Genomic DNA, 57,671 nt, shown 5'->3' with positions numbered 1-57,671 from the left:
TCGATCTCGCGCAGAATCGCCGCCTCCGGCGCGCGGTTCACGCGCAGGGTCGTGGTGATGTCGACGTCGTAGCGGGCGGCGAGATCGCTGGTGTCCTTGAGGATGCCTGTCTCCTGGCTCAACCCGCGCGAGCTACCGCGCTGCGCACCCTTGTCGCGCGTCGTCGCTACATAGACCACCCGAAGAGAACCTGAGCCGGCCTGCGCCAGCGCCACGGCGACCTCGGCACCGCGCTTGGAGACGGCGCTGCCGGACACGGGAACGAGGATGTTGAGCGCCTCGGGCATCGGCTGTTTCAGGTGCTTGCCCTTGGCGGCCACGATCGCAAGCGGTCCTTCGAACTTCGCGGCAATATCCTCGACCTTGCGATCGAAACGGTCCTTGGTGGCGGCGACCTTGGCGATGCCGACGACCAGGAGATCGAAGCCCTTGCGCGCCTCGTCGGCAATGGTCTCGCCAAGCTCCGCGCGCCTGGTGCGGCTGATGACATCGACGCTGCCGGCATCGTTGTCGCTGTTGGCGGAGACGGTTTCGGCCGCCTTCTTCACCACGGCTTCGTGGCTCACTTCCTCGCCGCGCCCCTTCTCTTGTTCCTCGGCGCGCTTGCCGATATGCAGCACCGTGATCGGCAGGCCGCGCATGCCGGCGATCAGTCCGGCGACATGCGCGGCGAAGGTGGCGTTGACGCTCTCGTCCACCGCGAGCAAGGGACGTTCGAGATTGGCGACGAAGCCGCGCCTCTCGAACTCCTCGCGCTCCAACCGCTCCTTCTCCTCCGCGCTCATCGGCAGCCTGGCCAGCGCCGCGCGCAGCATCGGCGGCATCGCCATCGTGGTCACGATCGCCATCGTCACGATCATCGTGAACAGGTTCTGGCTGAGCACGCCGATCGACAGGCCAATGGTCGCGATGATGACCTCGGTCGAGCCGCGCGCGTTCATGCCGCTGGCGAGGGCCAGCGACTCCCTCCCGTTCAACCCGCCCACGGTGCCGCCGACGAACGCGCCACCGAACTTGCCGACGCTGGCGATCACGACGAGCAGGCCGGTGAGCATCAGGAGGTTGGGATCGCGCAGCACCGTGAGATCGGCGCTGAGCCCGGCGAGACCGAAGAACACCGGCATGAAGAAGCTCGAGATCAGCCCGCGCAGGCGCTCGTCGATCTGCCGCGTCAGGATCGGCGATTCCCCGACCAGGATGCCGGCGACGAAGGCACCTAATACGGTGTGGACGCCGATCAGATGCGTGATCATCGCCATGACGCTCATCAGCAGCAGGATCACGGAGATGACCGCGGCCGCGCTGACGAGATTGTCGTTGGCCCAGCGGATCAGCTGGAACACCAGGCGGCGGCCGATGGTGAAGCTGACCGCGAGGAAGGCGAGCGTTCCCAGCACCGACTTGGTCACGGAAGCGATGTCGAGCGAGCCTTGCGAAGCGAGGCTGAAAATGACGGCGATGATGATCCAGCCGATTGTGTCGTCGATCACGGCGGTCGCGACGATGATCTGCCCGACGTTGCGGCGCATGAAGTTCATCTCGCGCACGACGACCGCGACGATCTTCACCGAGGAGATCGACAGCGCCGTGCCCATGAACAGCGACGCCACCAGGCGCTCCTGCGGATTGGGCAGCAGCGCATCCGGCAGGAACTCGCCGAGTGCGAAGCCGCAGGCGAACGGCACGACGATGCCAGCGATCGAGATCGCGATCGCGGCCCTGCCCACCTTCCGGACCAGCTTGAGGTCGGTTTCCATGCCGGTCAGCAGCAAAAGCAGCAGGATGCCGAACTGGGCGATGCCGGCGATCATCGCCTTCTGCTCGGGCGCGTTGGGAAAGATCGCGGCTTGCGCCTCGGGCCAAATCCAGCCGAGCAATGACGGCCCCAGGATGATGCCGGCGAGCAGCTCGCCGATCACTGAGGGTTGGCCGACGCGCATCATGATCTCGCCGAGGCCGCGACCCACCGCGATCAGCAGGACGATCTGCGCCACCAGCAGGAATTCGGACGGGCCGGCCGATTTGCCCGCTTCGGCGCCGGCCGCAATGGTGGTGAGGATGAGCGCCGCGGGGACGAGGCCGACCGGCCGGAGCAAGGTCCACAGCATGCAGGCGTCATTTCCCCTTTACCCGGCCCCGCTGTCGGGGCCACGGGGATAGAACCCGCGGGAGGCGGCGGGAGTTCCTGCCGCGCACGACGGGACGGAGGGGGCAAAAACGCCAAACGCGAAAACAACCCCATGCACAGTAGGGATGCCGTTGAAAACTTTCAAAAAGTTCGGCTTTGCCGAAACGGCTTGCTCCGTCGGGCAAAACACTGGCAGAATGGCATCGTGGGTGGCATGGCGAGGGTGCCTCCTCATTCTCCGTCATTCCGAGCGCAGCGACTTGTCCGCCGAAGCCTTGGCGAAGGCGGAAGCAATCCAGAATTTTTCCGCGGCGGCAATTTGGATTGCTTCGTCGCAAGGGCTCCTCGCAATGCGGTGGAGAGAGTCTCCCTCACACCACCTGCGGCGTGCGGATCTCGCGCGGCAGGATCAGCGCGGCGGCGATGGCGAGCAGGCAGAGGGCGGCGAAGGCGTGCAGCATGGTGACGAATCCGCCCCGCTCATAGAGCCAGGCGACCAGACCGACGGAGGCGCCGGCCGCGGTGAAACCGACGAAATAGCGCACGGCATAGGCGCGCGAACGCCACTCTTCCGTGGTGTATTTGCCGACCATGGCGTCGTTGACCGTCACCTGCCCGAACGCACCCATGACGATGCCGATCGAAACGACGATCAGCGGCAGGTTGGACAGGCTCGCGGCCAGATACAGGAATGGCGCCAGCATGAAGGAAAGTGGCAGCGCCACCGTCTTCAGGGAGTAGCGGTCGAGCAGCCGGCCGATCGTGTACTGCGTCATCGCGCCGAACACGTAGACGCCGGCGGCGATGACCCCGAGCAGCGCCGGGCTTTTGGTCAGGTCCGCAAGCCGCTCGGCGAACAGCTTTGGCAGCGCCACGGTGACGGCGTTGAAGGTCGTGGAGATCGCGATCACCACGATCAGCAGCGCCAGGATCACGCGCCACATGTCCCGTTTGGCCACCCGCGCCTGCGCCGCCGCTTGCTTCGAGCCCTTGCGGTCCTCATGTACGATGGTCAGCGCGAAGGCGATGCCGATCAGGACCGTAACCGCGCCAGGAACGATGAACGCAAAACGCCAGCCGAGATATTGGCCGATCACGCCGGTGACCAGGGCCGACGACGCCACGCCGAGATTGCCCCAGACGCCGTTGATGCCCATCTCGCGGCCGAGCCGATCGGCGTAGGACACGATCATGGCGGTGCCGACGGGATGATAGATCGACGCAAAGATGCCGATCGCAAGCAGCGCGGCGCCGAGCTGCACGGGGGTCTGCACGAAGCCGACCGCGATCATCGAAAGGCCGATGCCGACGAAGAAGATCAGCATCATGTGGCGGCGGCTCCAGCGATCGCCCAACCAGCCGGTGAGCAGCGAGCCGGCGCCGAAGGCGACGAAGCCCGGCGTCGCGTAGGGCAAAAGTTCCGAATAAGCCATGCCGAGCGCCGGGCCCATGATGATGACAGCGGCGGCGAAGATCAGCATCGAATAATGGTCGATGAAATGACCTGCGTTGACGAAACCGATGACCCGACTGGGGCTGTTCATTCCCGAATCCTCTCCTGCTCCGAAATGAGTTATATGTCCTCCCCATGACGGGATGCTGCCAATGACTGTCTTGGAAACGCCAATCCTGCGGGAGGTCCGGAGCAACCACCACTCGCCCGCGGGCGTGCACCTGGTCGCCCGCGACTATCCCAAGGGGATGCGGATCGATCTGCACATGCACCGCGAGGCGCAGCTGATCTATGCGGCAAAGGGCACGATGCAGGTGACGACGCCCGCCGGACGCTGGCTGGTGCCGCCGGACCGCGCGGTCTGGGTGCCGGCCGGGCTCGAGCATGCCATCGACCTGCTGGCCGACATCGAGATGCGCACGCTGTATTTCGACCTGTCCTGGCTGAAGCGCGAGCAGCGCTATGACGGCCTGACCAGGGAATTCGTGGTGCGGGTGTCGCCGCTGCTCAATCAGGCGATTCTCGCGCTGTTCGACGGGCGCAACACCGAAGAGCGCACCGAGCTCCTGGTGCGCCTGGTGATGCTGGAATTGCACCAGGCCGAGGATTCCGCGACCTTCGTGCCGCTGCCGCGCGAAGCGCGCTGCCGCCGCGCGGCGATGATCGTGCTCGACGATCCCACCGGCCTGCACGACATCGACACGCTGGCGCGCGCGGTCGGAACCTCCGCGCGTACGCTGTCGCGGCTGTTTTCGAGCGAGACGCAGCTGAGCTTCAAGAGCTGGTGCCAGCGCGCGAGGATTGCGGCGGCGATCGAGCGGATATCGACGGATGCGAGCGTGTCGGTGAAGCAGCTCGCGACCCAGCTCGGCTATGCCAGCGTGCCGGCGTTCTCGGCCGCATTCCGCCAGGTGACGGGTCGGACGCCGACGGAGTTTGCAACACACGCGGTGTCGTCGCCCGGCTTGACCGGGCGACCCAGTACGCCGAGACGGCTCGGCTAGAATCGAGAAGCTGCGGCGTACTGGATGCCCGGTCAAGCCGGGGCATGACAGCGCGTTGGAATGAGCACTGCCCGGCATATCATCGACCCGTTCCGGCATGCCCTCATTCTCCAAACGCACGGCGGAGCGAAAGATGCCGCATTCGCCTGCTTGATTGTGATCGGCTTGCACCCAAATCCCGTGTAAGCTTGCCGCATCGCACAGACCTGATACGAAAGCCCCGATGGCCAACGCCTTCTTCTCCGACCTGCTTGCCACCATCTCCGAGCGCGGCCGCACGTTGCTTCGCCGGGGGGACGCCGCCGAAACCAAGCATGATGCCGACGGACTGCTCGAGCTCTGCGATGCGCTGCTGTCGGGCCGGGGCGAAGCCTCGGGCACCGCGATGGCGCGCGAGGTGCTCGACATCTACCGGGAGCTGGACGCGGCGGCACGCCGCGCCTTCTTCGAGGGCTTGGTGCGCGATTTCGGTCCCGATCGGGAGCGCCTGTCCAAGGCGATCGAGACATGGCGCGCCGCGCCCAGCGACGAGGACGCAAGCTCGCTGCACTTCGCCTCAGAGCCGCGCCGGCAGGAGCTGATCCGGCGGCTCAACCGCGCACCCGGCGGTACCGGCGATCTCGTCAACATGCGGGCCGATCTGCTCGGCATGATGAACGGGCACACCGATCTCGCCGCGCTCGATCGCGACGTCTCGCATCTTCTCTCTTCGTGGTTCAACAGGGGGTTTCTCGTGCTGCGCAGGATCGACTGGTCGACTCCGGCCAACATCCTCGAAAAGATCATCCGTTATGAGGCCGTGCACGAGATCTCGGACTGGGACGATCTGCGCCGCCGCATCGATCCGGTCGACCGGCGCTGCTACGCCTTCTTCCATCCTGCGATGGTGGACGAACCCTTGATCTTCGTCGAGGTGGCGCTGACCGAGACGATCCCCGGTGCGATCCAGCCCCTGCTCGCGGTCGACCGCCAGCACCTGCCGATCGAGCGCGCGCGCACCGCCGTGTTCTATTCGATCTCCAACACCCAGCGCGGCCTGGGCGGCATCTCCTTCGGCAGCTTCCTGATCAAGCAGGTGGTGGAAGAGCTGCGCCGCGAGCTGCCGAAGCTCGACACGTTCGTGACGCTGTCGCCGGTGCCTGGCTTCATGGCCTGGGTGAAGCAGGACAAGGATCTGCCGCTGTCGGACGAGGACCGCGAGGTGCTGAGGCGCCTCGATGATCCCAGATGGTTCGAGAGCCCGGAGACGGCGGCACTGCTCCGCGCCGTGCTGGAGCCGCTCGCGGCGCACTATTTCCTCAAGGCGCGCACGCCGAAGGGCAAGCTGATCGATTCCGTCGCCCGCTTCCATCTCGGCAACGGCGCGCGGCTGGAGCGCATCAACTGGCTGGGCGACCTCTCGCCCAAGGGAATGCGCGAGTCCGCCGGCGTCATGGTCAACTACCTCTACCGCCTCGACGACATCGAGAAGAACCACGAGGCCTATGCCAATGACGGCGAGGTCGTGGCGTCGAATGCGGTGAAGAAGCTGCTGAAGGGCGAAGGGCGAAGGCTGCTGGATATGAGGCTGTCGTAGGGGGCGGACGCTTACCACATCGTCATTGCGAGCACAGCGAAGCAATGCCGCCGTGGAAAGATTCTGGATTGCTTCGCTGCGCTCGCAATGACGGAGTGTGGGGCGACAGCTTGCGAAACCCAACGACCGCCCGCTGCAGGCTCGGACGACGACCGGATGACTTCCGCTCCCTCCCCGTCGTTGCGAGGAGCCCTTGCGACGAAGCAATCCAGACTGCCTCCGGGGAGAGATCCTGGATTGCTTCGCTACGCTCGCAATGACGGAGGACGTGGCAGCGGCTCGCCGAGTAGCCGCAGATCTCCTGCCGGTCAGATCAGCGTCTCGTACAAATCGTCCCAATTCGGATTGAGGCTCTCAATGAGCGCAAGCTTCTTCGCCCGGCTGCCACCTTTGATCTGCTTCTCGCGCACAATCGCGTCGGACATGGTCGCGTTCAGCTCGTACCAGACGAGGAGCTTGCAGCCGTACTTCGATGAAAAACCCTTTACCAGTCCTTCGCGATGCTCGAACGCGCGGCGCGGCGGATTAGAGGTGACGCCCGTGTAGATCGTTCCGTTGCGACGATTGGCGAACATGTACACGCAGGGTTGCTTCATAATCGTACTCGGCTGAGAATAGCCGCTACGATATCACAACTAAGAGATGATTACGAGGCTTTCGCCACACCGTCATTGCGAGGAGCCGTTGCGACGAAGCAATCCAGACTGCCGTAGCGGAAAGATTCTGGATTGCTTCGCTGCGCTCGCAATGACGGAGTGTGTGGCGACAGCTCGCGCAATTCGGCACATTGGGCTGCGGGCCAGACGCCCGCGAGCGGCCAGTGGCTCCTCCACCGTCATTGCGAGGAGCTCTTGCGACGAAGCAATCCAGACTGCTTCCACGGAAAGATTCTGGATTGCTTCGCTGCGCTCGCAATGACGGAGTGTGTGGCGACAGCTCGCGCAATTCGGCACATTGGGCTGCGGGCCAGACGCCCGCGAGCGGCAGTGGCCCCTCCACCGTCATTGCGAGGAGCTCTTGCGACGAAGCAATCCAGACTGCCTCCGCGGAAAGATTCTGGATTGCTTCGCTGCGCTCGCAATGACGGAGTGTGTGGCGCGGACGTCGCGCTCCAACGATACTCCTACTCCGCCAGCGCCTGCATCTCCTTGTAGAGATCGGACTTGCCTTCGAAGCCGATGCCTGCAAGCTCGGGCATGGTGATGTGGCCGTTCTCGACGCGGACGCCGTCGGGGAAGCCGCCATAGGGCTGGAACAGGTCGGGATAGCTTTCGTTGCCGCCTAAGCCGAGGCCGGCGGCGATGTTGAGCGACATCTGGTGGCCGCCGTGCGGGATGCAGCGGCTCGGCGACCAGCCGTGGGTCTTCAGCACCTCCAGCGTGCGCTGGTATTCGCACAGGCCATAGGACAAGGCGCAATCGAATTGCAGCCAGTCGCGATCGGGGCGCATGCCGCCGTAGCGGATCAGGTTGCGGGCGTCCTGATGGCTGAACAGGTTCTCGCCCGTCGCCATCGGGCCCGGATAAAATTCGGCGAGCGCGGCCTGCAGCGCGTAGTCGAGAGGATCGCCGGCTTCCTCGTACCAGAACAAGGGATAGTCGCGCAGCATCTTGGCGTAGGCGATGGCGGTCTCCAGGTTGAAGCGGCCGTTGGCGTCGACGGCGAGCTGGGCGTCCTTGCCGATCTCCTTCAGCACCGCCTCGATGCGCCTGCGGTCCTCGGCGATATCAGCGCCGCCGATCTTCATCTTGACGACGTTGTAGCCGCGATCGAGATAGCCGCGCATCTCAGCCCGCAGCATCGAGAGATCCTTGCCGGGATAATAATAGCCGCCGGCGGCGTAGACGAAGACGCGCGGATTGGCTTTGACGCCGTGACGCTCGGCGAGCAAGCGGAACAGCGGCTTGCCGGCGATCTTCGCCACCGCGTCCCACACCGCCATGTCGATGGTGCCGACCGCGACCGAGCGCTCGCCGTGGCCGCCCGGCTTCTCGTTGGTCATCATCGCGGCCCAGACCTTGTCGGGGTCGAGATTGTCGCCGGCTGCGTCGAGCAGCGACTTCGGATCAGCTTCCGTGATGCGCGCGGCGAAGCGCTCGCGGATCAGGCCGCCCTGCCCGTAACGGCCGTTGGAGTTGAAGCCGTAGCCGACGACGCGCTTGCCGTCGCGGACGACATCGGTGACGACGGCGACGAGGCTGGTCGTCATCTTCGTGAAGTCGATATAGGCGTTGCGGATCGGCGAGGAGATCGGTTTCGTAATTTCGCGGACGTCGACGATGCGGACGGACATGGGGTGGGCTTTCGGTGGTTATTATTGTCATTGCGAGGAGCGAAGCGACGAAGCAATCCAGACTGCTTCCGCGGAAAGATTCTGGATTGCTTCGCTTCGCTCGCAATGACGGGGAGAGAGTGTGTGCTCCTCGCAATGACGAGGAGCGAGCGGCGCGCGCTCAGGTCAAGCCTATTTCTTATCCCTGAAATACGGCTCCACCGGACCGTGCACCTTGATGGTCAGCGGGTTGCCGTGGCGGTCCTTGGCGTTCCCTGCGGTGACACGGACCCAGCCTTCGCTGATGCAGTACTCCTCGACATTGGTCTTCTCGATGCCCTTGAAGCGGATGCCGACGTCGCGCGACAGGATCTCCGCGTTGTAATAGGGGCTGTTCGGGTCGACCGACAGGCGGTCGGGAAATTCGTCGCTCATGATTGTCTCGCTCACAACAGTGTTTCGATTTGATTGCGCAATCCTTCGGGCCGGGCGGTCGGCGCGTAGCGCGCGACCACGCGGCCCTCACGGTTCACCAGGAATTTGGTGAAATTCCATTTGATGGCGGCGCCGAGAAGCCCGGATTGCTGGCGTTTCAGGTACTCGTACAGAGGATGCGCCTTCGGCCCGTTGACGTCGATCTTCTCGAACAGGGGAAAGGTGACGTCGTAATGGGTCGAGCAGAATTCCTGGATCTCGCTCGCCTGCCCCGGTTCCTGCGCGCCGAACTGGTTGCAGGGAAAGCCGAGCACCGAGAAGCCGCGCGGAGAGAGGTCGCGATGGAGATCCTCGAGGCCGCGATATTGCGGCGTGAAACCGCATTTGCTCGCGGTGTTGACGATCAAGAGCACCTGCCCCTCGAAACGCCGCAGGGCGACCTCCTCGCCGGCCAGCGAGTTGGCCTTGAAGTCGTAGATGGCGGTCATCGCTAGCCCACGGGATCGATCGGCGATGGCGGCACGCCGCCGGCCTCGATCGCTTCGCCCGCGAGCAGGCACAGATCCTCGCGATAGCGGCCAGAGACGATGTGCACGCCGACCGGCGCCCTGCCGACGAGACCTGTGGAGACCACGAGGCCCGGCAATCCCATGAAGGGAATCGCGATCTGCGGCAGCTGCGCTTCCCAGACCCGCTTGAAGGAATCCTCGTCCTTGCGGTCGAGATGGTCGGGGAACGGCAATTCGCCGGAGACCGGCGTCAGCAGCACGGCGTATTTTTCGAAGAACAGCATCCAGTCGCGGGTCAGCGTGGCGCGTCGGGTCAGCGCCTTGGCGTAATTGGCCTGATCCATCGGCGTGACCCTGGAGCGGTTGCCGCGCAGGCAGGCCAGTGCGCCGGGATCGCCCTCGCGCTCGGCCATCTCCAGCTGCGCCTCATAGCCGTCACCGAGCCAGAGCTTGATCTGCCATTCCACCGCTTCGCGCATCGGCGGCGTGTCCTCGATCACATCGACGGTCCAGCCCGCGCGCTCCAGCCGCTTGCCGGCATCGCTCACCGCGGCCTTCACCTCCGGCGCGGTGGCAAGGCCACCCGGATTGAGGCAAAGCGCGGCGCGCTTGTCCCGTGCGGGTCCTTGCAGCGGCACCGGCGCGAACCAGGGATCGCGGATGTCGCGGGCCGACATCGCTTCAAGCGAGATGCGCAAATCGTTGACCGTGCGCGCCAGCGGGCCCGAGACCGCCATGATCTGCGGACCGATCGGGCGCTCCGGCAGCGCCGGGTTGAAGGCGGGAATGCGTCCGAGCGTCGGGCGCAGACCGTGCACGCCGCAGGCATAGGCGGGATAACGGATCGAGCCGGCGATGTCGGTGCCGTGGGCGATGTGGCCGATGCCGGCCGTGACCGCCGAGCCGGCGCCGCCGGACGAGCCGCCCGGCGTCAGCGAAGCGTCGCGGGGGTTCTTGGTGTCGCCGTGGATGAGATTGGTGGTGAACCAGCGGTAGGAGAAGGCCGGGCAATTGGTGCGGCCGAGCAGGATGGCGCCCGATTTCCGGAAATTGGCGACCACCGGATTGTCCTCGCGCGCGATCAGGTCGCGCTGCAGCTTGAGGCCGTTGGTGGTGGCAAAGCCTTCCTGGTCGACATTGGCCTTGATGGTGACGGGCACGCCCGCGAGGACGCCGGGGTCCTCGCCCCGGCTAATTGCGGCATCGACGGCATCGGCCTGCTTGAGCACGTCATCCGGCCGGTGGTCGATCACCGCGTTGAGCTGGGGATTGACGGCATCGAGCCGCGCGAGACCGGCCTTGGCGGCCTCCCTGGCGGAGACTTTTTTGGACCTGACGAGGGTGGCGAGGTCGGCGGCCGACAGGCGCCAGAGATCTTGCATGGCTTGCTCCGTATGACAGGCGTCTTTTAGCGCCGGGAACGCGGCAAAGCCATGCGGATTTCGCGGGGGTGAAAGGCGGGTTTTGCGCCGGGCGTTGCCTCATTCTCCGTCATTGCGAGGAGCCCTTGCGACGAAGCAATCCAGGCTGCCTCCGGGGGAGGGATTCTGGATTGATTCGCTACGCTCGCAATGACGTGGAGAGAGCGGTGAGCCCCTTACCTATCGCGTCCGGCTAATGCCTCGTCGCGGACTGGTCCGGCATGTCGAGCAGCGCTTCGGTGAAGGGAAACTCCAGCACGATCTCGCCGTCGGCGTCGGTGACCTCGATGACGGCCTCCAGCAGCGCCGGCTGGGTTCCTTCCGACTTCACGACCTCAAGGATCATCTGGCGCGCAACCTCCCAGGCGCGATCGGGGTTGCGCAGGTCCTCGCCGTCAGGATCCACGATCAGTTCGTCGCCGATGCGGGTGTTGAAGAAATATCTGGGCATGCCTGATCCATTGGGGTCGTCTGTCGCCGATGAGAAGCCGGTCCATACTCACAACTGGTTTATCCCGACAGGGATCACGACCTATCGGCAATTTTGCGTATCTGATCCGCTCATCTTTGCGGCCGCAATACGCCATCTTTGCAGTGCAACAATTCCCGCAGCCTACTACCTAGGTCGGGAAAATTTCACTGGCGAACTTTGCCGTCCGCACTAATTTGTCTGATGGGCGGATACGTCCGAATTCGCGAAAATGGAGAGCCAAATGGCCTGGAAAGCCCCTAAGATCGTCGAAGTGCCCTGCGGCATGGAAATCAATATGTATGTGAGCGCCACCCGCAAGTAAGCGGCTGGTGGAAACGCGTTCTGCGCAGGTGGTTCTTTCGGTCACGATACGTTTCCGGCAGAGAGAAACCTTGTCCGAAACTGTCTCGGCCTGAGATCCACCTCGCCAATTCGCCTCCAGGAGACGGATCATGCTTCGCGTCGTCGTCCTGGGCGCCGGGGCCGGCGGCGGAGTTCCGCAGTGGAATTGCGGCTGCGAAGGCTGCCGCGCGGCTCGTGCGAAGGGACAAGAGCTGTTTCGAACCCAGGCTTCGGTCGCCTTCAGTGGCGACGGCGAGCACTGGTTCCTGATCAACGCCTCCCCCGATCTTCGCCAGCAATTGAACGCCACGCCGCAGCTGCACCCAAAGGTGGGCGCGCTGCGCCACACGCCGATTGCGGGCGTGATCTTGACCAACAGCGAAGTCGATGCCGTGGCCGGCCTGCTGTCGATGCGCGAAGGCTCGCCCTTCACGATCTATGCGCACGAGAAGGTGCTGGCGATCCTCAGCTCCAACAGCATCTTCAACGTGCTGAACGAGAAGAACGTGCGACGCCAGCCGATTGCTCTCCGCGAGCCGTTCGAGCCGCGGCTGCCCGACGGTGCGCGCTCAGGGCTCGAGGTGCTGCCCTTTGCCGTGCCGGGCAAGTCGGCGTGGTATCTCGAAGGCAAGGCGCATCCGGGCGGCGAGAGCGGCGACGGCGACACGCTGGGCCTGAAGATCACCGACAAGGCCACGGGCAAGTTCTTCTACTTCATCGCGGCCTGCGCCGAGGTGACCGACGCGCTCAAGGCCGAGATCGACGGCGCTTCACTGGTGTTCTTCGACGGCACCGTCTGGCGCGACGACGAGATGATCAGGGCTGGCCTCGGCCACAAGACCGGCAAGAGCATGGGCCATGTCGCCATGTCCGGCGAGGACGGCGCCATCGCCCGGCTGGCCGATCTCAATATCGACAGGAAGCTGTTTCTGCATATCAATAACTCGAATCCGGCGCTCCTGCCCGGCTCGCCCGAGCGCAAGCTCACTGAGGAGGCGGGCTGGCAGATACCCGCGGATGGAACGGAGATCGTGCTGTGAACGCCGCATCACTGACTGGAATGACCGCACTCTCGATCGGCAAGGACTTGAAGCTCAACTCCGCCGAGGAGCTGGAGGCAACGCTGCGCCACATCGGCGCCACGCGTTATCACAGCCTGCACCCGTTCCATAAGCTGCTGCATGGCGGCAAGCTGAACAAGGGCCAGGTGCAGGCGTGGGCGCTCAACCGCTACTATTACCAGAGCACCATTCCGATCAAGGACGCGGTGGTGATCTCCCGCTTCCGCGACCGCGCCACGCGGCTGGAATGGCGCCATCGCATCGAAGACCATGACGGCGACGTCGGCAGCGAGGGCGGCATCGAGCGCTGGATCAAGCTGACCGAGGGCCTCGGGCTCGACACCGCTTACGTCGAATCCACCGAAGGCATCTTGCCGGCGACGCGCTTCGCGGTCGAAGCCTATGTGCACTACTGCCGCGAAAAAAGCCCGCTGGAGGCGATCGCCTCCTCACTCACCGAGCTGTTCGCGCCGAACCTGCATGAAGAACGCATCTCGGGCATGCTGGAGCACTACGACTTCGTCAACCCCGACATCATGAGCTACTTCAAGCGCCGCCTGACCCAGGCGCCGCGCGACGCCAATTTTGCGCTCGATTATGTCAAGAGGCACGCCACGACGCCGGAGCAGCGCGCGCAGGTCTGCAACGCGCTGATCTTCAAGACCAACGTGCTGTGGGTGCAGCTGGATGCGCTCCAGCATGCCTATGTCGAGGGCCACATTCCGCCGGGCGCGTTCGTGCCCAAAGCGAGCTAAGGATTAAAAGCAATGGCCGGGCCGCGGAACATCAGCGTCAGCGAGGCGAGCCGCCCCGTGCTGCCGCGGCATGCCAAGCTCAGATATGACGAGACCCGCAAGGTCTGGGTGATCCTGGCGCCGGAGCGCGTGCTGGCGCCGGACGAGATTGCGGTCGAGGTCTTGCAACTCTGCAACGGCGAGCGCAATGTCGGCGACGTCGCCGATCAGCTCGCCGCAAAGTACGCAGCGCCGCGCGAGGCGATCCTGGCCGACGTCATCGCCATGCTGCAGGATCTCGCCGACAAGGGCTTTCTCACCGAGATCAGGGAGAAGACGTCATGAGCGACGTGACCATCCCGCCCAGCGACAGCCTCGCGGTGCTTGAGAAGCAGCGCTCGACGGCGGAGACGTTCGGCATTCCGCTCGCCGTGCTGCTCGAGATCACCCATCGCTGCCCGCTGCAATGTCCCTATTGCTCCAACCCGGTCGAGCTCGACCGCTCCGGCAAGGAGCTGACGACCGAGGAATGGAAGAAGGTCTTGAGCGAGCTCGCCGAGATCGGCGTGCTCCAGGTGCATTTCTCCGGTGGCGAGCCGACGGCACGGAAAGATCTCGTCGAGCTGGTCAAGCATGCCAGCGACGCCGGGCTCTATACCAATCTCATCACCTCGGCCGTGCTGCTGACGCGCGAGAGGCTCAGCGATCTCGCAGATGCCGGGCTCTGCCATGTGCAGATCTCGTTCCAGGGCATCGAGGACGGCCTCGCAGATCGCGTTGCCGGCTACAAAGGCGGCCACCGCAAGAAGCTCGAAGTCGCGAAATGGACGCGCGAGCTCGACCTGCCGCTCACCGTGAACGCGGTGATGCACCGGCAGAACCTGCACCAGCTGCCCGACATCATCCAGATGGCGCTCGATCTCGACGCCGACCGGCTCGAGGTCGCCAATGTGCAATATTACGGCTGGGCGCTGAAGAACCGCGCCGCGCTGATGCCAACCGTGGCGCAGCTCGATGAGTGTACCCGCCTCGTTGAGGAGGCGCGCGAGCGGCTGAAGGGCCGACTGACCATCGACTACGTGGTGCCGGATTATTACGCGCTGCGGCCGAAGAAATGCATGGGCGGCTGGGGCCGGCAGTTCTTCAACATCTCGCCCGCCGGCAAGGTGCTGCCCTGCCATGCCGCCGAGAGCATCACCGGGCTCGATTTCGAATCGGTGCGCTCCAACCATTCGATCGCCTGGATCTGGCAGAACTCGGAGGCCTTCAACCGCTATCGCGGCACCGGCTGGATGAAGGAGCCGTGCAAGAGTTGCGAGTTCCGCGAGATCGATTTCGGCGGCTGCCGCTGCCAGGCCTTCGCGCTGACCGGGGACGCCGCCAACACCGACCCGGCCTGCGCGCTGTCGCCGCTGCACGAGACCATCTTCAAGCAGGCGGAAGCCGAGGCCGCAGGCGACACCAGCCGCTTCCTCTATCGCAACTTCGCCGGCGGCACCCTGGAATCCGAGAATGACGCCTGACGCCGACGCGGGCACAGCGGCCAAACGCACTGATCCCTTTGCGCCGCTGACCTCCGATATGCTCGACGTCGGCGACGGCCATGAGCTCTATGTCGAGAGCGTCGGCCGCAGCGATGGCATCCCCGCGGTCTATCTGCATGGCGGGCCCGGCAGCGGCTGCCAGCCCGACCATCGCCGGCTGTTCGATCCCGACCGCTTCTGCGCCGTGCTGTTCGACCAGCGCGGCTGCGGCCGCAGCCGGCCCAAGGGATCGCGCGAGCACAACACCATTGCGCACCTGATCGCGGACATGGAAAAGATCCGCGAAAAATTCGGCTTCGAACGGTGGATGGTGGTCGGCGGCTCCTGGGGCGCGACGCTGGCGCTGGCTTATGCAGAGGCGCATCCCGAGCACGTCTCGGGCATTGCGCTGCGCGCGACGTTTCTCGGCACGCGAGCAGAAGTCGAGACGGCCTTCACCTCGCGCCTGTCGCAATTCCATCCGGCGCTGTACGAGGATTTCCTCAGCGTGCTGCCGCCAGAGGAGCGCGACCGGCCGGTGGATGCCTATTGGCGCCGCATCCTCGATAGCGACCCTGCCGTGCATGGCCCGGCGGCGAAGGCCTGGCACGACACCGAGCGCGTCTTGTCCGAGCACAAGCCGGCACGGACGCGGCTCGACCTCGCCGGGCTGAACGTCTGGCGCACATTGCCGGCGACGCCGTTCATGGAAGCGCATTATTTCATCAACGACAGCTTCATGAACGAGGACCAGCTGCTGCGGAACGCGGGCCGGCTCGACGGCATTCCCGGCATGATCGTGCAGGGGCGCTATGATCTGTTGTGTGCTCCCGCGACAGCGCAGGCCCTTGCGAAAGTATGGCCCGGTTCCGAGCTTCGCATCGTGGAAGAAGCCGGGCATTCGCTCTATGATGGCGGCGTGAGGGACGCGGTCATGAAGTCGATCGCGGACCTTGCGTCGAAGATCGGGCGATGAGAGGACAAGAAGAATGCCGCTCGCCGGAAAGGGCATGCTGCTGACGTCGATGAACATCGACGCTGCGGACGAGGCCGATTTCAACCGCTGGTACGATCGCGAGCATCTGGAAGAGCGTGTCGCAATCGACGGATTTCTCGAAGCGCGGCGCTATGTCGCGCATGCCGCCAACCCCAAATATCTCTCGCTGTACTCGACCGAAACGCTCGGCGTGCTCGACAGCCCCGCCTACCGGGCGCGCCTCGCCGACCAGACCGAATGGTCGCGGCGATCCATGGCCCGCTTCAGGGACATGCTGCGCGTGGTCGCGCGCATCACAATCAGCAAGGGTACTGGCCGCGGCGCGTCGCTCGGCCTGGTGCGGCTGCGGCCGACGCCCGACAACGCCGGTGCGTGGCGTGATGCGCTGCAAGAAAAGCTGGCGCCGCAGGACCGCGACGGCATCATCTCGATGCACCTGCTCGAAAGCGAGCCGGAATTGTCGGGCGCAACGGCGGGAATTCCGGCGGTGCGCAACGAGGGCGCGCGCGACTGGTTCGTGCTGATCGACGGCACGCACGTCAATGCCGTCTCCGCCGTCATCGCCGAGCGCTTCACCGGCCCGGCTGCGGCGCCCTTCCCGCTCCCCATCTCCGTCGGCACCTACTGCCTGATGTGGGACCTCGCCAAGAGCGATGTCGCGCGCGGCTGAACGGCATCCGCATCGCAGCATATTGCACCGCACGCATCTCGTGCGCCGCGCGTTAATGCTGTGCACGCGTACCTCCCATGAAAGCGGTGACGCGCGCAAATTTGCCGTTGTACTTCGGAACGGTTCTAATAAGCTAACCCAATGACGTCATTCAGAAACCAGATCGAAGCGCGTTAAGCGCTCGCCAAGCTCAAACAAAAAAGGCCGCGGGGTCTTCGGGCCTGCGCGGACAGGGTAGGAATGAAACCGACCGACATCGCGGCCCCCGACTACTTTCACAAAGTGGTCGATTGCCAATGGGCCTGTCCTGCGCACACCCCGGTTCCCGAATACATCCGATTGATCGCCCAAGGCCGCTACAGCGATGCCTACATGATCAATTGGAAATCGAACGTATTTCCCGGCATTCTGGGACGCACCTGCGATCGTCCCTGCGAGCCGGCGTGCCGGCGCGGACGCGTGGAGGAAACTCCTGTCGCGATCTGCCGCCTCAAGCGTGTTGCAGCGGATTTCAAGGACGACATCAGGCAGCGGCTGCCGAAGCCCGGGCCGAAGAACGGCAAGCGTGTCGCGCTGGTCGGCGGCGGTCCCGCTTCGCTGACGGTGGCGCGCGATCTCGCGCCGCTCGGCTATCACTGCACCGTGTTCGATGCCGACCCGGAAGCCGGCGGCATGATGCGCACGCAGATCCCGAAATTCCGCCTGCCCAATTCGGTGATCGACGAGGAGACCGGCTACATCCTGGGTCTCGGCGTCGAGTTCAAAGGCGGCCACCGCATCGACAGCATGAAGGCGCTGCTTGCCGAGAAATACGACGCCATCTTCGTCGGCTCCGGCGCGCCGCGCGGCCGCGAGCTCGAGCTTCCCGGCCGGAAAGAGGCCGCCGCCAACATCCATATCGGCATCGAATGGCTGGCCAACGTGTCGTTCGGCCATGTCGACAAGATAGGCAAGCGCGTCATCGTGCTCGGCGGCGGCAACACCGCGATGGATTGCTGCCGCACCGCGCGCCGGCTCGGCGGCGAGAAAGTCACGGTGGTCGTGCGTTCCGGCTTCGACGAGATGAAGGCCTCGCCCTGGGAGAAGGAAGACGCGATCCACGAGGATATCCCGATCCTCAACTACATGGTCCCGGTGGCCTTCAAGCATGTCGCCGGCAAGCTGATCGGCGTCACCTTCCAGCACGTCAAAGCCGAATACGACGCTAAAGGCCGCCGCAACCTCGTGCCTTCGGGCGATCCCGATCAGACCATTCCCTGCGACGACGTGCTGGTCGCGGTCGGTCAGGAGAACGCCTTCCCCTGGATCGAGCAGGATTGCGGCATCGAGTTCGACAAATGGCACATGCCGAAGGTCGATCCGAAGACCTTCGCCTCGACCAACCCGAAAGTGTTCTTCGGCGGCGATGCCGCGTTCGGCCCGAAGAACATCATCTGGGCGGTCGCGCACGGCCATGACGCCGCGCTGTCGATCCACAAGATGCTCTCGGGCGAAGCGGTCGACGAGCGCCCGCTGCCAGAGGTGCAAATCTCCTCGCAGAAGATGGGCATCCACGAATGGAGCTATGACAACGACATCTCGCCCGACAAGCGCTATAAGGTACCGCATCGCGACAAGGTCGTTGCGCTGAAGGACATCCGCGCCGAGGTCGAGCTCGGCTATGATGTCAAGCTGGCGCTCGGCGAAGCGCATCGCTGCCTGAACTGCGACGTGCAGACCGTGTTCTCGACCTCGCTCTGCATCGAGTGCGACGCCTGCGCCGACATCTGCCCGATGGATTGCATCACCTTCACCGCCAACGGCGAGGAAAGCGATCTGCGCCAGCGCCTGAAGGCGCCCTCCGCGCATCCGGACCAGGACCTCTACGTCTCCTCGGACCTGAAGACCGGGCGGGTGATGGTGAAGGACGAGGATGTCTGCCTGCATTGCGGGCTGTGCGCCGAGCGCTGTCCCACCGGCGCCTGGGACATGCAGAAATATTTCATCGAGATGACCCACGCAGGTTCGACATGTCCGACAAAAAGCCGATCAGCAGCGTAAACGACTTCGTCGTCCGCTTCGCCAACGTCAACGGCTCGGGCTCGGCCAGCGCCAACGAGATGTTCGCGCGCGCGATCCTGCGCCACGGCGTGCCTGTCAGCCCACGCAACATCTTCCCCTCCAACATCCAGGGCCTGCCGACCTGGTACGAGGTGCGCGTGACGGAAGCCGGCCATCTCGGCGCACGCGGCGGCGTCGACATGATGGTGGCGATGAATCCGCAGACCTGGGACAAGGACGTCGCCGGCATCGAGCCCGGCGGCTACCTGTTCTACGATTCCACCAAGCCGATGCCGTCGACCAAATTCCGCGACGACATCACAGTGATCGGCGTGCCGCTGACTGCGATCACCAACTCGACCTATACCGATCCGCGTCAGCGACAGCTGTTCAAGAACATCATCTATTTGGGCGCGCTCAGCGCGTTGCTCGACATGGACCCCAAGCTGATCGAGCAGCTGATCGGCGAGCAGTACAAAGGCAAGGAGAAGCTGCTCTCCTCCAACGTCCATGCGCTGCATCTCGGCCGCGACTGGGCGCTGCAGAACCTGAAATGTCCGATTGGGCTGCGCGTGAAGAAGTCCGACAAGGTCGGCGACCGCATCTTCATCGAGGGCAACAGCGCCGCCGCGCTCGGCGCGGTCTATGGTGGCGCCACCGTGTGTGCCTGGTATCCGATCACGCCGTCCTCGTCGGTGGCCGAGGCTTTCACCGCCCATTGCAAGAAGTACCGGCACGATCCTGAAACGGGCAAGGCGAAATACGCGATCGTGCAGGGCGAGGACGAGCTCGCGTCGATCGGCATCGTGATCGGCGCGTCCTGGAACGGCGCCCGCGCCTTCACGGCGACCTCCGGCCCCGGCATCTCACTGATGACGGAGTTCATCGGCCTCTCGTACTTTGCCGAGATTCCGGCCGTGATCATGAACATCCAGCGCGCCGGCCCCTCCACGGGCATGCCGACCCGCACCCAGCAATGCGACATCATCGCCTGCGCCTATGCCTCGCATGGCGACACCAAGCATGTGCTGCTGTTCCCCGAGGACCCGGCCGAGGCCTTCGAGTTCGCGGCCGCCGCCTTCGATCTCGCCGAGCGGCTGCAGACGACGATCTTCCTGATGCTCGATCTCGACATCGGCATGAACCACCGGCTCTGCCGCCCGCTGAAGTGGGACGATGCCAGGCAATATGACCGCGGCAAGGTGATGACGGCGGCGATGCTGGAGGAAGGCCGCGACTTCGGCCGCTATCTCGACGTCGACGGCGACGGCATTCCCTACCGCACCTATCCCGGCACGCATCCGACCAAGGGCTCCTACTTCACCCGCGGCACGTCGCGGGACCGCTATGCGCGCTACTCCGAGGAAGGCACGGTCTACGCCGACAACATGCAGCGCCTGATGCGCAAGTTCGAGACCGCGCAGGACCTGGTGCCGCGTCCGCTGCAGGCCAATGCGGAACGGCCGACCAAATATGGCGTGATATATTTCGGCTCGACCTCGCCGGCGATGGACGAGGCGATCGGCCTGCTGGAAGCGCGCGGGCATCAGCTCGACCGTCTGCGCATCCGCGCCTTCCCGTTCCATTCCAGCGTGGCCAGCTTCCTCGCCGAGCACGATTTCGTATACGTCGTCGAGCAGAACCGCGACAGCCAGCTGCGCCAGCTCATCGTCAACGAGAACGGCATCGATCCCGTCCGGCTGGTGCCGATCGTGCATTACGACGGCACGCCGATCACTGCTCGCTTCATCGCCAAGGCCATTGGCGACCACCAGGACCACCTCAAGGTGACCCCGCTCCGCAAGGCCGTTTCATGACTTACATCGCAAAACCGAAATTCCATCATCCGGGTCTGAAGAAGAACGCGCTCGGCTACACGCATCGCGACTATGAGGGCAAGATCTCGACGCTATGCGCGGGCTGCGGCCATGATTCGATCACGGCCTCGATCATCGAGGCCTGCTACGAGCTCTCGATTGAGCCGCATCGGGTGGCGAAGATCTCCGGCATCGGCTGCTCGTCGAAGACGCCGGACTATTTCCTCGGCAATTCGCACGGCTTCAATTCCGTGCACGGCCGCATGCCATCCGTGCTGACAGGCGCCAATCTCGCCAACCGCGATCTGATCTATCTCGGCGTCTCCGGCGACGGCGATTCCGCCTCGATCGGTTTCGGCCAGTTCGCGCACTCGATCCGCCGCGGCGTCAACATGACCTATATCGTCGAGAACAACGGCGTTTACGGCCTGACCAAGGGTCAGTTCTCGGCCACCGCCGACCGCGGCTCGAAGAGCAAGAAGGGCGTCACCAACACCGACAACGCCATCGACCTCGTCGCCATCGCGCTGCAGTTAGGGGCCACCTTCGTGGCGCGCTCGTTCTCCGGCGACAAGAGCCAGCTGGTGCCGCTGATCGCCGCCGCGATCGGCCACAAGGGCGCGTCCTTCATCGACGTGATCAGCCCCTGCATCGCCTTCAACAACCATGCCGGCTCGACCAAGAGCTTCGACTATGTCCGCGAGCACAATGACGCCGTGAACCGGCTGGATGTGCTGGTCGGCCGCGACCCGATTGCGGTGGACTACGCGCCCGGCACGGTGCAGGTGGTCGAGCAGCACGACGGCAGCAAGATCGCGCTGCGCAAGATCGATGCCGATTACGATCCGCACGACCGCCTGGGCGCCCAGACCTTCCTCGCAAGGCACGCCGCCAAGGGCCAGATCGTCACCGGTCTTCTGTACGTCGACCCCGACGCGGAGGACCTGCACGAGCATCTCAACACGGTCGAGACGCCGCTCAACGCGCTCGAGGCGGACACGCTCTGCCCGGGCTCGGCGGTGCTGGACAAGATCAACGCCAGCCTGCGGTGATCATCTTCGCGCTGATGCCGCCGGCCTGACGCGTATCGTGATCTTCTCCGACACGACGGGTGGTTCGAACGGATAGTGCTTGGCGTCGCCAAGCACCAGTTGCAGCGTGTGCGTGCCCGGCGGAAGCTCGAGAAACGTTTCGGTTTGTCCGGCTCCGAAATGCAGATGGGACTTGTCCTGCGGAATCGGCTCCTTGGCATCGATGGGGTCTTTCACGTCGATCAACAGATGATGGTGGCCGGCATTGTGGTAGTCGTCGCCGGCATGCGTCACGCCCATGTTGCGCAGGCCGAAACGGACCCAAAACCCACCACGGATCTTCTGGCCGTCATACGGCGAGATGAAATAAAGCTTGGCGTCCTTTGGCGCAGTTTTGCCTTGCGGATAGGCCGCGCCGGGGAGCAATGCGATGGCGGCCGCGAGCGCGATACAGGAAACGATCTTCATCAAATTGACTCCAGTACCTACGGACTGAGCGCGATCCGGAATCCATGCGTGGGGTAACGGACGCCGGTGTCGTATCCACCGCGGTTTGACGGCCGCACATATCTCGAATCGTTCTTCCAGGAGCCTGAGCGCAGGACATGAGAGCCGCAGTCAGGGCTAGTCCACGCCGAGCCGTCGCTGGGCGCGCCCTGATAGGTCCGGTGCCAGCAGTCTGCGACCCACTGATCGATGCCGCCGCCCATGTCGTAAAGCCCGAATGGATTGGGCTTGAAACTGCCGACCTTGGCCGGCTGCTCGGCCGCAAGTTCACCGCAATCCTTGCAGCCCGCCATGCCCGGCTGGAGCTTGTCGCCCCACCAATATTTGGTCTGTGTCCCGCCGCGTGCCGCATATTCCCATTCGGCTTCGCTGGGAAGCCGGTAGGGCTTCTTCGTCGCTTGCGCGAGCCAGGCGACATATTGCTGCGCATCGGTCCAGCTCACATTGCTGACCGGGGCATCGTCCTTGCCAGTGGCCGTGAATCCGCACGCCTTGGCGGCAGCGCATTCGTTCCACTCCTGCACCGTTACCGGATATTTTCCGATCGAGAACGGCTTGATCGTGACCTGATGGACGGGTCGTTCGGTCGGATCGTCATTGCTTCCCATCGCGAAGCTGCCGCCACGAATGGCGATCATTTCGGGTTCCCGGACCGGCGTCACCGATGGACTGGATGCCGGAGACGGTGAAGGCGATGCTGCGGGCGGTGGCACCGTTGTGGGCAACGGAGAAGCCGCGGGTGCGGCTTGTGGCGCCGGTGCTGCCGGGCTCGGTAACGACGGAACGGACTGCGGCGCCGGCGAAGCCAACGGCGCCGCGATCGGGGGAGCGGCAGCCTGTTGCCCCACCTGGCTGCGGTGCTGCACCAGCACGTACCAAAGCACGTAGCCGGCAATCACCAGCAATGCCGTGATCAGAAGAAAGAGCAGGACGTTCTCACGCCGGCTTCTTGTCTTGCCGACCGCATCAGCGTCCGGCAGCACACGATACACGCGCACCGGATCGGTGATGTTCTTGACCTTGCGGTCGCCGAGCGACTCATAGCCGCATACGATCTTGTGTTTGATCTGCTCGTAGATCGCGCCGGATATGAAGACCTGCCCCGGCTCCGCGATGCCCTCGATACGCGTGGCGATGTTGACGCCGTCACCATATATGTCGTCCGGCTCCACGATGACGTCACCGAGATTGACTCCGATCCGATATTCGAGCCGGGAATGCTTGGGAATGGAGGCGTTGCGGCCGACGAGATTCTGCTGGATGACGATGCTGCATCGAACGGCTTCCACGGGACTGTCGAATATGGCGATGAAGCCGTCGCCGGTCGTCTTCACCAGACTTCCATGGTGCTCGATGATGCTGGGCTGGATGATGTCGCGCTCGATCCGCTTGACGCGGGCATGCGTGCCTTCCTCGTCGGCCTGCATCAACCGGCTGTAGGAGACGATATCGCCGACGATGATCGCGGCGAGACGGCGAGGCATTCCGCTGTGCGGCGGCGGCTCGTCGGGATTTCCGGGTCTGAAGTTGCGAATTTCGCCCATGCGGGGGACTCCACAAACTTACAAGGCAGCCCCAGCCTACGACCGCCAAAGGCGATCGTCTGTGAAGGCTATCACATTGACGAACCGAGACAATGTCGCAGCGATTGCAGGCTTCAAGTTCCGAAGAGCCGCCCGCTTCACCGCTTGAACCTTCTCGAGCCCATCAGTGACTAAGGCGGAGCGTGAAGCGAGTTGCGCGAATCCGCACCGCGACCACCGCTCGAGCGGCTTGCGACGGTTGAACGCGGGTCACCAATTCTGCGTCTAACAGACAGCAGCTCTGTCCTGCTGCGACGAAATTGTCGTGTGCACGAGGCCCTCATGAAGCTCGTCATCCTTGCCGCCCTCACTTTTGCTGCGCTGACCAGCGTCGGCCGCGCCGAGGAAGTCGACGATATCCGCGAGGCCAGTAAGGCCGAGGCCGAGACCTTCAATACGCGGATGTATGCGAAGCCTCCCGGCGACAAGGCCTATGCCTGCTTCGTCCGCCGCTACGATGCCGACCATCTGGCGCGGCATCCGAAGCAGAAGGTCGCCGCGATGAAGCTGCTGATCTCCGCGGAATTCGACGAGGAGGACAAGGAGCTTCACCATTCCTTCCGCCTTGGCTTCAGGTACCGTCACCGCAGCGGCGATTTCGACTCCAGCGGCTCGTGCAACCACGCCGTATTCACCAGGAGCGGCGACGAGGTCCGCCTCGGCTGCGGCGTCGACTGCGATGGCGGCGGCATCGGCGTTGCGCTCTCCAAGGACGACAAGTCCGCGATCGTCCGGCTCGAACGTGTCAGGGTCTGGCAGAACAACAAGCCGGACGATGACGCCGAGCATTCGCTGACCGCCGGCGCCGACGACAAGATTTTCCGGCTCGACCGGGCCGACAATCGCGAGTGCGCCTCGCTGGTGACCGACCGCAAGGAACTCGCTGCGCTGCGCCACAAGTGATATGCCTGCGGCAATGTCAGGCAATCCAGGGAGAATGCCATGAACCGCCGCAGCATCTTGTGGAGCGCCGTCTCGGCTTTGGGCGCGGCGCTTGGCGCCTCCAGCGCGAAAGCCACGACCGCCACCGCGCCGTCGAACAAGCTCAAGGTGGTCTATCACCTCAGCGACGCCGAGAAGGTCCATTTCGTGCTCGGCAACATCCAGAACCACTTCGACGGCGTCGGCGGCCCAGAACATGTGACGATCGCGCTGGTGATCCACGGCCCGGCGCTGAAGGCATTTCACTCGGCGCAGGCCAACCCCGACGTCAGCAAGCGGATCAGTGATTTCTCCAAGGGCGGCGTCGAGCTTGCGGCCTGCGGCAACACGATGAAGGCGCAGAACGTGACGCTGAGCGAGCTGCTGCCGGGCTTCGTCAACGCAGAGAACGGCGGCGTGGTCCGGCTGGCCGAGCTGCAGTCGCAGGGGTATCTGTATTTGCGGCCGTAAGATTTGCGAAAGACGCGCCACACTCTCCGTCATTGCGAGCGCAGCGACTTGTCCGCCGAAGCCTTAGCGAAGGCGGAAGCAATCCAGAATTCTTCCGCGGAGGCAGACTGGATTGCTTCGTCGCAAGGGCTCCTCGCAATGACGCGGAGAGGGCTGCGCCCGCCATCGCCGTATCCTCCCGTCGCACTTGACTTACCCATAACTCCACAGTTATGAGTCTATCCATAACTTCCTGGTTATGGATTCCGCATGTCCCCCACCCCCGACCTGCTGTTCAGGACGCTCGCCGATCCGACCCGGCGGGCGATCTTCGAGCGGCTGTGCCGTGAGGGGGAGCAGACGGTCGGGGCGCTCACGGCGCGATCCGGCGTATCGCAGCCGGCGGTGTCGAAGCATCTCGGCGCCCTGAAGCAGGCTGGGCTCGTGCGCGACCGGCACGAAGGACGGCAGACCCATTACAGCGCGCAGCCCGGTGCGCTCAATCCGCTGATCGACTGGACCGGCCAGATGGCCGGGTTCTGGCAGAAAAGGCTAGATGCCCTCGACGATCTCCTGAAGAGGATGGACCAATGAACGCCCCCGCCGAGACGCGCTCCGTCGTGATCGAGCGCGAATTTGCCTATCCCGCCGAGCGGCTCTGGCGCGCGCTGACGCAGCCGCATCTGATCGAGGAATGGCTGATGAAGAACGACTTCAAGCCGGTCGTCGGCCATCGCTTCAATCTGCGCGGCGAATGGGGCGGCGTGCTGGACTGCGAGGTGCTCACCATCGAGCCGCAGAGGACGCTGGCCTACACCTGGAATTTCTCGCATGAGGACGCCGCGTTCGATCTCAAGAGCATCGTCACCTTCACACTGACGCCGACGAGCGCCGGCACCCATCTGCGCGTCGAGCAGGCGGGCTTCCGCCCGACGCAGAAACAGGCGTTCGGCGGCGCGCATGCCGGCTGGAAGCAGTTTTTGGCGAAGCTGGACGATTTGCTGGCGCGGGCGAGCTAGCTCCACCACCCATTCCGATCATTCTCAAAGGAGGTCCCAATGAGCACGCCTATGTGGATTCGGCAGATTCATCGCTGGCTGTCGATGGCTTTCACGCTTGCCGTCATCGCCAACATCGTGGCGATGACGATGCAAGTCGAGGCCGTGTGGATCGGCTTCCTGGCGCTGGTGCCGCTGATTCCGCTGCTCGCGACCGGGCTCTATCTGTTCGCGCTGCCTTATCGCGGCCGCAGCAACGCGTGAACGAGGCCATGATGAAGAAGCCCGTGGCGGCGAAGACGAGCAGCGCGAAGCAAGCAGGTACCGCCTCGCCATCCAAGCTGATCGACGGCCGGATCAAGGAGCTCGGCGACTGGCGCGGCGAGATGCTGGGGCGGGTTCGCGCGCTGATCAAGGAGGCCGACCCTGATGTCGTCGAAGAGTGGAAATGGCGCGGTGTTCCCGTCTGGGAGCACGACGGCATCATCTGCACCGGCGAGACCTACAAGGAGGTCGTGAAGCTGACCTTCGCCAAGGGCGCCGCGCTGGCGGATCCCGCAGGTCTCTTCAATTCCAGCCTCGACGGCAATGTGCGCCGCGCGATCGATATTCGCGAGGGCGAAACGATCAACGAGAAGGCGTTGAAGGCGCTGATCCGCGCGGCGGTCGAGCTGAATGCGAGCAAGAAGAAGCCGGGGAAGCGATCAGCCTCGTAGACGCGATGGGCCGCCACAAGTGCCTTCCTTCTCCCCTTGCGGGAGAAGGTGGCGCGAAGCGCCGGATGAGGGGTCTCCATCGGCACGGGAGAGTGCGGAGAGATACCCCTCACCCCAGTGAGCTTATGTCTGCCGGCGTCGCTGCCCTCTCCCGCAAGGGGCGAGGGCACATCAATGCGCATCTCGCGTGGTGCCCCATGTAGGCAGCCCCGTCACGCCACCGCCGCCGCGATCGGGCGTGGGCTGACGACGTATTCGCGCAGCACCTTGTCGTTGGCATCGACCTCGATCAGTGCGACGTCGTAGGTCCAGAGATCGGCCAGGTGCTGGAGCACGCGCTTGGCGTCGGTCTCGTTGAGCTGCGAGCCCTTGATGACGTGGTGATGCAGGATCAGGCGGCGGTCGCCGGAGAGATCGACGTCGACCACCTCGATGTTGGCGTCGATGTAGCCGACATCGTGCTGCCGCGCCAATTCGCGGCGGACGCGGCGGAAGCCGCGCTCGTCGTGGATGGCATCGACGCGGATGCCGGCGCGCTCCTCGGGATCGTCGTGCAGGTGGAACATGCGGAAGTGCCGCATCAACTTCGGGCTCAGGAATTGGCCGATGAAGCTTTCGTCGCGGTAATTGGCCCAGACGTCGCGCAGCACGCCCATGACGTCGCCCTTGCCGGCGATGTCGGGGAACCACTCGCGGTCCTCGTCTTCCGGATTGGCGACGATGCGCTCGATGTCCTGCATCACCGCGAAGCCGAGCGCGTAGGGGTTGAAGCCGGAGAAGCGCGGGTCGTCGAACTCGGGCTGGAACACCACGTTGGTGTGCGACCCCAGGAATTCGAGGAAGTTGCCGTCGCTGATGCGACCCTGCTCGTGCAGCTTGGTCATGATGCGATAATGGACGTAGGTCGCCGTCCCCTCGTTCATGACCTTGGTCTGGCTCTGCGGATAGAAATATTGCGCGATGTGGCGGACGATGCGCAAGAGCTCGCGCTGCCAGGGCGCCAGCCGCGGCGCGCTCTTCTCCAGGAAATAGAGCAAATTCTCCTGCGGCAGGCCGAGCAGCTTGCGGCGGCGCTCGATGCTGAGCGCGGAGCGGCTCTTGGCGGCGCCCTTCGGCACGGTGCGCCAGAGATCGTTGAAGACCTCCTCCTCGTGCTGGCGGCGGCGCCCTGCCCGCTTCTCCTCGGCGCGCAGATCGAGCTTCTTCTTGCCGGGATAACGGTCGATGCCGTGCGACATCAGCGCGTGCGCGGCATCGAGCGTGCGCTCGACCTCGATGCGCCCGTAGCGATCCTCGCACTGCATGACGTAGTTCTTGGCGAAGTCGAGATAGTCCAGGATGCCGTCGGCATCGGTCCATTGCTTGAACAGATAATTGTTCTTGAAGAAATGGTTGTGGCCGAAGGCGGCGTGCGCGATCACCAGCGTCTGCATCGTCGCCGTGTTCTCCTCCATCAGATAGGAGATGCAGGGCGAGGAGTTGATGACGATCTCGTAGGCCAGCCCCATCAGGCCCTTGCGGTAGGACGCCTCATGGAACGCGAAGTGCTTGCCGAACGACCAGTGCTTGTAGAACAGGGGCATGCCGACCGACGAATAGGCGTCCAGCATCTGCTCGGCGGTGATGACCTCGATCTGGTTCGGATAGACGTCGAGGCCGAGATCCTTCAACGCCACCTCCTCGCAGGCATCGGTGATGCGCTGCAAGGTGTGGAAATCCCAATCGGCGCCTTCGAACAAACGTTCCTTCATGGAGCGGCCTTCTCCTGGGCAGTGTCGCGGCGCTGGAACAGATCGTGGAATACCGGGAAGATCTCGCTGCGCTCCGAGACCTTGCGCATCGAGAGCGGGGCGCCGCTGTTGCGCAGGCGTTCGTAGAGGCTCCAGAGCGAGGAGTCGGAGAGATCGAAGGCGCTGCCGCCGGCCTCGCCGACCTCGAGATAGGCGAAGAACTGGCAGACCGGCAGGATCTTCTCGGTCAAGAGGAGCCCCGTGAGCTCGCCGTCGGAATAGGAATTGTCGCCGTCGGAAGCCTGCGCGGCGTAGATGTTCCAATCCGACGGGTTGAAGCGCTCGCGCACGATCTCGTGCATCGCCTGCAGCGCACTGGAGACCAGCGTGCCGCCCGAGGCCGGACCGTAGAAGAAGGTCTGCTCATCGACCTCCTCGGCGCGGTCGGTGTGGCGGATGAAGACGATCTCGACGTGCTTGTAGCGCCGCTTCAGGAACACGTAGAGCAGCATGTAGAAGCGTTTCGCCAGGTCCTTCATGTGCTCGGACATCGAGCCGGAGACGTCCATCAGGCAGAACATCACGGCCTGCGCGACGGGCTTGGGCACCGTCTCGAAGCGCCGGTAGCGGATGTCGAGCGGATCGATGAAGGGGATGCGCTTGGACTTCGCCTTCAACGTTTCGAGCCGGGCCACGAGAGCCGCACGCTCGTCCTCGTCCGTGCATGCTTCGATCGAGGCTTCCAGCTCTTCGATCTCGTCCTTGCGCGGACGCTTGAGCGCGATGCGGCGGGCGAGCGCGAGCTTCACCGTCCGGCTCACCGAGATGTTGGCGGGCGAGCCGGTCATGGTGTAGCCGGCGCGCTGGATGCCTTCGCTCTCGGTCTGTGCGATCTTGCGCTTGGCGAGATCCGGAAGCTCGAGGTCGTCGAGGAACAGATCGACGAACTCGTCGCGGCTCAGCACGAAGCGGAAAGCGTCCTCGCTGTCGCCTTCGCCGGGACCGGAATCCTTGGCGCTGCCCTGGCCGGAGCGCTGGAGATAGTCGCCTTCAATGAACTTCTTGTTGCCGGGCAGGACCATGTCGCGCGTCCCGCCTTCACGGCGGAAACGCGGCTCGTGCATGCCGTCGAGTGGAATCGTGACCTCACCACCCTCCAGGACGTCCTTGATGTCGCGTTCCTGCGAGGTCTTCTTGACGGCGCCCTGCACCAGGGATTTGGCCCGACGCAAGAACCGCTGGCGGTTCTCAAGACTCTTGCCGCCTGGATTCAGGCGCCTGTCAATAATGTGAATGGGCACTTTACCATTCGCCTCCCATCCGCCTCAACCGGCCTGCTTCACGCGCATGTACCATTCGACGAGCCGGCGAACCTGACGTTCGGTATAGCCGCGCTCCACCATGCGTGCGACGAACTCGCCGTGCTTCTTCTCCGTCTCGCCGTCCTTCTTCGACCCGAAGGAGATGACCGGAAGCAGGTCCTCGACTTGGGAGAATATCCGCTTTTCGATCACATCGCGAATCTTCTCGTAGGAGGTCCAGGTCGGATTTTTGCCGCCGTTCTGGGCCCGGGAGCGTAACGAGAATTTGACGACCTCGTTGCGGAAGTCCTTGGGGTTGGCGATGCCCGCCGGCTTCTCGATTTTCGTCAGCTCCTGGTTCAAAAGCTCGCGATCGAGCAGCTGGCCGGTATCGGGATCCTTGAAGTCCTGGTCCTCGATCCAGGCGTCGGCATAGTCGACGTAGCGATCGAACAGGTTCTGCCCATAATCCGAGTAGGATTCGAGATAAGCCTTCTGGATCTCGTTGCCGATGAACTCGGCGTAGCGCGGTGCGAGCTCGGCCTTGATGAACTCGAGATAGCGTTTCTCGGTCTCCTCAGGCAGCTGCTCGCGGCGGATCGCCTGCTCCAGCGCGTACATCAGATGCACGGCGTCGGCGGCCACCTCCTGCGGATCGTGGTTGAACGTCGCAGCCAGGATCTTGAAGGCGAAGCGGGTCGAAGCACCATCCATGCCCTCGTCGACGCCGGCGGCGTCGCGATATTCCTGGACGCTGCGCGCCTTCGGATCGGACTCCTTCAGGCTCTCGCCGTCGTAGACCCGCATCTTGGCGAACAGGGTGGAGTTCTCGTGCTTGCGCAGGCGCGACATCACCGAGAACCGCGCCAGCGTCTCCAGCGTCGACGGCGCGCAAGGAGCCGAGGCGAGCTCGGAGCCCTGGATCAGCTTCTCGTAGATCTTCTGCTCCTCGGTGACCCTGAGGCAGTAGGGCACCTTGATGACGCAGATGCGGTCGATGAAGGCTTCGTTGTTCTTGTTGGCCTTGAAGCTCGCCCACTCGGCTTCGTTCGAGTGCGCCAGGATGATCCCGGTGAACGGGATCGCGCCGATGTTCTCGGTGCCGATATAGTTGCCTTCCTGGGTTGCGGTCAGCAACGGGTGCAGCATCTTGATCGGCGCCTTGAACATCTCGACGAACTCGAGCACGCCCTGGTTGGCGCGGTTGAGACCGCCGGAATAGCTGTAGGCGTCGGGATCGTTCTGGGCGTAGGTCTCGAGCTTGCGGATGTCGACCTTACCGACCAGCGAGGAGATGTCCTGGTTGTTCTCGTCACCGGGCTCGGTCTTGGCGATCGCGATCTGGCGCAGCCGCGAGGGCTGGATCTTGGCGACCCGGAATTGCGAGATGTCGCCGCCGAAGGCTTCGAGCCGCTTGTAGCACCACGGGCTCATCAGGCCGGTGAGGCGACGGCGCGGAATGCCGTACTTCTCCTCCAGCATCGGACCGAGCTGATCAGGATCGAACAGGCTGAGCGGGCTCTCGAACACAGGCGAGAGCTCGTCGCCGGCCTTGAGCACGTAGATCGGCTGCACTTCCATCAGCGACTTGAGCCGCTCGGCGAGCGAGGACTTGCCGCCGCCGACCGGGCCGAGCAGGTAGAGGATCTGCTTGCGCTCTTCGAGACCTTGCGCCGCATGGCGGAAGAAACCGACGATGCGCTCGATGGTTTCTTCCATGCCGTAGAAGCCGGCGAAGGCTGGATAGGTGCGGATGGTGCGGTTCAAAAAAATACGGCCAAGGCGTGGGTCCTTGGCCGTGTCAATCGTCTGAGGCTCACCGATCGCCGCTAGCAGTCGTTCAGCCGCGTTCGCGTATTTCATGGGATCGCTTCGACACGATTCCAGATATTCCGCCATCGACATGTCGTGCTGGCTTCTCGCCTCGAACGACCGAGCGAAAGCGTTGAATAGAGAATCGTTGTACATGATCCCTCTCCGCGTGAGTTCCGCTACAAGCTGAAACGAAAGCAGTTACCGGACCGTTCCTCAGGCCGTTTCGAATCAGCGTGAGCACATGACAATCATTGGACACCCTGGTGCCGACTCGACGCAACGCACAACGTAGGCACTCCATGAGTTACGAACAGGCACCTGCCTGTAATTTGTGCGAATCTCTGTCTATTCTGGCCCATTTCCAGAAAATGTCACTCGGTCGCCACATCCGGGCGTTCCCGGGGATGGCCCCATCCGGCAATGCAGCATAGCGGGCCGGGAGCGGCGATCTTATGACGCTTGTACGGCGAAGCCTTGCGGTCCCCGTTCATCTTCCTGCTGCAATGCGGTGTGCTGGCGGCCTGTACGTCGCGGCAACCGCGCAGCACCGTGTCACAGTCGCTGCCAGGCCAGGCCCACCCCGACGGATGACAACGCGATCGTTCTGTGCGTAACGGCCAGCTTGGGATGCTGCGGAGCTCTTCGCATGTCCGGCGTCGGCCTCAGCACGATCATTTCGTGACGCGGCAATCTTCGAGCAAGATTTCCGCTATCGAACCCCGTGGCAGAAATTCATTGTCGATACGGAGAGCGCGGATGCGAAGGAGTGGATGACGACGACATGCCCGCTGGACAGCGAGGCGCTAAGATCGGCCGGATGGTGAACGACCTTTACGCAACAGCAAGGCGCCCGTCTGGATCGCCATGATCGCGACGGAGTTACACTGGAGGGTATGACTCCTGCACCCTTGATTGGTTCCCTCCCGGGTGCATGTAGGCTAGAGGATAGCGCGTCAGACCTTCGCGAAAACCCCTCGTCCGCAGGCTTGGAGATAATAAGCATCATGAATCCCGTCAAAGAACTGGAAAAGCACGGACAGGCGGTCTGGCTCGACTTCCTGGCCCGCGGCTTCATCGCCAAGGGCGACCTGAAGCGGCTGATCGACACCGACGGCGTCAAGGGCGTCACCTCCAACCCGTCGATTTTCGAAAAGGCGATCGGCAGCTCGGACGAATATGACGCCCCGATTGGCAAGGCGCTGAAGCGCGGCGACCGCACCGTGGCCGACCTGTTCGAGGCCGCTGCGATCGAGGACATCCAGAACGCCGCCGACGTGCTGCGCCCGGTCTATGACCGCCTCAAGGGCCGCGACGGCTATGTCAGCCTGGAGGTCTCGCCCTATCTCGCCATGGACACATCGGGCACGATCGCGGAGGCGCGGCGGCTCTGGAAGGACGTCGGTCGCAAGAACCTGATGGTGAAGGTGCCGGCGACGCCGGAGGGCCTGCCGGCGATCGAGCAGCTGATCAGCGAGGGCATCAGCATCAATATCACGCTGCTGTTCTCCAAGGCCGTCTATCTCGAGGTGGCCGAGGCCTACATCGCCGGTCTGGAGACCTACGTCGCCGGCGGCGGCGATCCGTCGCATGTGGCCAGCGTCGCCAGCTTCTTCGTCAGCCGGATCGACTCGGTGGTCGACAAGCAGCTGGACGAGAAGATCGCCCGCGCCAACGATCCGTCCGAGAAGGAACGTCTCGCCGCGCTCAAGGGCAAGGTGGCGATCGCCAACGCCAAGCTCGCCTATCAGGAATACAAGCGCCTGTTCGCAGGCCCGCGCTGGGAGAAGCTCGCCGCCAAGGGCGCCAAGCCGCAGCGCATGCTGTGGGCCTCCACCGGCACCAAGAACAAGGACTACAGCGACGTCCTCTATGTCGAGGAGCTGATCGGCCCCGACACCATCAACACCGTGCCGCCGGCAACGCTGGATGCGTTCCGCGATCACGGCAAGCCGCGCGACAGCCTGGAGGAGAACGTCGAGGACGCGAAGCGCGTGCTGGAGGAGCTGGAGCGCTCCGGCATCTCGCTCGATGCGATTGCCGAGGAGCTGGTCAAGGACGGCGTCAAGCTGTTTGCGGATGCCGCCGACAAGCTCTACGGCGCCGTCGCCCACAAGCGCGCCGTCGTGCTCGGGCCCGCACTCGACCGCCAGCAGCTCTCGCTGGGCGACGGGCTCGGCAAGGCGCTGGCCAAGACCACGGAGGAATGGCGGGCGTCGGCCAAGATCCGCAGGCTGTGGCAGCGCGACAAGTCGGTCTGGACCGGTGCGGACGAGGACAAATGGCTCGGCTGGCTCGACAGCCCGCACCAGGCCGACATTGCCGATTACGAGGACTATGCGGGCCGCGTGAAGGGCCAGAAATTCTCCGACGCCGTCGTGCTCGGCATGGGCGGCTCCAGCCTCGGCCCCGAGGTGCTGGCGGAGACCTTCGGCAAGAAGCCCGGCTTCCCCAAGCTGCACGTGCTCGACTCCACCGATCCGGCACAAGTGCGGGCGATGGAGGCGAAGATCGACATCGCCAACACCGTCTTCATCGTCTCCAGCAAGTCCGGCGGCACCACCGAGCCGAACGCGATGAAGGACTATTTCCACGAGCAGGTTGCCAAGGCGGTGGGTGCAAAGGTGAAGACCGGGCATCGCTTCATCGCGGTGACCGACCCCGGCTCGTCGTTGGAGAAGGCGGCGAAGCAGCTGAACTACGCCCGCATCTTCCATGGCGAGCCCTCGATCGGCGGACGCTATTCGGTGCTCTCGCCCTTCGGCTTGGTGCCGGCGGCAACCGCGGGCATCGACGTCAAGAGCTTCGTCAAGCATGCGCTGGTGATGGCCCGCTCCTGTGGCCCCGATGTGCCGCCGTCCGAAAACCCGGGCGTGCAGCTCGGCCTTGCCATAGGTCTCGCGGGACTCGAAGGCCGCGACAAGGTGACGATCCTGGCGTCGAAGAAGATCGCCGATTTCGGCGCCTGGGCCGAGCAGCTGATCGCGGAATCGACCGGCAAGGAGGGCAAGGGCCTGATCCCGATCGAGGGCGAGCCGCTGGGCGATCCCTCCGTCTACGGCAACGACCGATTCTTCATCGACATCCGCGTCGAAGGCGAAGCGGACGCCGCACACGATTCCCAGCTTGCCGCGATCGAGGCGGCGGGTCACCCCGTGGTGCGCATCGTCATGAAGTCGATCGAGCATCTCGGCCAGGAATTCTTCCGCTTCGAGATGGCAACCGCCGTGGCCGGCAGCATTCTCGGCATCAACCCGTTCGACCAGCCGGACGTCGAAGCGGCCAAGATCAAGACCCGCGAGCTCACCGCCGCGTTCGAGAAGACCGGCAAGCTGCCGGCGGAAGAGCCGGTGGTCAGCACCAAGGAAGCCGATCTCTACACCGACGAGGCCAACGCCACGGCGCTACGCGCCGCCGGCGCCAATGGCGATCTCGGCTCCTGGCTGAAGGCGCATCTGTCGCGATCCAGCGACGGAGACTACGTCGCCCTGCTCGGCTATATCGCGCGCGACAAGGCCACGATTGACGCGCTTCAGGCCATGCGCCTCGAGGTGCGCGAGAAGCGGCATGTCGCGACCTGCGCCGAGTTCGGCCCGCGCTTCCTGCACTCGACGGGACAGGCCTACAAGGGCGGGCCCGACAGCGGCGTCTTCCTCCAGATCACCGCCGATGACGCCAAGGACCTGCCTGTGCCGGGCCAGAAGGCGAGCTTCGGCGTGATCAAGGCGGCGCAGGCGCGCGGCGATTTCGACGTGCTGACGGAACGCGGCCGGCGTGCGCTGCGGGTGCACCTGAAGGGTGGGCTCAAGAAAGGCCTTGCCGCGCTCAATGCAGCGCTCAACGACGCGCTGAACTAAAGGAATAATGCAGATGCAACTCGGCATGATCGGCCTCGGCCGAATGGGCGGTAACATCGTTCGCCGCCTGATGCGGCACGGGCATTCGACCGTGGTCTACGACAAGGACGCCAAGGCCGTCGCGGGCCTTGCCGCCGACGGCGCGGTCGGCTCGGCGACGCTGGAAGAGTTCGTCGCCAAGCTGGAGCGGCCGCGCACGGCCTGGGTGATGCTGCCGGCAGGACGCATCACCGAGACCACGATCGAGACGATCGCCGCCGTGATGCAGGAAGGCGACGTCATCATCGACGGCGGCAACACCTTCTGGCAGGACGACGTCCGCCGCGGCAAGGCGCTGAAGGCGCGCGGCATCCATTATGTCGATGTCGGCACTTCCGGGGGCGTGTGGGGGCTCGACCGCGGCTACTGCATGATGATCGGCGGCGAGAAGCAGGTGGTCGACCGGCTCGATCCGATCTTTGCGGCGCTCGCGCCGGGCGCCGGCGACATTCCGCGCACGCCGGGGCGCGAGGGCCGCGATCCCCGCGTCGAACAAGGCTACATCCACGCCGGGCCCGTCGGCGCAGGCCATTTCGTCAAGATGATCCACAACGGCATCGAGTACGGCCTGATGCAGGCCTATGCCGAAGGTTTCGACATCCTCAGGAATGCCAATATCGAGGCTTTGCCGGCGGATCATCGCTACGATTTCGATCTCGCCGACATCGCTGAAGTGTGGCGGCGTGGCAGCGTGATTCCGTCCTGGCTGCTCGACCTCACCTCGACTGCCCTCGCCGACAGTCCGCAACTGTCGGAATATTCCGGCTTCGTGGAGGATTCCGGCGAAGGCCGCTGGACCGTGAATGCGGCGGTCGACGAGGCCGTGCCGGCCGAGGTTTTGACCGCGGCGCTCTACACACGTTTCCGTTCCCGCCGGGAACACACCTTCGCTGAAAAAATTCTCTCGGCGATGCGCGCAGGGTTCGGCGGACACAAGGAGCCGAAGCAGCCGGGCGCGGCGAAGCCGAAGTAACGAGTAAACCAAGCGAAGGCCGACCATTCGTGACAAAAGACCCGCAGCCAAAGCGCAAGCCGGAAAATTGCGCCTTCGTCATCTTCGGCGTCACCGGCGATCTCACCCATCGCCTGGTGATGCCCTCGCTCTACAACCTGGCCGCCGAGCATCTTCTGCCGGAGAAATTCTGCGTCGTCGGCGTCGCCCGCAGGGGCCAGTCGGATGAGGAGCTGCGCGACAGCCTGCTGAAGGGCTTGCGGCAATTCGCGACGCGCCCGGTGGACGACGACATCGCAACGAGGCTTTTGGAATGCGTGACCTTCGTCGAGGCCGACGCAAAGGATCCGCCCTCCTTCGACCGCCTGCGCCAGCATCTGGATTCGCTGGAATGCGCGCAGGACACCGGCGGCAACCGGCTGTTCTATCTGGCAACGCCGCCGGCCGCGTTCGCGCCGACCGCGCGGGAGCTCGGCCGCACCGGCATGATGAGGGAGAACGGCGCCTGGCGGCGGCTCGTGATCGAAAAGCCGTTCGGCACCGATCTGGCCTCGGCCCGCGCGCTGAATGCCGAACTCTTGAAGATCATGGACGAGCACCAGATCTACCGGATTGATCATTATCTCGGCAAGGAAACGGTGCAGAACATCCTGGTGCTGCGCTTTGCCAACGGCATGTTCGAGCCCATCTGGAATCGCAACCACATCGACCACATCCAGATCACCGTGGAAGAGAAGCTCGGGGTCGGCCACCGCGGCGGCTTCTATGATGCCACCGGCGCGCTGCGCGACATGGTGCCGAACCACCTGTTCCAGCTGATGTCGCTGGTCGCGATGGAGCCTCCCGCCCGCTTCGACGCACATTCCGTACGCTCCGAGAAGGCGGACGTGCTGACATCGATCCAGCTGCCCAGCCGGGAGGACGCACTGAAGAATTCGGTGCGCGCGCAATATCTCGCGGGCCGCAGCGGCGACGACGAGATCACGGACTATCGCAAGACCGCGGACGTCAAGCCAGACAGCACCACCGAGACCTTTGTCGCGCTCAAGCTGATGATCGACAATTGGCGCTGGGCCGGCGTGCCGTTCTACTTGCGCACCGGCAAGGCGCTCGGCCACAAGCGCACCGAAGTCGCGATCAAGTTCAAGCAGGCGCCGCTGTCGATGTTCTCAGGGACGGACGTCGACCGGCTGTCTCAGAACTTCCTCACCATCGGCATCGCGCCGACCGAGACCATCGAGCTGCAGTTCAACGCCAAGATCCCGGGGCCGAGCATCACCATCGACGGCGTCGAGATGAAGTTCCGCTATGGCGACTATTTCCGCGCCGATCCCTCGACCGGCTATGAGACGCTGATCTACGACTGTATGATCGGCGACAACATCCTGTTCCAGCGCGCCGACGGCATCGAGGCCGGCTGGCAGGCGGTGCAGCCGTTCCTGGACGCCTGGAAGAGCGCGGGCAACAACGGCATCGAAACCTATGAAGCCGGCAGCGACGGCCCTGCCTGCGCCGACGAGCTGCTCCGGCGCGACGGACGCAGCTGGCGGAAGTACTCGTGATGGCTCCGGCCGGGCAGCCGAAGCTGATCGTCGAGGCCGATGCCGAAGCTCTCGCCCGCGCCGCGGCCGAGCGCGCAATGGTGCGGATCGCAGCCAATTCCGGTCGGATCGCGATCTGCCTCACCGGCGGCTCCAGCCCGAAGAAGCTGTATCAGTTGCTCGGCAGCGAGGCCTGGCGCGGCAGGATTCCGTGGGAGCGCGTGCATTGGTTCATCGGCGACGAGCGTTTCGTGCCCGACAGCGATCCCCTCAACAACATGGCGGTCGCCCGCGCGACCTTTCTCGATCGCCACGCGCCCGCCGGCCATATTCACCCGATCCCGACCACAGCCGACAATCCCGATGCCGCTGCGGAAGCCTACGCGCGTGAGCTGCAGGCCTTCTATGGCGGAGACCAGCTCGATCCCGCACGTCCGCTGTTCGATCTCGTCCTGATGGGCGCAGGACCGGACGGCCACACCGCCTCGTTGTTTCCCGGTTACCCCGAGATCGAGGAGACCCGACGCTGGGTCGTCGGCGTTCCCAAGGCGAACGTTGCGCCGTTCGTGCCGCGGGTCTCGCTCACCCTGCCCGCTTTGGCCTCCTGCCGCGAGATGCTGTTCGAGATTGCCGGGCACGACAAGCGGCCGATCTTGACGCGCCTCTGCAATGGCGAGAATCTGCCGGCCTTGCGCGCGCGCTCGAACGGCGAGACCGTCTGGCTGGTCGACAAGGCCGCGCTTCCGGAGGACATTCGTGGGCCGCGCTGAAGCACCCTGTGCATTGATCGTGATGGGCGTGTCGGGCTCGGGCAAGAGCACGGTCGCGAAGGCGCTCGGCGAGCGCCTCGGCTGGCGGTTCGAGGACGGCGACAGCTTCCATCCCGCCAGCAATGTCGAGAAGATGCGGGCCGGACATCCCCTCACCGACGAAGACCGCTGGCCCTGGCTGAATGCCATCGCCGACGAAATCGCGCGGGTCTGCGGCCGCGGCGAGCACGTCATCATCGCCTGCTCGGCGCTGAAGCACGCCTATCGAGACGTGCTGCTGCGCGGACGCGATGACGTCCGCTTCGTGTTCCTGAAGGGCACCAAGGAGCTGATCGCCGAACGGCTCGCGCAGCGCAAAGGGCACTTCATGCCGCCCGGACTGCTCGCCAGCCAGTTCGAGACGCTGGAGCCGCCGGAGCCGGGCGAGCACGTCATCACCGTCTCGATCGACGAGACCGTCGAGGCGATCGTAGACGGCATCGTGCGGCAGCTCAAACTGGGCGGCGCAACACCCAAGGTTCTGCCATGACCCAAATCTCACTCGTGGTCTCCGACGTCGACGGCACGCTGCTGACCAAGGACAAGACGCTGACGGAGCGCGCGAAGAACGCCGTGCAGCGGCTGCACCAGGCTGGCATCGGTTTCACCATCACGTCCAGCCGTCCGGCGATCGGCATGCGCTTCTTGATCGAGCCGCTGGCGCTGTGGCTGCCGGTTGGGCCGTTCAACGGCTCCTCGATCGTCGATCCCGAGATGCGGCCGGTCGAGCAGCACCTGATTCCAGCGCGCGCGGCCGAGCGCACCTTGCAGATCCTCCGCGACTACGGCGCCGACGTCTGGCTGTTCACCACCGACAAATGGCTGATCGACAATCCCAGCGGCAGCTACGTCGCGCACGAGCGGCACACGATCCGCTCCGATCCGACGATCGTGACTGACTTCTCGCCCTATCTTGCCAGCGCCTGTAAGATCGTCGGCGCCAGCGCCGACGCCGCCCGGCTCGAGGCGTGCGAGAAGGTGATGCAGGAAGCCCTCGGCAGCGCAGCGACCGCGGTGCGCTCGCAGACCTATTATCTCGACATCACCCCGCCGGGCTTCAACAAGGGCACGTTCGTGCAAGCGATGGCCAGGCGCCTCGGCATCTCGACCGACGCGGTCGCCACCATCGGCGACATGCAGAACGACCTCGCCATGTTCCGCGTCAGCGGCACCTCGATCGCCATGGGCAACGCCGCCGACAACGTCAAGGACGAGGCGACGCACGTCACTGCGACCAACGAGCAGGACGGCTTTGCCGAGGCGATGGAGATGATCTTGACGCGGAATGGGCTGGGCTAAAGCGGAATGGCTTAGATTGACTCGATTGCCACGGGCTCGGTGCAACCTCTCCCGCTTGCGGGAGAGGTCGCGCCGAAGGCGCGGGTGAGGGCTTTCTCCTCTAGGGGGCTATCCCATTGCGGAGACACCCTCTCCCCAACCCTCTCCCGCAAGCGGGAGAGGGAGTGCACCGTGCTCGTGGGGGCAAAAGCGCCTGACGGCTCTTCCTACTACTTCGACCGCTGCACCGCCGGCTTCTCGCTGCCTTGCCTTGCCGCCGACAAATTGTGCGCCGTGTTGATCAGCGCGATGTGGGTCAGCGCCTGCGGGAAATTGCCGGTCTGGCGGCGGGCCACGGAATCGTATTCTTCGGCCAGTAGCCCGACGTCGTTGGCGATGCCGACCACGCGGTCAAGCAGAACTTGCGCCTTGTCGAGATCGCCCGACAGCACGTAGGCATCGGCGAGCCATAGCGTGCACGCCAGGAAGGCGCCTTCGAGCGGCGGCTGGTCCGGGGGCAGCTCGCGCGGGTCGTGCCGCAGCACGAAACCGTCGCGCATCAGGCATTTTTCGGCCGCGGCGATGGTGCCGCGGATGCGCGGGTCGTCCGCCGGCAGGAAGCCGACGGCGGGCAGCAGCAGCACGCTGGCGTCGAGCATCTTCGAGCCGTAGGATTCGACGAACGCATTTTCCTCCGCATCGAATCCCCTGTTGCAGACATCGCGATGGATGGCTTCGCGTAGCGCACGCCAGTGCAGCAGCGGCGCCTTGAAGCCGAAGGTCTCGGCGCTCTTGATGCCGCGGTCGAAGGCGACCCAGGTCATCACCTTGGAGAAGACGTAGTGCTTGGGTTGGCCGCGCCGCTCCCAGATGCCGTGGTCGGGCCGGTCCCAGACTTCGGCCAGATGATTGAGCACGGCGCATTCCAGCGCCCAGGTCGTCTCGTCGTCGAGCTTGAGCCTCGCCATGCGCGACTGGTGGAAGGCGTCGATCAACTCGCCGTAGACATCGAGCTGGAGCTGCGCGTGGGCGGCATTGCCCACGCGCACCGGCTGCGCCCCCTCATAACCGTCGAGCCAGCCCGCCTCCCATTCCAGGAGGCGCCGCTGGCCCCAGATGCCGTACATGATCTGCATGTTCGCCGGGGAGCCGGCGGCCGCGCGCAGCAGCCAATTGTGCCAGGCCAGGGCTTCCTCGGTGTAACCCGAGTTCATCAGCGCCAGCAGCGTGAAGGTGGCATCGCGCAGCCAGCAGAAGCGATAGTCCCAGTTCCTGCTGCCTCCGAGCTTCTCCGGCAAGGAGGTGGTGGGTGCCGCGACGATGCCGCCGGTCGGCGCGAAGGTCAGCGCCTTCAGCGTGATCAGCGAGCGCAGGACCAGCTCCTGATAGTCGCCGTCACGGGTGCAATGGCCGCACCAGTCCTCCCAGAATTTTTCGGTCTCCTGGAGCGCCAGCTCCGCATCGATCGGCGCAGGCGGGGCGAGATGCGAGGGACCGTAAGTCAGCACGAATGGCACGGTCTCGCCTTCCTTCACCTCGAAGTCCGAGACGGTGGTCAGATCCTCGCCGCGGGTCTCGACCGGCGTGCGCAGCACCGTCATGTCCTGGCCGGCGATGGCCATCAAGGAATGGTCGATCCGCCGCACCCAGGGAATATCCGCGCCGAAGCCGAAGCGGATGACGAGCTCCATCCGCATCTTCACGGTGCCACGGATGCCGCGGACCAGCCGCACGATGTCGGACGCCTTGCCGCGCAGCGGCATGAAATCGATCAGCGCGACGGTGCCGTTCTTCGTCTCGAACCGCGTTTCGAGGATGAGGGTGTTGCCGAGATAGCGCCGCGAGATGGAGGTTGCGCCCTCGCTCGGCGCGACCAGCCAGCGGCCGTTTTTGTGCGTACCGAGGATGGCGGCAAAGCATGCGTCGGAATCGAAGGCCGGCCAGCACAGCCAGTCGATCGAGCCGTTGCGCCCGACCAGCGCCGCGGTCTCGCAATCGCCGATCAGCGCATAGTCCTCGATCCTTTGAGCCAATGTCGTGCGAGCCTGGCAAGTCCCGGCGGTTCAATTCCCGCCGGGCAATGAACGTTCCCGCGTCGCAGCCTTCAAAGCTGCGAGATCGATCTTGGACGCGATCTTGTCGAGCGCGACCGGAAGGCGCTGGCGCCAGTTCGGATGCTCGTCGATCGTGCCGGGAATGTTGGGCTGGTCGATCACGCCGAGCAGATCCTCCATCGACACCGCGAGCAGCCGTGACGGCGTGCGCGACAGGAAGGCCAGCACAGAGTAGAGATCATTGGCGCTGATGCCGTTCTGGCGCAGGATCTCGTCGAGCCCGCCGAGCGCATCCCAGCGCGCCTGGTCGTTCTCGCCGGGATCGAGCCCGAGCGAGCGCTTCATCTTGAGATCGCTGAAGGAGCGCCAGCCGGCATAGGTCGACAGGTCATGCGTGTTCAGCGTCACCAGCGCATTGGGCCGGTAATGGTCGACATTGCGGAAATGGCCGGCATCGTCGCGCTCGAACATCATGACGAGATAGGACCAGATGCCGAAATCCTGCATCATCTCGCGGAAGCCTTCCGGCACGGTGCCGAGGTCCTCGCCGATCACGATGCATTTATGGGCCGCGCTCTCGCGCGCTACGGCGGCCAGCAGTGCCTCGAACGGCATCTGCACATAGGCGCCGTTGTCGGGCTTGAAGCCGCGCGGCACGAGATAGAGCCGTTTCAGGCCGAGCACGTGATCAAGCCTGATCGCGCCGGCATGGCGCATCGACGCCGCGAGCATGTCGGCGAACGGGACGAAGGATTGCGCTTCCAGCCCGCCGGCATTGAAGCCGGCAAGGCCCCAATCCTGGCCGATCGTGTTGAGCACGTCGGGCGGCGCGCCGACCGCGAGATGACGCGAGATCGCCGTCTGCTCGTTCCAGGCATCGAAGCCGTTGGACTGCACGCCGACGGCGACGTCGAGATAGAGCCCGACCCGCATGCCGAGCTGGCTGGCCAGCTCCTTGGCCGCATGCAGCTGGCTGTCGGCCGTCCATTGCACGAATTCGACGAACTCGACCTCGCGCTTGTCGGGGCCGTTGCGCAGCTCGGCGAATTTCGCCTCGTCCGGCTGCTGCCATTCTTGCGGCCATTCCCACCAGGGTCCGGTGAAACGATGCCGCAGCACCTCGAAACAGGCAAAGCGGGACAACAGCGGCGCGCGCTCCGCACGGAAGGCGTCAAACGCCTTGCGACGCGCCTCGCTCGCGCTTGTCACGAAGCTGTTAAAGGCGGCGCGCAGGCCCAGCCATTTCAGCGCCGCCATGTCGGTATAAGGGACGCGGTCGCCCTCGCGCAGACGGGCGGCCGTTGCGGCCGCGTCGGGCACGAGGTCGGCCGAAAATTCAGGGATCGCCTCGACGTCGATATAGAGCGGGTTGAGGAAAAGCCGGCTGTTCGGCGAATAGGGGCTGCAATCGGCCGGGTGATCGTCGAACAGGACATGCAGCGGATTGAGCCCGACGCCGTCGGCACCGAGCTGCTTGGCGAGCCGGACCAGGCCCGCGAGATCGGTGAAATCACCGATGCCCCAATTGCGGTCGGAGCGGACGCTGTAGAGCTGCACGGCGAGCAGCCAGCCGCGGTCGAAATCGCCGCCGAAACAGCGCTCGGGCGCCACGATCATCGGCACGTCTTCGCTCGCACCTTCGGCATCGGTCAGCGTCAGGCGGTGATACCCGAGCGCCAGGCCCGCGGGCCAGGCGATCACGGGCTCCCGCGTCTCGCCTGCCGCGATCACATTGCCGTTGCCGGCGATTTTCCATTGCAGCGGCGGCGCGCCAACCGACGCCAATTCCGTGCGCGGGCGTCCGAGCGCACGGACCACGACCGGCCCGCTGACGAAGCGATAGACCCGCTTCTCCGGCAGGGCGTCGAGGATGGATTTGAGGGCCTCGGGCGCGGTGACCCGCAGCTTGCCGAGGGCATCGATGAATTCGGATTGAACGCCCTTGATCCGGGCTTGAGCTAAAAGATCCATTCGGCACGCAGCTTGCAGGCCATTGTTTGGCCAGGGGCATCGAGAATAACGAGATCGCGGAAGAGGTTAGTCAGGGGTAACTCGCAAACTGCGCTTGCCGTTCCCAAGGGAACCAATGACACACAAGCGGCTTTCTATCATGGTACCAAGCGTGGGTTCCCGACAAGGGAAACGGGCTCCTGCTTTCTTGTCAATGGCATCACCGTGAACAAGACAATTCAAACTGTCGAGAGTGCCGCGGCCGGCAGCGCTTTCCTGATCGAGGACGTCTATCCCGCTATCGACGGCGGCCGTTTCGCCGTGAAGCGGATCGCGGGCGAGCCGGTCGAGGTCTGGGCCGACATCTACCGCGATGGCGAGGCAGTGATCTCAGCCGCGCTGATCTGGCGAGGAGAGCAGGAGCGCGAATGGCGGAGCGAGCCGATGACCCATCACGGCAATGACCGCTGGTCCGGCGCGTTCACGCCCCCCGAGCCTGGCCAATATGTCTACGCGATCGAAGCCTGGACCGACGAGTTCGCTACATGGTCGCACGCCGCCGCGCGAAAGCGGCGCACCGGGGCCGATGTCAGCCTCGATGCGATCGAGGGCGCCGGGCTTTTGACCAAGGCGCATGGCGCGCGGCAGGACGCCGCAGCTATCATCATCAGGCAGTGCGAAGATTACCTGAGGAACGGCGACATCACCTCGCTGCTCGCGACCGAGCTCGGCGAAGCCATGGCCGAGAGCCAGTCGCGGCCGGACCTGACGCGTTCGCCATTCTTCCCGCTAGCCGCCGACCGCGACAAGGCCCGCTTCAGCACCTGGTATCAGATGATGCCGCGCAGCCAGAGCGCATTGCCGAGCCGGCATGGCACCCTGCGCGACTGCATCGCGCGCGTGCCTGACATCGCCGCGATGGGCTTTGACGTGCTCTACTTCACGCCAATCCACCCGATCGGCAAGACCAGCCGCAAGGGCCGCAACAATGCGCCGGTGGCCCGTGAAGGTGATCCCGGCTCGCCCTATGCGATCGGCTCGGCCGAGGGCGGCCACGATGCGCTGCATCCGGAGCTCGGCACGATCGAGGACTTCCGCGCGTTGGTCGCCACATGTCTTGAATATGGGCTCGAGCTTGCGCTGGACTTCGCGGTGCAGTGCTCGCCGGATCATCCCTGGCTGACGCAGCATCCGGAATGGTTCAAATGGCGGCCCGACCGCTCGGTGAAGACGGCGGACGGCCCCTATTCCGACATCGTTATCCCCGACTTCAATTCGGTCGATCGCGTCGGGCTGTGGAATGCGTTTCGCGACGCCATGCTGTTCTGGATCGACAAGGGTGTAACCATCTTCGCCATCGACAATCACGACACCGCGCCGCTCGCGTTCTGGGAGTGGCTGATCCGCGATATAAGCCGCCGTCATCCCGACGTGATCCTGTTCTCCAAGACCTATGCACGGCCAAAGCTGATGAAGGGCCTCGCCAAGCTCGGCTTTTCGCAGTCCTTCACATACTTTCCCTGGCGCACGGAAAAGTGGGAGCTGGAGCAATATCTCGGCGAGCTGACGCGCTATCCCGAACGCGATTTCTACCGTCCGAACATGTTCGTCAACACGCCTGACCTGTTGCCCTTTCACCTGCAGAGCGGAGAGGCCTGGGCCTTCAAGTCGCGGATCGCACTGGCTGCAACGCTCTCGGGCAATTACGGCATCTACAGCGGATTCGAGCTGCTGGAACATGACGCCATTCCCGGCCGCGAAGAATATCTGGATTCCGAGAAGTATCAGATCAGGCAGCGCGACTGGGACAGACCGGGCAACATCAAATCCTACATCGCAGGGCTCAACCGCATCCGCAACGAGAACGCGGCGCTCCAGCAGACCGCGAATTTGCGCTTCCTGGCCATCGAGAACGGTGAGACGATCGCCTTCGCCAAGGAGACGGCCGATCCGGCCAACATTGTCGTCGTCGTGATCGCGCTGTCGCGCCACGTGCGGGAATGCTGGCTGCCGCTCGGCGATCTCACAGTTGAAGCCGGAGGACGGCGTCACCATGTGACGACACTCGAAAACCTCCTCACCGGCGAACAGTCTCGCATCGAATGGGGCGGCATCAAGTTGCGTATCGATCCCGACCGCGATCCGGCACTTCTGTTCCGCTGCCTGGCGTAAGGGGTCACGCCATGAATGTTCTGTCTTCCGTCGATACCAAGAAGGCTGAGGCTGCCGAGATCGTGGATGAGCTCTGGTACAAGGACGCCATCATCTACCAGCTCCACGTCAAGGCCTTCGCCGACAGCAACAATGACGGCATCGGCGACTTCGCCGGCCTGACCGAGCGGCTGCCCTATCTGCAGGAGCTCGGCGTCACTGCGCTGTGGCTGCTGCCGTTCTACCCTTCGCCCGGCCGCGACGACGGCTACGACATCGCCGATTACGGCGCGGTCAATCCCGATTTCGGGACGATGAAGGACTTCAAGCGGTTCATCCAGGAAGCGCAGAAGCGGGGCTTGCGCGTCATCACCGAGCTCGTGGTCAACCACACCTCGGACCAACACAAATGGTTCAAGCGCGCGCGCCGCAGCCATCCGGGCTCGAGCGCGCGCAACTGGTACGTCTGGAGCGACACGGACCAGAAGTACCAGGGCACGCGCATCATCTTCACCGACACGGAGAAGTCGAACTGGACCTGGGATCCGGAGGCCGGCGCGTTCTACTGGCACCGCTTCTTCTCGCACCAGCCCGATCTCAATTTCGACAATCCGCGCGTGGTCAGTGCCATCATCCAGGTGATGAAGCGCTGGCTCGATGCTGGTGTCGACGGCTTCCGCCTCGATGCCATTCCCTATCTGTGCGAGCGCGAGGGCACCTCGAACGAGAACCTGCCCGAGACGCATGCGATCATCAAGCGCCTGCGCCAGGAGCTGGACGCGTATTCCAAGGGCAAGCTGCTGCTGGCCGAGGCCAATCAATGGCCGGAGGACGTGCAGGAATATTTCGGCCGTGGCGACGAGTGCCACATGGCCTATCACTTCCCGCTGATGCCGCGCATCTACATGGCGATCGCCCAGGAGGACCGCTTCCCGATCACCGACATCCTGCGCCAGACGCCGGATATCCCGGCGAGCTGCCAATGGGCGCTGTTCCTGCGCAATCACGACGAGCTGACGCTGGAGATGGTCACCGACGTCGAGCGCGACTATCTCTGGACCACCTACGCCAACGATCCCCGCGCGCGCATCAATGTCGGCATCCGCCGGCGCCTTGCGCCGCTGATGGACAACGACCGGCGTAAGATCGAGCTGATGAACTCGCTGCTGCTGTCGTTCCCGGGCACGCCGATCATCTATTACGGCGACGAGATCGGGATGGGCGACAACATCTATCTCGGCGACCGCAACGGCGTCCGCACGCCGATGCAGTGGAGCCCGGACCGCAACGGCGGCTTCTCGCGCTGCGACCCCGCCCGCCTCTACGCGCCGCTGATCATGGATCCCGTTTACGGCTATGAATCCGTCAACGTGGAGGCGCAGTCGCGCAGCCTGTCCTCGCTGCTCAGCGCCACCAAGCGGCTGATCTCGGTGCGGAAGTCGACGCTCGCCTTCGGCCGCGGCACCATGACCTTCATCCGCCCGGCCAACCGCGCCGTGCTCGCCTATGTCCGCCAATACCGCGACGAGGTGATCCTCTGCGTCGCCAATCTGTCGCGCGCCGCGCAGGCCACCGAGCTCGACCTGTCGCCGTGGAAGGACCGCATCCCGCAGGAGATGCTCGGCCGCACACGCTTTCCCGCGATCGGCGAATTGCCCTACATGATCACGCTGGGGCCCTACGGCTTCTACTGGTTCCAGCTTCAGGAGCGCGACAAGTCCGAGCCGGTTGTGCCGCGCGCGGTGCCGGAATTCGAGACGCTGGTCGTGCCGGTGAACTCGAACTGGGTCTCGCTCGCCCGCGAGCGCGGCGTGTTCGAGCGCGACGTGCTGCCGGGCTTCCTGTCACGGACGCGTTGGTATCCCGAGAACAATCCCAAGCACATCCGGACCACGCTGACCTCCGCGGTACCGTTCAGCGACATCGGCGACAACAGACCCTGGATCGCGTTCTTCGAGACGACGCGGGACGAGGTGACGACGCGGTACGTGATGCCCATGCAGATCGAATGGGTGCGTTTCGACCGCGAGCGCTTCAACCCGAAGGCGCTCGCCGCCGTCCGCCAGGGCGCACGCGAAGGCACGCTCCTCGACGTCGCGACCGAGCAGATCTTCATCGGTCTGTTCTTACGAGGGCTGTCGCAAAACCTGGTCGTGGACGAGAACAATCTGCGGCTCGAGTTCAAGGCGACCAGCCGTTTCGCCGACTACACCATCAAGGAGCCCGAACGCATCCGCGCCATCGAACAGTCGAACAGCACCGCGCTGGTCGACAACAAGTACGTTGCCAAGATTTATCGGCGGCTGGAAAGCGGCATCAGCCCTGAGATCGAGATCGGCTACTATCTCACCGAGGTCGCCCGCTTTGCCAATACGCCGGCGCTGCTCGGCAGCGTCGAGCTGGTCGACGGCAACCAGCGCAGCGCGCTCGGCGTGCTGCATGCCTATGTCGAGAACCAGGGCGACGGCTGGACCGTGACGACCGGATATCTCGACCGCTATATCGACGAGCAGCGCGTGGCGCCGGCCGATGAGATGCCGCGCGAAACCCAGGAGCAGGCGCCCTATCTGCATTTCATCGCGCAGATCGGCCGGCGGCTCGCCGAGCTGCATGTCGCTCTCACCGCGGCAGAGCCCGCCGATCTCGCCCCGGAGCCGATCGACTCCGCCCAGATCAAGGCTGCGCTCTCCGACCTCAAGGCGCGTGCCGAGCGGATTCTCGAGCTGCTTGCCGACAGCCGCGACGGGCTGCGAGAGGTGGACCGGCCCCTGATCGACCGGCTCATCGCTGCACGCGCGGACCTGTTCGACCGCCTCAATGCGCTCTTGCCATCCGAGATCGGCGGGTTGAACATCCGTCATCATGGCGACTTCCGGCTCGGGCAAACTCTGATCGTGAAGGACGATATCTTCATCATCGACTTCGACGGCGATCCGCGTGTGCCGCTGGCCAACAAGCGCCGCAAGGCGCCGGCCGCGCGCGACGTCGCCGGCCTGATCCATTCCATCGACCTTTCTGTGAACGTGGCGCTGAGCCGCGCGCTCACGGGTGCTTCCGACGAGCAGGACCGGCTCGCGGCCGCCCTCGACGAATGGCGCGAGCGCGCCACCGCGACCTTCCTGTCCGCCTACCGCGAAGCCATGACCGATCGGAGGCTGTGGCCGGACGATCGGTCCTGCGCGGAAGGCCTGTTGAGATTTTTCCTGCTGGATCGAGCGTTCCACGACGTAGAGTACGAGCTGTCCCGCCGGCCTGAGGGACTCCATGCGCCGCTGACCGGACTGCTTCGCATTCTGTCAAGTGCCGAGAGCGAAGCCCATGCCTAAACTGCCTGCAGAAGCCTACGCGATCATCGAAGGCCGCCACTCCGACCCCTTCCACTATCTCGGGCTGCATCCTGAGGGCGGAAAGAGCGTTGTCCGCGCGTTTCTGCCCGAGGCCACCAATGTCGAGGCGGTCGGCGACCACGGCGAGGTCGCGCCGCTCGACCGCGTCCACGATTCCGGCCTGTTCATTGGCGCCCTGCCCAACGGTTCGAAGCACTACCAGCTGCGCGCGAAGTTCGGCAACGACGTGGTCGAGTTCGAGGATGCCTACCGTTTTCCGCCGATCCTGACCGATTTCGACCTCTATTTGCTCGGCGAAGGCACCCATCAGCGCCTCTATGACAAGCTCGGCGCGCATCCGATGCGGCTCGAGGGCGTCGATGGCATCGGCTTCGTCGTGCTGGCGCCGAACGCGCGGCGCGTCTCCGTGGTCGGCGACTTCAACTACTGGGACGGGCGGCGCCATCCGATGCGGGTGCGCGGCAACGGCTATTGGGAATTGTTCATCCCGCATGCGAAGGCCGGCGATCACTACAAGTTCGAAATCGTCGGACCGCATGGTCATCTGCTGCCGCTGAAATCCGATCCGATGGCATTTGCCAGCGAGCTGCGGCCGAAAACGGCCTCGATCGTGTTCGACGAGGCGCGCCTGCCGCGGCCGCGCCCGGCGCCTGAAGGCATCAACGCATTGTCGGCGCCGATGTCGATCTACGAGGTGCATCTCGGCTCGTGGCGGCGCAAGGACAACAATGAATGGCTGACCTATCGCGAGCTGGCCGAGCAGCTGCCGGCCTATGCCCGCGACATGGGCTTCACCCATCTCGAATTCCTGCCCGTGAACGAGCATCCGTTCGATGGCTCCTGGGGCTATCAGCCGACCGGCCTCTATGCGCCGACCAGCCGTTTCGGCGGCCCCGAGGATTTTGCCGCCCTGATCGATGCCTGCCACCGCGAAGGCATCGGCGTGCTGCTCGACTGGGTCCCGGGCCACTTCCCCGACGATCCGCATGGGCTCGGCCATTTCGACGGCACCGCGCTCTACGAGCACGCCAACCCGCTCCAGGGCCGCCACCTCGACTGGGGCACGCTGATCTACAATTACGGCCGCACCGAAGTGACGAACTTCCTGGTGTCGAATGCGCTGTTCTGGATGGAGCGTTACGCCATCGACGGTCTGCGCGTCGATGCGGTCGCCTCCATGCTCTATCTCGACTACAGCCGGCCGCCCGATGCCTGGATCCCGAACCAATATGGCGGGCGGGAGAACATCGAGGCGATCAACTTCCTGCGCCGCTTCAACACGGAAGTGTTCGCCCGCTTCCCGCAGGCAACCACCGCCGCCGAGGAGTCCACCGCCTGGCCCCAAGTCTCGCGCCCGGTCGAGTTCGGCGGGCTCGGCTTCGGCTACAAGTGGAACATGGGCTGGATGCACGACACGCTGAACTACATCAGCAAGGATCCGATCCACCGCAAGCATCACCACGGCGAGATCCTGTTCGGCCTGCACTATGCGTTCTCGGAGAACTTCATCCTGCCGCTGTCGCATGATGAGGTCGTGCACGGCAAGCGCTCGATCCTCGGCCGCATGCCCGGCGACGAGTGGCAGCGCTTTGCCAATTTGCGCGCCTATTACAGCTTCATGTTCGGCCATCCCGGCAAGAAGCTCTTGTTCATGGGCGCCGAGATCGCGCAGAGCCGCGAATGGAATCACGACCAGTCGCTCGACTGGCACCTGCTCGAATACAAGGTCCATTCCGGCGTCCAGGCCTTGATCCGCGACCTCAACCGGCTCTATCGCGCGGTTCCGGCGCTGCACCAGATGGATTGCGAGCAGGCCGGCTTCGAATGGCTGATCACCGATGATGCCAACCGCAACGTCTTCGCCTGGCTGCGCAAGGGATTCGACGAGCACGCGCGGTGTGTCGTCATCATCAACTTCTCGCCTAACGTCTACCAGAACTATCGCGTTCGCGTGCCCTTCGGCGGCAAGTGGAAGGAAGTTCTCAACTCCGATTCCGCCCATTACGGCGGCAGCAATGTCGGCAATGTCGGCGAGGTCCATGCCGAGGGCGGCGAGCTGCGCCTCACCATTCCGCCGCTGGCTGCGATCTTTCTTGTTCCGGAAAGCTGATCGATGCGCCTGACTGCCGGATCGCCCGCACGGCTCGGCGCAAGCTGGGACGGACGCGGCACCAATTTCGCGCTGTTCTCCGCCAACGCGCAGAAGGTCGAGCTCTGCCTGTTCGACACCCAAGGCCGCCGCGAGCTCGAGCGCATCGAGCTGCCCGAGAAGACCGAGGATGTCTGGCACGGCTATCTCAACGACGTCGCGCCGGGCCAGCTTTACGGCTATCGCGTGCACGGCCCCTACGAGCCCGAGCACGGCCATCGCTTCAACGCCAACAAGCTGCTGCTCGACCCCTACGCCAAGCGGCTTGCCGGGCGCCTGGTCTGGAGCGATGCGCATTTCGCCTACCGCACCGGAAGCCCGCGCGAGGACCTGTCGTTCGACCGGCGCGACAATGCGCGCGGCATGCCCAAGGCCGTCGTGGTCGACGAGACCTTCAACTGGGGCCGCCGCGAGATCCGGCCGAATATTCCCTGGGAAGACACGATCATCTACGAGGCTCACGTCAAGGGCCTGACCCAGAAGCGCGAGGACGTTCCGCCGAATCTGCGCGGCACCTATGGCGGCCTGTCCTCGCCTGCGATGATCGATCACCTCAAGAAGCTCGGCGTCACCACGGTCGAGCTGCTGCCGGTGCACAGCTTCGTCGACGACCGCATCCTGGTGGAAAAGAAGCTCGCCAATTACTGGGGCTACAACACGCTGTCGTTCTTTGCGCCCGAGCCACGCTACGCCCAGGACAACGCGCTCGATTCCTTCCGCACTACGGTGGCGCGGCTGCACGATGCCGGCATCGAGGTGATGCTCGACGTCGTCTACAACCACACCGCCGAGGGAAATCATCTCGGTCCGACACTGTGCTATCGCGGCATCGACAACGCCTCCTATTATTGGCTGAACCGCGAGAACCCGCGCTATTACGACGACTTCACCGGCTGCGGCTCGTCGGTGAACCTCACCCATCCGCGCGTGCTGCAAATGGTGATGGATTCCTTGCGCTACTGGGTCGAGGTCTGCCATGTCGACGGCTTCCGCTTCGACCTTGCCACCACGCTGGCGCGCGGGCCGAACGGTTTCGATCGCGGCAGCTCGTTCCTGACCGCGGTGCGGCAGGACCCGGTGCTGGCCACCGTCAAGCTCGTCGCCGAGCCGTGGGACCTCGGCCTCGGCGGCTACCAGGTCGGAGCCTTTCCCTCGCAATGGTCAGAATGGAACGACCGCTATCGCAGCGCCATGCGCCGCTACTGGAGCGGTGAAGGTAGCCTGATCGGCGACATCTCCAGCCGCATGACCGCGTCCTCCGACTTGTTCAATCACGACGGACGGCGGCCGCGCGCCAGCATCAACCACATCACCGTCCACGACGGCTTCACGCTCGCCGACCTCTTCAGCTACAACGAGAAGCACAACGAGGCCAACGGCGAGGACAATCGCGACGGCTCCAACGACAATCACAGCAACAATTGCGGCGTCGAGGGCCCGACCGATGATCCTGGTATCATCAGCCTGCGCCGCCAGCTGCGCAAGAACGTGCTGGCCTGCCTGATGCTGGCCCAGGGCGTTCCGCTGATCCTCGCCGGCGACGAGGTCGGCAACTCGCAATCCGGCAACAACAACGCCTATTGCCAGGACAACGAGGTCGGCTGGGTCGGCTGGGACAATCTCGGCAAGGACGGCGACGACATGATCGACTTCGTTGCCCATCTCGCCGACATCCGCCGCCGTTTCTCACAGTTGCGCAGCCATCGCTGGCTCGACGGCCGCCCCAAGGACGGCGTCTCCTACGGCGCATTGTGGCTGACGCCCGCCGGCAACGAGATGACGGAGAGTGACTGGACATTCCCGGATGGGCGGTTTCTCTCCTATGTGATGGGCCCGATGGAACCGGGCGGCGCTGCGATCTTTATCGTACTGAACGCCGCTCCCGAAGAGATCGCATTCAAATTGCCCAAAATGACCGAATACAAGCGCTGGCAGCAGATCCTGAACACGACCGATGCCAAGCTGAATACGATCGACTTCCTGCCCGGGAGCGACAGCAAGGCGCCGCCGCGCTCCGTGCTCGCCTTCGCAGGCGCACTATGAGGCCATCCTTCGGGGCGAGGCCGACCAAGGACGGCGTGTCGTTCCGGCTGTGGGCGCCGGCCGCGCGCCGCGTCGATCTCCTGCTCGACCGCAGGCACGCGATGCAGCGCCGGCAGGATGGCTGGTTCGTCGCCGAGATCGCCGGCTTGTCATCTAGCAGCAAGTACAAGTTCAGGATCGACGACGACATCGACGTGCCGGATCCCGCTTCGGCCTTCCAGCCCGACGACGTGTTCGGCCCGAGCGAGGTGATCGATCACGATGCCTTCGTCTGGCGCGCGCGCGATTGGCGCGGCCGTCCCTGGGAAGAGACGGTGCTGATCGAAACCCATGTCGGCACCTTCACGTCCGAAGGCAGCTATCGCGCCATGATCGACAAGCTCGATCACCTCGCCGCGACCGGCATCAATGCGCTGGAATTGATGCCGCTCGCCGATTTCGCAGGCCGCCGCGGCTGGGGCTATGACGGCGTGCTGTGGTATGCGCCGGACAGCGCCTATGGCCGGCCCGAAGACCTGAAGACGCTGATCGACGAGGCGCATCTGCGCGGGCTGATGGTGTTCCTCGACGTCGTCTACAATCATTTCGGCCCGGAAGGAAACTATCTCGGCCGTTACGCGCCGACCTTCTTCACCGATGCGCACACGCCGTGGGGCAGCGCGATCGATTATCGCGTGCCGCAGGTGCGAGCCTTCGCCGTCGAGAATGCGCTGTCCTGGCTCGGCGACTACCGCTTCGATGGCCTCAGACTCGACGCCGCCAACCACATCATGGCTGTCCCGGGCGAGCAGTCCATGCTGCAGGACCTCAGCGTTGCCACCGGCGAGCTCGCCAAGGCCACGGGACGCCACATCCATCTCGTGCTGGAGAACGGCGACAACCGCGCCAGCCTGCTCGATGCCGCGCAGGAGCCGCCGAACGGCAAATATCGCGGGCAGTGGAACGACGATTATCATCACGTCTGGCACGTGATGCTGACCGGCGAGCATGCCGGCTACTATGGCGATTACCAGACGCCGCGCCTGGATCTGGCACGCGCTCTCGCCTCCGGCTTCGTCTATCAGGGCGAGATCTCGGAATTCTGGGGCAAGAAGCCGCGCGGCGAGCCGAGCGGCCAGCTGCCGCCGGCGACCTTCGTCAATTTCCTGCAGAACCACGACCAGATCGGCAATCGCCCGCTGGGCGAGCGGCTGGAAAGCCTGGCATCGCCACAGCAGATCGAGGCCGCGCTCGCGGTCACCCTGCTCGCGCCGATGGTGCCGATGCTGTTTCAGGGCGAGGAATGGGGCTCGACGGTCCCCTTCCCGTTCTTCTGCGATTTCCAGGGCGAACTCGCCGATGCCGTGCGCAAGGGCCGCAAGCGCGAATATGCCTGGGCTTACGAGAAATACGGCGACGAGGTGCCCGACCCGCTCGATCCGGCAACGGTGCAATCGGCCGTGCTCGACTGGACCGGCCGCACGCCGCAACAGGAAGCGCGGCTCACGCTGGTGCGAGAGCTGCTCGGCGTCCGTCGCAAGCAGATCGTGCCGCGGCTGAAGGGCGCAAGCTTCGGTGATGCCGAAGCGGCCGACAACGGCCTCGTCACCGCACATTGGCGCATGGGCGACGGCACCACGTTGCGTCTTGTCGCCAACCTGTCGGATCACGAGATCACCTCCAGCGTCAGCGCGGGCACGCCGATCTGGGGCGGCGGCGCCGGCGAGCGGCTCACGCCCTGGTCGGTGGTCTGGCGCCTCGGAGGTTAGAATGCCTCCCGCCATTCCGCTCGCGACCTACCGGCTCCAGCTCACCGCGGATTTCGATTTCGACAAGGCCGCCGCGGTCGTTCCGTATCTCAAGGCGCTGGGCATCACGCATCTTTACGCCTCGCCGGTGATGAAGGCCCGCAAAGGCTCGACCCATGGCTACGACACGGTCGATCACGGCCAGTTCAATCCCGAGCTCGGCGGCGAGGCCGGCTTTACGCGGCTGAGCCAGGCGCTTCAACAGCACGATCTCGGGCTGATCATCGATTTCGTCCCCAACCATGTCGGCGTGCATTTTGCCGACAATCCGTGGTGGCTCGACGTGCTGGAATGGGGCCAGGCCTCGCCGCACACGGCGTCCTTCGACATCGACTGGGACCAGCTGGCCTACCGCGCTCGCGGCGGCGTGCTGCTGCCGATCCTCGGCTCGTCCTACGGCGAGGCGCTGGAGCGCGGCGATATCGAGCTGCGCTACGACCCGGACGAAGGGACTTTTTCCGCCTGGTATTTCGAGCACCGCTTACCGATCGCGCCGGAGCGCTATGGCGAGATGCTGCGGATCGTCGTCAAGGAGGCGGACACGGCGGAAACGGAGCCCGGCAAGCACCTGCTGTCGCTCGCGACCCGCTACTCGGGGCTGCGGCGCCCCAATCGCAAGGAAGCTCCCCGCTTCAAGTCCGAGCTCAAGGAGATCGCAGGCGCCGCCGACATCATCAAGCGCGGCCTTGCCGCCTATCGCGCCGGCAAGGACCGCCCGGCACAGACGTTGACGCTGCATCATCTCCTCGAGCGCCAGCACTACAAGCTCGGGCACTGGCGGCTTGCTTCCAGCGACATCAATTATCGCCGCTTCTTCGACGTCAACGGCCTCGCCGGCCTGCGCGTCGAGGACGCGAGCACGTTTGCCGCTACGCACCGGCTGGTGAAGCAGCTCATCGCCGACGGCAAATTGCAGGGAATCCGGCTCGATCACATCGACGGCCTGCGCGACCCGGCCCAATATTGCCAGCGGCTGCGCCGGCTGGTGCGCGACGCCCAAAGCAACACCGCCCAAGGCAACACCACCCAAGGCAACACCAAGCCGTTCTATACCGTGATCGAAAAAATCCTGTGCGAGCACGAGCGCCTGCCGCATTTCGCCGGCGTCCAGGGCACCACGGGCTATGAATGGATGAATGTCATCACCCACGTGCTGGTCGATTCCAAGGGACTGGAGGCGCTGGACGAGACCTGGCGGCAGATCAGCAACCGGTCGCCGCGGCTTGTGCCTTACGTCAAGGACGCCAAGCGGCGCGTGCTGGAGACGCTGCTCACCAGCGAATTCACCGTGCTGACGCGCCTGCTCGCGCGCATCGCCAACGGCCATTATTCGACGCGCGACTTCTCGGCCGACAGCCTGCGGCAAGCGCTCGAGCTCTATGTGTTGCATTTCCCGGTCTATCGCACCTACCTGACGCATAGTGGCCCGACCGCAGCGGACCGCAAGCTGATCGACGACACCATTGCGCGCGCCCGCCGCGACTGGTTCGCCGCCGACGAAGGCATTTTCGACTTCCTGCGCGATGCCTTGACCATGGACCTGCTCAAGCCGGGCCGTCCGCCGCACAGCGCCCCGCGCGTGCGCCGCTTCGCGCTGAAGGTGCAGCAATTCACCGGCCCGATGATGGCAAAGTCGCTGGAGGACACCGCGTTCTATCAATTCCACCGGCTGCTGGCGCTGAACGAGGTCGGCGGCGACCCCGCCAGCACCGGCCTCAGCATTCCCGCCTTCCACCAGGCCATGCAGGCCCGCGCCAGGGAATGGCCGCAAGGCATGACGGCAACCGCCACCCACGACACCAAGCGTGGTGAGGATGCGCGCACGCGCATCGCATCGCTCAGCGAGATTCCCGGTGAATGGACCAGCGCAGTGGCGCGCTGGAAGGTGCTGAACGCGCCGCACCTCACGCTGCACGGCAATTTCCGCGCGCCGTCGGCAACGTTTGAATACATGCTCTACCAGACCCTGCTCGGCGCCTGGCCGCTTCAAGCGCCGGCCGATGCCGCCTTCATCGAGCGCATCCAGGCCTATGCCCTCAAGGCCGCGCGCGAGGGCAAGGAGGAGACGAGCTGGCTCAACCCTCATGAAGCGTATGAGAACGGGATCCGCGATTTCATCGCGAAGATCCTCGACCCCGACCAGTCCGCGGAATTCCTTCAGGCCTTGCAGACGCTGGCGCGCCGCGTCGCGCTGCTCGGCACGTTGAACTC

Annotated in this window: 45 protein-coding genes (2 of these 45 running past the window's edge); 30 read left to right on the top strand and 15 right to left on the bottom strand. The window is 64.4% G+C overall.

Annotated elements, in window-relative coordinates:
- Positions 1–2,108: the 5' portion of a cation:proton antiporter domain-containing protein gene (locus N2605_RS07705; RefSeq protein ID WP_036015690.1), read on the bottom strand. It extends 160 nt beyond the left edge of the window; 2,108 of the gene's 2,268 nt are visible here — the first part of the coding sequence; the start codon lies at positions 2,106–2,108; its stop codon lies off the left edge, out of view.
- A gap of 391 nt (positions 2,109–2,499) precedes the next feature.
- A complete protein-coding gene (locus tag N2605_RS07700; protein WP_036015693.1) occupies positions 2,500–3,672 on the bottom strand; it encodes an MFS transporter in 1,173 nt (390 codons plus the stop codon).
- A gap of 61 nt (positions 3,673–3,733) precedes the next feature.
- On the opposite strand from N2605_RS07700, the gene N2605_RS07695 reads away from it, so the two are divergent.
- Positions 3,734–4,585 carry an AraC family transcriptional regulator gene (locus N2605_RS07695; protein WP_225151354.1) on the top strand — a complete coding sequence of 284 codons (852 nt, stop codon included), beginning with the start codon at positions 3,734–3,736 and terminating at the stop codon, positions 4,583–4,585.
- Positions 4,586–4,808: 223 nt separating this feature from the next.
- Positions 4,809–6,161, top strand: coding sequence for a malonyl-CoA decarboxylase (locus N2605_RS07690; RefSeq protein ID WP_036007375.1), 1,353 nt, complete (start codon positions 4,809–4,811; stop codon positions 6,159–6,161).
- A 308-nt stretch (positions 6,162–6,469) separates the two neighbouring features.
- Here N2605_RS07690 and N2605_RS07685 read toward each other — a convergent pair whose 3' ends face one another.
- From N2605_RS07685 to N2605_RS07660, 6 genes are all read right to left on the bottom strand, one after another.
- Complete coding sequence (locus N2605_RS07685) at positions 6,470–6,757, bottom strand: GIY-YIG nuclease family protein (RefSeq protein ID WP_036007372.1); 288 nt, start codon at positions 6,755–6,757, stop codon at positions 6,470–6,472.
- A 527-nt stretch (positions 6,758–7,284) separates the two neighbouring features.
- Positions 7,285–8,454, bottom strand: a complete 1,170-nt coding sequence (gene tarD, locus N2605_RS07680) for a D(-)-tartrate dehydratase (protein ID WP_260346229.1) — start codon at positions 8,452–8,454, stop codon at positions 7,285–7,287.
- 171 nt (positions 8,455–8,625) lie between these two features.
- Positions 8,626–8,868, bottom strand: coding sequence for a DUF3297 family protein (locus N2605_RS07675; protein ID WP_036007363.1), 243 nt, complete (start codon positions 8,866–8,868; stop codon positions 8,626–8,628).
- 11 nt (positions 8,869–8,879) lie between these two features.
- Positions 8,880–9,356, bottom strand: coding sequence for a glutathione peroxidase (locus tag N2605_RS07670; RefSeq protein WP_036007360.1), 477 nt, complete (start codon positions 9,354–9,356; stop codon positions 8,880–8,882).
- 2 nt (positions 9,357–9,358) lie between these two features.
- A complete protein-coding gene (locus N2605_RS07665; protein WP_036007357.1) occupies positions 9,359–10,759 on the bottom strand; it encodes an amidase family protein in 1,401 nt (466 codons plus the stop codon).
- A gap of 232 nt (positions 10,760–10,991) precedes the next feature.
- The gene (locus N2605_RS07660) at positions 10,992–11,249 is read right to left on the bottom strand and encodes a DUF6894 family protein (protein ID WP_036007354.1); all 258 of its coding nucleotides are present in this window, start codon (positions 11,247–11,249) and stop codon (positions 10,992–10,994) included.
- A gap of 262 nt (positions 11,250–11,511) precedes the next feature.
- Between N2605_RS07660 and pqqA the strand changes: the two genes are divergently transcribed.
- From pqqA to N2605_RS07610, 10 genes are all read left to right on the top strand, one after another.
- Positions 11,512–11,592 (top strand): pyrroloquinoline quinone precursor peptide PqqA, encoded by an 81-nt coding sequence (pqqA, locus tag N2605_RS07655; RefSeq protein ID WP_007595659.1) that lies wholly within the window; start codon positions 11,512–11,514, stop codon positions 11,590–11,592.
- A gap of 130 nt (positions 11,593–11,722) precedes the next feature.
- Positions 11,723–12,652, top strand: a complete 930-nt coding sequence (gene pqqB, locus N2605_RS07650) for a pyrroloquinoline quinone biosynthesis protein PqqB (protein ID WP_036007351.1) — start codon at positions 11,723–11,725, stop codon at positions 12,650–12,652.
- Between the two features lie 20 nt (positions 12,653–12,672).
- The gene (gene pqqC / locus N2605_RS07645) at positions 12,673–13,428 is read left to right on the top strand and encodes a pyrroloquinoline-quinone synthase PqqC (RefSeq protein ID WP_249785479.1); all 756 of its coding nucleotides are present in this window, start codon (positions 12,673–12,675) and stop codon (positions 13,426–13,428) included.
- 12 nt (positions 13,429–13,440) lie between these two features.
- Positions 13,441–13,752 carry a pyrroloquinoline quinone biosynthesis peptide chaperone PqqD gene (pqqD, locus tag N2605_RS07640; protein WP_025034414.1) on the top strand — a complete coding sequence of 104 codons (312 nt, stop codon included), beginning with the start codon at positions 13,441–13,443 and terminating at the stop codon, positions 13,750–13,752.
- Complete coding sequence (gene pqqE / locus N2605_RS07635; protein ID WP_109144747.1) at positions 13,749–14,930, top strand: pyrroloquinoline quinone biosynthesis protein PqqE; 1,182 nt, start codon at positions 13,749–13,751, stop codon at positions 14,928–14,930. The genes pqqD and pqqE overlap by 4 nt, the downstream gene beginning before the upstream one ends.
- Positions 14,920–15,906 (top strand): prolyl aminopeptidase, encoded by a 987-nt coding sequence (pip, locus tag N2605_RS07630; RefSeq protein ID WP_225112123.1) that lies wholly within the window; start codon positions 14,920–14,922, stop codon positions 15,904–15,906. The genes pqqE and pip overlap by 11 nt, the downstream gene beginning before the upstream one ends.
- Before the next feature lie 13 nt (positions 15,907–15,919).
- A complete protein-coding gene (locus N2605_RS07625; protein ID WP_036027271.1) occupies positions 15,920–16,597 on the top strand; it encodes a DUF4286 family protein in 678 nt (225 codons plus the stop codon).
- A gap of 240 nt (positions 16,598–16,837) precedes the next feature.
- Positions 16,838–18,637, top strand: a complete 1,800-nt coding sequence (locus N2605_RS07620) for an FAD-dependent oxidoreductase (RefSeq protein WP_260346228.1) — start codon at positions 16,838–16,840, stop codon at positions 18,635–18,637.
- Entirely contained in the window at positions 18,607–20,454 is a 1,848-nt protein-coding gene (locus N2605_RS07615; protein WP_225112121.1) for a 2-oxoacid:acceptor oxidoreductase subunit alpha, read from the top strand. The genes N2605_RS07620 and N2605_RS07615 overlap by 31 nt, the downstream gene beginning before the upstream one ends.
- Positions 20,451–21,506, top strand: a complete 1,056-nt coding sequence (locus N2605_RS07610; protein ID WP_036042243.1) for a 2-oxoacid:ferredoxin oxidoreductase subunit beta — start codon at positions 20,451–20,453, stop codon at positions 21,504–21,506. The genes N2605_RS07615 and N2605_RS07610 overlap by 4 nt, the downstream gene beginning before the upstream one ends.
- On the opposite strand, the gene N2605_RS07605 is transcribed toward N2605_RS07610, so the two are convergent.
- A complete protein-coding gene (locus N2605_RS07605) occupies positions 21,507–21,953 on the bottom strand; it encodes a DUF4399 domain-containing protein (protein WP_036007306.1) in 447 nt (148 codons plus the stop codon). It abuts the gene before it with no gap.
- 17 nt (positions 21,954–21,970) lie between these two features.
- Positions 21,971–23,536, bottom strand: a complete 1,566-nt coding sequence (locus tag N2605_RS07600) for an SUMF1/EgtB/PvdO family nonheme iron enzyme (protein ID WP_225112118.1) — start codon at positions 23,534–23,536, stop codon at positions 21,971–21,973.
- Between the two features lie 321 nt (positions 23,537–23,857).
- Between N2605_RS07600 and N2605_RS07595 the strand changes: the two genes are divergently transcribed.
- The 6 genes from N2605_RS07595 to N2605_RS07570 all read left to right on the top strand — a co-directional run bounded on the left by N2605_RS07595 (position 23,858) and on the right by N2605_RS07570 (position 26,660).
- Entirely contained in the window at positions 23,858–24,478 is a 621-nt protein-coding gene (locus tag N2605_RS07595) for a hypothetical protein (RefSeq protein WP_260346227.1), read from the top strand.
- A gap of 39 nt (positions 24,479–24,517) precedes the next feature.
- On the top strand, positions 24,518–24,967 hold the full coding sequence (locus N2605_RS07590; RefSeq protein WP_036042249.1) for a DsrE family protein: 450 nt from the start codon (positions 24,518–24,520) through the stop codon (positions 24,965–24,967).
- A gap of 249 nt (positions 24,968–25,216) precedes the next feature.
- The gene (locus tag N2605_RS07585; RefSeq protein ID WP_036007297.1) at positions 25,217–25,540 is read left to right on the top strand and encodes an ArsR/SmtB family transcription factor; all 324 of its coding nucleotides are present in this window, start codon (positions 25,217–25,219) and stop codon (positions 25,538–25,540) included.
- Positions 25,537–25,965 carry an SRPBCC family protein gene (locus N2605_RS07580; protein WP_036007293.1) on the top strand — a complete coding sequence of 143 codons (429 nt, stop codon included), beginning with the start codon at positions 25,537–25,539 and terminating at the stop codon, positions 25,963–25,965. Before N2605_RS07585 ends, N2605_RS07580 begins: the two co-directional genes overlap by 4 nt.
- Positions 25,966–26,004: 39 nt before the next feature.
- Positions 26,005–26,208 carry a hypothetical protein gene (locus N2605_RS07575; RefSeq protein ID WP_036007290.1) on the top strand — a complete coding sequence of 68 codons (204 nt, stop codon included), beginning with the start codon at positions 26,005–26,007 and terminating at the stop codon, positions 26,206–26,208.
- A gap of 11 nt (positions 26,209–26,219) precedes the next feature.
- On the top strand, positions 26,220–26,660 hold the full coding sequence (locus N2605_RS07570; RefSeq protein ID WP_036027326.1) for a DUF1801 domain-containing protein: 441 nt from the start codon (positions 26,220–26,222) through the stop codon (positions 26,658–26,660).
- Between the two features lie 212 nt (positions 26,661–26,872).
- On the opposite strand, the gene N2605_RS07565 is transcribed toward N2605_RS07570, so the two are convergent.
- The 3 genes from N2605_RS07565 to N2605_RS07555 are packed head-to-tail and all read right to left on the bottom strand — an operon-like array spanning position 26,873 to position 31,659.
- Positions 26,873–28,411 (bottom strand): SpoVR family protein, encoded by a 1,539-nt coding sequence (locus N2605_RS07565; protein WP_036042255.1) that lies wholly within the window; start codon positions 28,409–28,411, stop codon positions 26,873–26,875.
- Positions 28,408–29,685 carry a YeaH/YhbH family protein gene (locus N2605_RS07560; RefSeq protein ID WP_225126649.1) on the bottom strand — a complete coding sequence of 426 codons (1,278 nt, stop codon included), beginning with the start codon at positions 29,683–29,685 and terminating at the stop codon, positions 28,408–28,410. Before N2605_RS07560 ends, N2605_RS07565 begins: the two co-directional genes overlap by 4 nt.
- Positions 29,686–29,715: 30 nt before the next feature.
- Positions 29,716–31,659 carry a PrkA family serine protein kinase gene (locus N2605_RS07555; protein ID WP_036007284.1) on the bottom strand — a complete coding sequence of 648 codons (1,944 nt, stop codon included), beginning with the start codon at positions 31,657–31,659 and terminating at the stop codon, positions 29,716–29,718.
- A gap of 851 nt (positions 31,660–32,510) precedes the next feature.
- Between N2605_RS07555 and N2605_RS07550 the strand changes: the two genes are divergently transcribed.
- From N2605_RS07550 to N2605_RS07525, 6 genes are read left to right on the top strand one after another with little or no spacing between them, the layout of a single operon-like run.
- Positions 32,511–35,360: a bifunctional transaldolase/phosoglucose isomerase gene (locus tag N2605_RS07550; RefSeq protein ID WP_260346225.1), complete on the top strand. Its 2,850-nt coding sequence runs from the start codon at positions 32,511–32,513 to the stop codon at positions 35,358–35,360.
- 13 nt (positions 35,361–35,373) lie between these two features.
- Positions 35,374–36,372 (top strand): phosphogluconate dehydrogenase (NAD(+)-dependent, decarboxylating), encoded by a 999-nt coding sequence (gnd, locus tag N2605_RS07545; protein ID WP_260346224.1) that lies wholly within the window; start codon positions 35,374–35,376, stop codon positions 36,370–36,372.
- A 29-nt stretch (positions 36,373–36,401) separates the two neighbouring features.
- Positions 36,402–37,913, top strand: coding sequence for a glucose-6-phosphate dehydrogenase (zwf, locus tag N2605_RS07540; RefSeq protein ID WP_260346223.1), 1,512 nt, complete (start codon positions 36,402–36,404; stop codon positions 37,911–37,913).
- Complete coding sequence (gene pgl / locus N2605_RS07535) at positions 37,913–38,662, top strand: 6-phosphogluconolactonase (protein WP_225126650.1); 750 nt, start codon at positions 37,913–37,915, stop codon at positions 38,660–38,662. Before zwf ends, pgl begins: the two co-directional genes overlap by 1 nt.
- A gap of 22 nt (positions 38,663–38,684) precedes the next feature.
- A complete protein-coding gene (locus N2605_RS07530) occupies positions 38,685–39,191 on the top strand; it encodes a gluconokinase (RefSeq protein WP_050996012.1) in 507 nt (168 codons plus the stop codon).
- Positions 39,188–40,000: an HAD family hydrolase gene (locus N2605_RS07525; RefSeq protein ID WP_225126091.1), complete on the top strand. Its 813-nt coding sequence runs from the start codon at positions 39,188–39,190 to the stop codon at positions 39,998–40,000. The genes N2605_RS07530 and N2605_RS07525 overlap by 4 nt, the downstream gene beginning before the upstream one ends.
- 209 nt (positions 40,001–40,209) lie before the next feature.
- Here N2605_RS07525 and N2605_RS07520 read toward each other — a convergent pair whose 3' ends face one another.
- Both N2605_RS07520 and malQ read right to left on the bottom strand, forming a co-directional pair.
- Positions 40,210–42,012 carry a glycoside hydrolase family 15 protein gene (locus N2605_RS07520; RefSeq protein WP_260346222.1) on the bottom strand — a complete coding sequence of 601 codons (1,803 nt, stop codon included), beginning with the start codon at positions 42,010–42,012 and terminating at the stop codon, positions 40,210–40,212.
- Between the two features lie 30 nt (positions 42,013–42,042).
- Positions 42,043–44,004: a 4-alpha-glucanotransferase gene (gene malQ, locus N2605_RS07515; RefSeq protein ID WP_260346221.1), complete on the bottom strand. Its 1,962-nt coding sequence runs from the start codon at positions 44,002–44,004 to the stop codon at positions 42,043–42,045.
- Positions 44,005–44,208: 204 nt separating this feature from the next.
- On the opposite strand from malQ, the gene N2605_RS07510 reads away from it, so the two are divergent.
- The 6 genes in view from N2605_RS07510 to treY are tightly spaced (at most 11 nt apart) and all read left to right on the top strand, a layout consistent with a single transcriptional unit that may run on beyond the window.
- Positions 44,209–46,155, top strand: coding sequence for a maltotransferase domain-containing protein (locus N2605_RS07510; RefSeq protein WP_260346220.1), 1,947 nt, complete (start codon positions 44,209–44,211; stop codon positions 46,153–46,155).
- 11 nt (positions 46,156–46,166) lie between these two features.
- Complete coding sequence (treS, locus tag N2605_RS07505) at positions 46,167–49,460, top strand: maltose alpha-D-glucosyltransferase (RefSeq protein WP_260346219.1); 3,294 nt, start codon at positions 46,167–46,169, stop codon at positions 49,458–49,460.
- Positions 49,453–51,591, top strand: a complete 2,139-nt coding sequence (gene glgB / locus N2605_RS07500; RefSeq protein WP_036027305.1) for a 1,4-alpha-glucan branching protein GlgB — start codon at positions 49,453–49,455, stop codon at positions 51,589–51,591. The genes treS and glgB overlap by 8 nt, the downstream gene beginning before the upstream one ends.
- 3 nt (positions 51,592–51,594) lie before the next feature.
- Entirely contained in the window at positions 51,595–53,673 is a 2,079-nt protein-coding gene (gene glgX / locus N2605_RS07495) for a glycogen debranching protein GlgX (protein WP_260346217.1), read from the top strand.
- Entirely contained in the window at positions 53,670–55,421 is a 1,752-nt protein-coding gene (gene treZ, locus N2605_RS07490) for a malto-oligosyltrehalose trehalohydrolase (RefSeq protein WP_260346216.1), read from the top strand. The genes glgX and treZ overlap by 4 nt, the downstream gene beginning before the upstream one ends.
- A gap of 1 nt (position 55,422) precedes the next feature.
- Positions 55,423–57,671 carry the 5' portion of a malto-oligosyltrehalose synthase gene (gene treY, locus N2605_RS07485; protein ID WP_260346215.1) on the top strand. Its footprint extends 568 nt past the window's final position, so the window shows 2,249 of its 2,817 coding nt (coding positions 1–2,249); it begins with the start codon at positions 55,423–55,425; the stop codon falls past the right edge of the window.

This window comes from Bradyrhizobium yuanmingense (assembly GCF_025200905.1).
Classification (GTDB): domain Bacteria; phylum Pseudomonadota; class Alphaproteobacteria; order Rhizobiales; family Xanthobacteraceae; genus Bradyrhizobium; species Bradyrhizobium yuanmingense.
The sequence above is the reverse complement of the archived record's forward strand: the minus strand, read 5'-3'. Positions and strand labels throughout refer to the sequence as shown.

What these genes read in the sequence shown, in the direction of transcription:
- N2605_RS07595 (WP_260346227.1), top strand. Translation starts at nt 23,858, where the DNA reads ATGAAGCTCGTCATCCTTGCCGCCCTCACTTTTGCTGCGCTGACCAGC.
- glgX (WP_260346217.1), top strand. Translation starts at nt 51,595, where the DNA reads ATGCGCCTGACTGCCGGATCGCCCGCACGGCTCGGCGCAAGCTGGGAC.
- glgB (WP_036027305.1), top strand. Translation starts at nt 49,453, where the DNA reads ATGCCTAAACTGCCTGCAGAAGCCTACGCGATCATCGAAGGCCGCCAC.
- N2605_RS07670 (WP_036007360.1), bottom strand. Translation starts at nt 9,356, where the DNA reads ATGACCGCCATCTACGACTTCAAGGCCAACTCGCTGGCCGGCGAGGAG.
- pqqD (WP_025034414.1), top strand. Translation starts at nt 13,441, where the DNA reads ATGGCCGGGCCGCGGAACATCAGCGTCAGCGAGGCGAGCCGCCCCGTG.
- N2605_RS07585 (WP_036007297.1), top strand. Translation starts at nt 25,217, where the DNA reads ATGTCCCCCACCCCCGACCTGCTGTTCAGGACGCTCGCCGATCCGACC.
- pqqA (WP_007595659.1), top strand. Translation starts at nt 11,512, where the DNA reads ATGGCCTGGAAAGCCCCTAAGATCGTCGAAGTGCCCTGCGGCATGGAA.
- N2605_RS07555 (WP_036007284.1), bottom strand. Translation starts at nt 31,659, where the DNA reads ATGTACAACGATTCTCTATTCAACGCTTTCGCTCGGTCGTTCGAGGCG.
- pgl (WP_225126650.1), top strand. Translation starts at nt 37,913, where the DNA reads ATGGCTCCGGCCGGGCAGCCGAAGCTGATCGTCGAGGCCGATGCCGAA.
- N2605_RS07660 (WP_036007354.1), bottom strand. Translation starts at nt 11,249, where the DNA reads ATGCCCAGATATTTCTTCAACACCCGCATCGGCGACGAACTGATCGTG.
- N2605_RS07550 (WP_260346225.1), top strand. Translation starts at nt 32,511, where the DNA reads ATGAATCCCGTCAAAGAACTGGAAAAGCACGGACAGGCGGTCTGGCTC.
- N2605_RS07570 (WP_036027326.1), top strand. Translation starts at nt 26,220, where the DNA reads ATGAAGAAGCCCGTGGCGGCGAAGACGAGCAGCGCGAAGCAAGCAGGT.
- N2605_RS07620 (WP_260346228.1), top strand. Translation starts at nt 16,838, where the DNA reads ATGAAACCGACCGACATCGCGGCCCCCGACTACTTTCACAAAGTGGTC.
- N2605_RS07625 (WP_036027271.1), top strand. Translation starts at nt 15,920, where the DNA reads ATGCCGCTCGCCGGAAAGGGCATGCTGCTGACGTCGATGAACATCGAC.
- N2605_RS07700 (WP_036015693.1), bottom strand. Translation starts at nt 3,672, where the DNA reads ATGAACAGCCCCAGTCGGGTCATCGGTTTCGTCAACGCAGGTCATTTC.
- N2605_RS07580 (WP_036007293.1), top strand. Translation starts at nt 25,537, where the DNA reads ATGAACGCCCCCGCCGAGACGCGCTCCGTCGTGATCGAGCGCGAATTT.
- pqqE (WP_109144747.1), top strand. Translation starts at nt 13,749, where the DNA reads ATGAGCGACGTGACCATCCCGCCCAGCGACAGCCTCGCGGTGCTTGAG.
- treZ (WP_260346216.1), top strand. Translation starts at nt 53,670, where the DNA reads ATGAGGCCATCCTTCGGGGCGAGGCCGACCAAGGACGGCGTGTCGTTC.
- malQ (WP_260346221.1), bottom strand. Translation starts at nt 44,004, where the DNA reads ATGGATCTTTTAGCTCAAGCCCGGATCAAGGGCGTTCAATCCGAATTC.
- pip (WP_225112123.1), top strand. Translation starts at nt 14,920, where the DNA reads ATGACGCCTGACGCCGACGCGGGCACAGCGGCCAAACGCACTGATCCC.
- N2605_RS07675 (WP_036007363.1), bottom strand. Translation starts at nt 8,868, where the DNA reads ATGAGCGACGAATTTCCCGACCGCCTGTCGGTCGACCCGAACAGCCCC.
- N2605_RS07685 (WP_036007372.1), bottom strand. Translation starts at nt 6,757, where the DNA reads ATGAAGCAACCCTGCGTGTACATGTTCGCCAATCGTCGCAACGGAACG.
- N2605_RS07600 (WP_225112118.1), bottom strand. Translation starts at nt 23,536, where the DNA reads ATGGGCGAAATTCGCAACTTCAGACCCGGAAATCCCGACGAGCCGCCG.
- pqqB (WP_036007351.1), top strand. Translation starts at nt 11,723, where the DNA reads ATGCTTCGCGTCGTCGTCCTGGGCGCCGGGGCCGGCGGCGGAGTTCCG.
- pqqC (WP_249785479.1), top strand. Translation starts at nt 12,673, where the DNA reads ATGACCGCACTCTCGATCGGCAAGGACTTGAAGCTCAACTCCGCCGAG.
- N2605_RS07615 (WP_225112121.1), top strand. Translation starts at nt 18,607, where the DNA reads ATGTCCGACAAAAAGCCGATCAGCAGCGTAAACGACTTCGTCGTCCGC.
- N2605_RS07590 (WP_036042249.1), top strand. Translation starts at nt 24,518, where the DNA reads ATGAACCGCCGCAGCATCTTGTGGAGCGCCGTCTCGGCTTTGGGCGCG.
- N2605_RS07605 (WP_036007306.1), bottom strand. Translation starts at nt 21,953, where the DNA reads ATGAAGATCGTTTCCTGTATCGCGCTCGCGGCCGCCATCGCATTGCTC.
- N2605_RS07695 (WP_225151354.1), top strand. Translation starts at nt 3,734, where the DNA reads ATGACTGTCTTGGAAACGCCAATCCTGCGGGAGGTCCGGAGCAACCAC.
- N2605_RS07610 (WP_036042243.1), top strand. Translation starts at nt 20,451, where the DNA reads ATGACTTACATCGCAAAACCGAAATTCCATCATCCGGGTCTGAAGAAG.
- treS (WP_260346219.1), top strand. Translation starts at nt 46,167, where the DNA reads ATGAATGTTCTGTCTTCCGTCGATACCAAGAAGGCTGAGGCTGCCGAG.
- N2605_RS07565 (WP_036042255.1), bottom strand. Translation starts at nt 28,411, where the DNA reads ATGAAGGAACGTTTGTTCGAAGGCGCCGATTGGGATTTCCACACCTTG.
- gnd (WP_260346224.1), top strand. Translation starts at nt 35,374, where the DNA reads ATGCAACTCGGCATGATCGGCCTCGGCCGAATGGGCGGTAACATCGTT.
- N2605_RS07690 (WP_036007375.1), top strand. Translation starts at nt 4,809, where the DNA reads ATGGCCAACGCCTTCTTCTCCGACCTGCTTGCCACCATCTCCGAGCGC.
- N2605_RS07665 (WP_036007357.1), bottom strand. Translation starts at nt 10,759, where the DNA reads ATGCAAGATCTCTGGCGCCTGTCGGCCGCCGACCTCGCCACCCTCGTC.
- N2605_RS07575 (WP_036007290.1), top strand. Translation starts at nt 26,005, where the DNA reads ATGAGCACGCCTATGTGGATTCGGCAGATTCATCGCTGGCTGTCGATG.
- N2605_RS07525 (WP_225126091.1), top strand. Translation starts at nt 39,188, where the DNA reads ATGACCCAAATCTCACTCGTGGTCTCCGACGTCGACGGCACGCTGCTG.
- N2605_RS07530 (WP_050996012.1), top strand. Translation starts at nt 38,685, where the DNA reads ATGGGCGTGTCGGGCTCGGGCAAGAGCACGGTCGCGAAGGCGCTCGGC.
- tarD (WP_260346229.1), bottom strand. Translation starts at nt 8,454, where the DNA reads ATGTCCGTCCGCATCGTCGACGTCCGCGAAATTACGAAACCGATCTCC.